This is a genomic window from Chromobacterium fluminis (genome assembly GCF_011602385.1).
GTDB classification, from domain to species: Bacteria; Pseudomonadota; Gammaproteobacteria; order Burkholderiales; family Chromobacteriaceae; genus Chromobacterium; species Chromobacterium fluminis.
In genome coordinates, this window is the sequence record NZ_JAAOMA010000024.1 from 1 (window position 1) to 55313 (window position 55313).

General features: G+C 63.1%; 57 protein-coding genes and 1 pseudogene (1 of these 58 running past the window's edge). 17 read left to right on the forward strand and 41 right to left on the reverse strand.

What is annotated here, in order from left to right; genetic code table 11:
* Positions 1–347 precede the first annotated feature (347 nt).
* Positions 348–2132 (forward strand): acyl-CoA dehydrogenase C-terminal domain-containing protein, encoded by a 1785-nt coding sequence (locus HA052_RS16525; RefSeq protein ID WP_166452717.1) that lies wholly within the window; start codon positions 348–350, stop codon positions 2130–2132.
* Between the two features lie 207 nt (positions 2133–2339).
* On the opposite strand, the gene HA052_RS16530 is transcribed toward HA052_RS16525, so the two are convergent.
* Entirely contained in the window at positions 2340–2831 is a 492-nt protein-coding gene (locus tag HA052_RS16530; protein ID WP_166452718.1) for a hypothetical protein, read from the reverse strand.
* Between the two features lie 652 nt (positions 2832–3483).
* Between HA052_RS16530 and HA052_RS16535 the strand changes: the two genes are divergently transcribed.
* The 4 genes from HA052_RS16535 to HA052_RS16550 all read left to right on the forward strand — a co-directional run bounded on the left by HA052_RS16535 (position 3484) and on the right by HA052_RS16550 (position 7057).
* Positions 3484–4125, forward strand: a complete 642-nt coding sequence (locus HA052_RS16535) for a hypothetical protein (RefSeq protein WP_166452719.1) — start codon at positions 3484–3486, stop codon at positions 4123–4125.
* Between the two features lie 464 nt (positions 4126–4589).
* Positions 4590–5156 (forward strand): hypothetical protein, encoded by a 567-nt coding sequence (locus HA052_RS16540; protein WP_166452720.1) that lies wholly within the window; start codon positions 4590–4592, stop codon positions 5154–5156.
* A 740-nt stretch (positions 5157–5896) separates the two neighbouring features.
* Positions 5897–6436: a hypothetical protein gene (locus tag HA052_RS16545; protein WP_166452721.1), complete on the forward strand. Its 540-nt coding sequence runs from the start codon at positions 5897–5899 to the stop codon at positions 6434–6436.
* Between the two features lie 81 nt (positions 6437–6517).
* Positions 6518–7057 carry a hypothetical protein gene (locus tag HA052_RS16550; RefSeq protein WP_166452722.1) on the forward strand — a complete coding sequence of 180 codons (540 nt, stop codon included), beginning with the start codon at positions 6518–6520 and terminating at the stop codon, positions 7055–7057.
* A 71-nt stretch (positions 7058–7128) separates the two neighbouring features.
* On the opposite strand, the gene HA052_RS16555 is transcribed toward HA052_RS16550, so the two are convergent.
* The 3 genes from HA052_RS16555 to HA052_RS16565 form a co-directional block, all read right to left on the reverse strand.
* Entirely contained in the window at positions 7129–7437 is a 309-nt protein-coding gene (locus tag HA052_RS16555) for a helix-turn-helix domain-containing protein (RefSeq protein WP_166452723.1), read from the reverse strand.
* A complete protein-coding gene (locus tag HA052_RS16560; protein ID WP_166452724.1) occupies positions 7427–7741 on the reverse strand; it encodes a transcriptional regulator in 315 nt (104 codons plus the stop codon). The genes HA052_RS16555 and HA052_RS16560 overlap by 11 nt, the downstream gene beginning before the upstream one ends.
* Positions 7742–7852: 111 nt before the next feature.
* Positions 7853–9226: an aminotransferase-like domain-containing protein gene (locus HA052_RS16565; protein ID WP_166452725.1), complete on the reverse strand. Its 1374-nt coding sequence runs from the start codon at positions 9224–9226 to the stop codon at positions 7853–7855.
* 193 nt (positions 9227–9419) lie between these two features.
* Here HA052_RS16565 and HA052_RS16570 point away from each other — a divergent pair, with 193 nt between their 5' ends.
* Positions 9420–10601, forward strand: a complete 1182-nt coding sequence (locus HA052_RS16570) for an MFS transporter (RefSeq protein WP_166452726.1) — start codon at positions 9420–9422, stop codon at positions 10599–10601.
* Between the two features lie 22 nt (positions 10602–10623).
* Here the strand turns inward: HA052_RS16570 and HA052_RS16575 are convergent, their stop codons facing one another.
* On the reverse strand, positions 10624–11130 hold the full coding sequence (locus tag HA052_RS16575; protein WP_206118933.1) for a hypothetical protein: 507 nt from the start codon (positions 11128–11130) through the stop codon (positions 10624–10626).
* A 668-nt stretch (positions 11131–11798) separates the two neighbouring features.
* On the opposite strand from HA052_RS16575, the gene HA052_RS16580 reads away from it, so the two are divergent.
* Positions 11799–13484, forward strand: coding sequence for a S8 family peptidase (locus tag HA052_RS16580; protein WP_166452727.1), 1686 nt, complete (start codon positions 11799–11801; stop codon positions 13482–13484).
* A 20-nt stretch (positions 13485–13504) separates the two neighbouring features.
* Here the strand turns inward: HA052_RS16580 and dhaL are convergent, their stop codons facing one another.
* The 8 genes and pseudogenes from dhaL to HA052_RS16615 all read right to left on the reverse strand — a co-directional run.
* Complete coding sequence (gene dhaL, locus HA052_RS16585; RefSeq protein ID WP_166452728.1) at positions 13505–14176, reverse strand: dihydroxyacetone kinase subunit DhaL; 672 nt, start codon at positions 14174–14176, stop codon at positions 13505–13507.
* Positions 14170–15180, reverse strand: coding sequence for a dihydroxyacetone kinase subunit DhaK (locus HA052_RS16590; protein WP_166452729.1), 1011 nt, complete (start codon positions 15178–15180; stop codon positions 14170–14172). Before HA052_RS16590 ends, dhaL begins: the two co-directional genes overlap by 7 nt.
* A gap of 10 nt (positions 15181–15190) precedes the next feature.
* Positions 15191–15970: a GolD/DthD family dehydrogenase gene (locus HA052_RS16595; RefSeq protein WP_166452730.1), complete on the reverse strand. Its 780-nt coding sequence runs from the start codon at positions 15968–15970 to the stop codon at positions 15191–15193.
* An 11-nt stretch (positions 15971–15981) separates the two neighbouring features.
* Positions 15982–17076 (reverse strand): MDR/zinc-dependent alcohol dehydrogenase-like family protein, encoded by a 1095-nt coding sequence (locus tag HA052_RS16600; protein ID WP_166452731.1) that lies wholly within the window; start codon positions 17074–17076, stop codon positions 15982–15984.
* A gap of 11 nt (positions 17077–17087) precedes the next feature.
* Complete coding sequence (locus HA052_RS16605; protein ID WP_166452732.1) at positions 17088–18089, reverse strand: substrate-binding domain-containing protein; 1002 nt, start codon at positions 18087–18089, stop codon at positions 17088–17090.
* A gap of 54 nt (positions 18090–18143) precedes the next feature.
* A complete protein-coding gene (locus HA052_RS16610; RefSeq protein WP_166452733.1) occupies positions 18144–19124 on the reverse strand; it encodes an ABC transporter permease in 981 nt (326 codons plus the stop codon).
* 39 nt (positions 19125–19163) lie between these two features.
* The gene (locus HA052_RS27405; RefSeq protein ID WP_206118934.1) at positions 19164–19430 is read right to left on the reverse strand and encodes a hypothetical protein; all 267 of its coding nucleotides are present in this window, start codon (positions 19428–19430) and stop codon (positions 19164–19166) included.
* Positions 19431–19433: 3 nt separating this feature from the next.
* Positions 19434–20637, reverse strand: a pseudogene (locus HA052_RS16615) (sugar ABC transporter ATP-binding protein); the annotation flags it as partial.
* A 302-nt stretch (positions 20638–20939) separates the two neighbouring features.
* On the opposite strand from HA052_RS16615, the gene HA052_RS16620 reads away from it, so the two are divergent.
* The gene (locus tag HA052_RS16620; RefSeq protein ID WP_166452734.1) at positions 20940–21413 is read left to right on the forward strand and encodes an RpiB/LacA/LacB family sugar-phosphate isomerase; all 474 of its coding nucleotides are present in this window, start codon (positions 20940–20942) and stop codon (positions 21411–21413) included.
* Positions 21414–21488: 75 nt separating this feature from the next.
* Positions 21489–22451 carry a sugar-binding transcriptional regulator gene (locus HA052_RS16625; protein WP_166452735.1) on the forward strand — a complete coding sequence of 321 codons (963 nt, stop codon included), beginning with the start codon at positions 21489–21491 and terminating at the stop codon, positions 22449–22451.
* Between the two features lie 207 nt (positions 22452–22658).
* Here the strand turns inward: HA052_RS16625 and HA052_RS16630 are convergent, their stop codons facing one another.
* On the reverse strand, positions 22659–25103 hold the full coding sequence (locus HA052_RS16630) for a S8 family serine peptidase (RefSeq protein ID WP_166452736.1): 2445 nt from the start codon (positions 25101–25103) through the stop codon (positions 22659–22661).
* Between HA052_RS16630 and HA052_RS16635 the strand changes: the two genes are divergently transcribed.
* Positions 25102–25335, forward strand: a complete 234-nt coding sequence (locus HA052_RS16635; protein ID WP_166452737.1) for a hypothetical protein — start codon at positions 25102–25104, stop codon at positions 25333–25335. The genes HA052_RS16630 and HA052_RS16635 overlap by 2 nt on opposite strands.
* A 207-nt stretch (positions 25336–25542) precedes the next feature.
* The gene (locus HA052_RS16640; RefSeq protein ID WP_166452738.1) at positions 25543–27171 is read left to right on the forward strand and encodes a methyl-accepting chemotaxis protein; all 1629 of its coding nucleotides are present in this window, start codon (positions 25543–25545) and stop codon (positions 27169–27171) included.
* A 314-nt stretch (positions 27172–27485) separates the two neighbouring features.
* Here HA052_RS16640 and gloA read toward each other — a convergent pair whose 3' ends face one another.
* Positions 27486–27881: a lactoylglutathione lyase gene (gene gloA / locus HA052_RS16645; protein ID WP_166452739.1), complete on the reverse strand. Its 396-nt coding sequence runs from the start codon at positions 27879–27881 to the stop codon at positions 27486–27488.
* Positions 27882–27986: 105 nt separating this feature from the next.
* Between gloA and HA052_RS16650 the strand changes: the two genes are divergently transcribed.
* A complete protein-coding gene (locus HA052_RS16650; protein ID WP_166452740.1) occupies positions 27987–28829 on the forward strand; it encodes a LysR family transcriptional regulator in 843 nt (280 codons plus the stop codon).
* A gap of 237 nt (positions 28830–29066) precedes the next feature.
* A complete protein-coding gene (locus HA052_RS16655; protein WP_166452741.1) occupies positions 29067–30263 on the forward strand; it encodes a phosphatidylinositol-specific phospholipase C in 1197 nt (398 codons plus the stop codon).
* Positions 30264–30269: 6 nt separating this feature from the next.
* Here the strand turns inward: HA052_RS16655 and HA052_RS16660 are convergent, their stop codons facing one another.
* Complete coding sequence (locus HA052_RS16660) at positions 30270–30668, reverse strand: DUF4440 domain-containing protein (protein WP_166452742.1); 399 nt, start codon at positions 30666–30668, stop codon at positions 30270–30272.
* Between the two features lie 126 nt (positions 30669–30794).
* Entirely contained in the window at positions 30795–32174 is a 1380-nt protein-coding gene (locus tag HA052_RS16665; protein WP_166452743.1) for an MFS transporter, read from the reverse strand.
* A 109-nt stretch (positions 32175–32283) separates the two neighbouring features.
* Here HA052_RS16665 and HA052_RS16670 point away from each other — a divergent pair, with 109 nt between their 5' ends.
* Positions 32284–33186, forward strand: coding sequence for a LysR substrate-binding domain-containing protein (locus HA052_RS16670; protein ID WP_166452744.1), 903 nt, complete (start codon positions 32284–32286; stop codon positions 33184–33186).
* Here the strand turns inward: HA052_RS16670 and frdD are convergent.
* The 7 genes from frdD to HA052_RS16705 form a co-directional block, all read right to left on the reverse strand.
* Entirely contained in the window at positions 33183–33548 is a 366-nt protein-coding gene (gene frdD, locus HA052_RS16675) for a fumarate reductase subunit FrdD (RefSeq protein WP_206118936.1), read from the reverse strand. The genes HA052_RS16670 and frdD overlap by 4 nt on opposite strands.
* Complete coding sequence (locus HA052_RS16680) at positions 33545–33943, reverse strand: fumarate reductase subunit C (RefSeq protein WP_166452745.1); 399 nt, start codon at positions 33941–33943, stop codon at positions 33545–33547. Before HA052_RS16680 ends, frdD begins: the two co-directional genes overlap by 4 nt.
* Positions 33940–34686, reverse strand: a complete 747-nt coding sequence (locus tag HA052_RS16685) for a succinate dehydrogenase/fumarate reductase iron-sulfur subunit (protein ID WP_166452746.1) — start codon at positions 34684–34686, stop codon at positions 33940–33942. Before HA052_RS16685 ends, HA052_RS16680 begins: the two co-directional genes overlap by 4 nt.
* Positions 34683–36467, reverse strand: a complete 1785-nt coding sequence (frdA, locus tag HA052_RS16690; protein WP_166452747.1) for a fumarate reductase (quinol) flavoprotein subunit — start codon at positions 36465–36467, stop codon at positions 34683–34685. Before frdA ends, HA052_RS16685 begins: the two co-directional genes overlap by 4 nt.
* A 13-nt stretch (positions 36468–36480) precedes the next feature.
* Positions 36481–37827, reverse strand: coding sequence for an anaerobic C4-dicarboxylate transporter (locus tag HA052_RS16695; RefSeq protein ID WP_240937392.1), 1347 nt, complete (start codon positions 37825–37827; stop codon positions 36481–36483).
* 362 nt (positions 37828–38189) lie between these two features.
* Entirely contained in the window at positions 38190–38741 is a 552-nt protein-coding gene (locus HA052_RS16700; protein ID WP_166452748.1) for a GNAT family N-acetyltransferase, read from the reverse strand.
* A gap of 186 nt (positions 38742–38927) precedes the next feature.
* Positions 38928–39230, reverse strand: a complete 303-nt coding sequence (locus tag HA052_RS16705) for a hypothetical protein (RefSeq protein ID WP_081545773.1) — start codon at positions 39228–39230, stop codon at positions 38928–38930.
* Positions 39231–39679: 449 nt separating this feature from the next.
* Between HA052_RS16705 and HA052_RS16710 the strand changes: the two genes are divergently transcribed.
* The 3 genes from HA052_RS16710 to HA052_RS16720 all read left to right on the forward strand — a co-directional run bounded on the left by HA052_RS16710 (position 39680) and on the right by HA052_RS16720 (position 42135).
* Complete coding sequence (locus HA052_RS16710) at positions 39680–40414, forward strand: hypothetical protein (protein WP_081545775.1); 735 nt, start codon at positions 39680–39682, stop codon at positions 40412–40414.
* Between the two features lie 15 nt (positions 40415–40429).
* Positions 40430–41608, forward strand: coding sequence for an MFS transporter (locus tag HA052_RS16715; protein WP_166452749.1), 1179 nt, complete (start codon positions 40430–40432; stop codon positions 41606–41608).
* Between the two features lie 119 nt (positions 41609–41727).
* Positions 41728–42135 carry a VOC family protein gene (locus HA052_RS16720; RefSeq protein WP_166452750.1) on the forward strand — a complete coding sequence of 136 codons (408 nt, stop codon included), beginning with the start codon at positions 41728–41730 and terminating at the stop codon, positions 42133–42135.
* A gap of 454 nt (positions 42136–42589) precedes the next feature.
* On the opposite strand, the gene HA052_RS16725 is transcribed toward HA052_RS16720, so the two are convergent.
* The 17 genes from HA052_RS16725 to fliF form a co-directional block, all read right to left on the reverse strand.
* Positions 42590–43306 carry a glucosaminidase domain-containing protein gene (locus tag HA052_RS16725; protein ID WP_166452751.1) on the reverse strand — a complete coding sequence of 239 codons (717 nt, stop codon included), beginning with the start codon at positions 43304–43306 and terminating at the stop codon, positions 42590–42592.
* Complete coding sequence (gene flgN / locus HA052_RS16730) at positions 43287–43712, reverse strand: flagellar export chaperone FlgN (RefSeq protein ID WP_166452752.1); 426 nt, start codon at positions 43710–43712, stop codon at positions 43287–43289. The genes HA052_RS16725 and flgN overlap by 20 nt, the downstream gene beginning before the upstream one ends.
* A complete protein-coding gene (gene flgM / locus HA052_RS16735) occupies positions 43713–43982 on the reverse strand; it encodes a flagellar biosynthesis anti-sigma factor FlgM (RefSeq protein WP_166452753.1) in 270 nt (89 codons plus the stop codon).
* Between the two features lie 126 nt (positions 43983–44108).
* On the reverse strand, positions 44109–44756 hold the full coding sequence (locus HA052_RS16740; RefSeq protein ID WP_240937393.1) for a Crp/Fnr family transcriptional regulator: 648 nt from the start codon (positions 44754–44756) through the stop codon (positions 44109–44111).
* Between the two features lie 268 nt (positions 44757–45024).
* Positions 45025–46008 (reverse strand): flagellar motor protein MotB, encoded by a 984-nt coding sequence (locus tag HA052_RS16745; RefSeq protein ID WP_240937394.1) that lies wholly within the window; start codon positions 46006–46008, stop codon positions 45025–45027.
* Positions 46009–46021: 13 nt separating this feature from the next.
* Positions 46022–46888 (reverse strand): flagellar motor stator protein MotA, encoded by an 867-nt coding sequence (motA, locus tag HA052_RS16750; protein ID WP_166452756.1) that lies wholly within the window; start codon positions 46886–46888, stop codon positions 46022–46024.
* A 17-nt stretch (positions 46889–46905) separates the two neighbouring features.
* Positions 46906–47598, reverse strand: coding sequence for an RNA polymerase sigma factor FliA (gene fliA / locus HA052_RS16755; RefSeq protein ID WP_166452757.1), 693 nt, complete (start codon positions 47596–47598; stop codon positions 46906–46908).
* A gap of 5 nt (positions 47599–47603) precedes the next feature.
* On the reverse strand, positions 47604–48047 hold the full coding sequence (locus HA052_RS16760) for a flagellar basal body-associated FliL family protein (protein WP_166452758.1): 444 nt from the start codon (positions 48045–48047) through the stop codon (positions 47604–47606).
* Positions 48048–48064: 17 nt separating this feature from the next.
* Positions 48065–49069: a flagellar hook-length control protein FliK gene (locus HA052_RS27995; protein ID WP_206118937.1), complete on the reverse strand. Its 1005-nt coding sequence runs from the start codon at positions 49067–49069 to the stop codon at positions 48065–48067.
* A complete protein-coding gene (locus HA052_RS16770; RefSeq protein ID WP_081545788.1) occupies positions 49066–49353 on the reverse strand; it encodes a hypothetical protein in 288 nt (95 codons plus the stop codon). Before HA052_RS16770 ends, HA052_RS27995 begins: the two co-directional genes overlap by 4 nt.
* Positions 49340–49732 carry a flagellar export chaperone FliS gene (gene fliS, locus HA052_RS16775; protein WP_081545790.1) on the reverse strand — a complete coding sequence of 131 codons (393 nt, stop codon included), beginning with the start codon at positions 49730–49732 and terminating at the stop codon, positions 49340–49342. Before fliS ends, HA052_RS16770 begins: the two co-directional genes overlap by 14 nt.
* Positions 49733–49816: 84 nt before the next feature.
* Positions 49817–51160: a flagellar filament capping protein FliD gene (gene fliD, locus HA052_RS16780; RefSeq protein WP_166452759.1), complete on the reverse strand. Its 1344-nt coding sequence runs from the start codon at positions 51158–51160 to the stop codon at positions 49817–49819.
* Positions 51161–51270: 110 nt separating this feature from the next.
* Positions 51271–51705 carry a flagellar export protein FliJ gene (fliJ, locus tag HA052_RS16785; RefSeq protein ID WP_081575891.1) on the reverse strand — a complete coding sequence of 145 codons (435 nt, stop codon included), beginning with the start codon at positions 51703–51705 and terminating at the stop codon, positions 51271–51273.
* On the reverse strand, positions 51702–53015 hold the full coding sequence (fliI, locus tag HA052_RS16790; protein ID WP_166452760.1) for a flagellar protein export ATPase FliI: 1314 nt from the start codon (positions 53013–53015) through the stop codon (positions 51702–51704). The genes fliJ and fliI overlap by 4 nt, the downstream gene beginning before the upstream one ends.
* Positions 53016–53018: 3 nt before the next feature.
* Positions 53019–53726: a flagellar assembly protein FliH gene (fliH, locus tag HA052_RS16795; protein ID WP_166452761.1), complete on the reverse strand. Its 708-nt coding sequence runs from the start codon at positions 53724–53726 to the stop codon at positions 53019–53021.
* The gene (locus HA052_RS16800; RefSeq protein ID WP_240937395.1) at positions 53723–54775 is read right to left on the reverse strand and encodes a flagellar motor switch protein FliG; all 1053 of its coding nucleotides are present in this window, start codon (positions 54773–54775) and stop codon (positions 53723–53725) included. The genes fliH and HA052_RS16800 overlap by 4 nt, the downstream gene beginning before the upstream one ends.
* Positions 54759–55313 carry the 3' end of a flagellar basal-body MS-ring/collar protein FliF gene (gene fliF, locus HA052_RS16805; protein WP_346774567.1) on the reverse strand. 1146 nt of this gene lie beyond the right edge of the window, so 555 of the gene's 1701 nt are visible here — the last part of the coding sequence; the start codon falls outside the window, past its right edge — the gene reads right to left on this strand; its stop codon occupies positions 54759–54761. Before fliF ends, HA052_RS16800 begins: the two co-directional genes overlap by 17 nt.

The window sequence follows — 55313 nt, forward strand, 5'->3', positions numbered from 1 at the left end:
CCCCCACCCCCATCGCCACCTTGCGGCGGTTCAGCGACCAATACGCCGGCCGGTCCAGGTAAGGCGCCAGCCGGCGCAGGCCCGGCTTTTGAAACCAATGGTGCCGATAGGCAACCCATTTGCGTACCTTGCGTCTAAACCAAGTCATCTGGAATTTTTTGATCCTTGTGCGCGCTCGTTGCCGTTAAACCACACTCGGCGACGGGGAAAACGCGAAAAGCTTGTCAAAGCCACGTCGATAATTTAAACAAGCGTTTGAATTGTTGCCGCCCAAGCGCAGGGCGCACCCAACGCACGACAGACCTGGCCGGATAGACCAGGCCGCGCAAAACCAACCGGAGAGACCCATGCCTGCATACCAAGCCCCGCTGCGGGATTTCGATTTCGTGCTCCACGAGCTGATCAAGGTACAGGACATCATCCCCACCCTGCCCGGCTACGAAGAAGCCACCCAGGACATCTTCCGCTCCTATCTGGAGGCCGCCGCCCAGTTCTGTGAAAGCGAACTGGCGCCGCTGAACCGCCAGGGCGACGAAGAAGGCTGTCACTACGACAGCTCCACCAAATCCGTCACCACCCCGCCCGGCTTCAAGGAAGCCTACCAGCAATACTGTGAACTGGGCTTCCCCACGCTGGACTGCGACCCGGCCTACGGCGGCCAAGGCATGCCCAAGGCGCTGAGCTTCCCCATCATGGAAATGCAGTGCTCCAGCAACGTGGCCTGGTCCATGTACCCCGGCCTGTCCCACGGCGCGTATTCTGCCATTCATGCCCACGGAACCGAAGCGCAAAAAGCAGCCTACCTGCCCAAACTGGTGGACGGCAGCTGGACCGGCACCATGTGCCTGACCGAACCGCACTGCGGCACCGACCTGGGCCTGCTCAAAACCCGCGCCGAACCCAACGGCGACGGCAGCTACAGCATTACCGGCACCAAGATTTTCATCTCCGCCGGTGAACATGATATGTCCGACAACATCATCCACCTGGTGCTGGCCCGCCTGCCGGACTCGCCCAAGGACGTGAAAGGCATCTCCCTGTTCATCGTGCCCAAGTTTCATGACGACGGCAGCCGCAACCCCGTGGCCTGCGGCAGCCTGGAACACAAGATGGGCATCAAGGCCAACGCCACCGCGGTGATCAACCTGGACGGCGCCAAGGGCTATTTGATTGGCGAAGTCAACAAAGGCCTGTCCTGCATGTTCACCATGATGAACGCCGCCCGCCTGGGCTGCGGCATGCAAGGCCTGGGCATAGGCGAAGCCTCCTTCCAGGGCGCGCTGGCCTATGCGCGCGAACGCCTGCAAATGCGCTCGCTCTCCGGCGACAAATGCCCGGACAAGCCGGCGGACCCCATCATCGTCCACCCGGACGTGCGCCGCATGCTGCTGACCCAGAAAGCCTACACCGAAGCCGGCCGCGCGCTGACCAGCTTGCTGGCGCTGCAACTGGACATTGAAGACAAACACCCGGACGCCGACGCCCGCCAGGACGCCGCCGACCTCGTGGCCCTGCTCACCCCGGTGGCCAAGGCCTTCATGACCGACAACGGCTACGAAGCCGCCAACCTGGGCATGCAAGTGTTCGGCGGCCACGGCTACATCCGCGAATGGGGCATGGAACAACTGGTGCGCGACTGCCGCATCTCCCAGATCTACGAAGGCACCAACGGCATCCAGGCCATCGACCTCTTGGGCCGCAAAGTGCTGATGGACCAGGGCCAGAAGCTGCGCAAGTTCACCAAGCAAATCCACAAGTTCTGCCAGGCCAATGAAGGCAACGACAAGCTGGCCGACTACGTGGCCCCGCTGTCCAAGCTGTTGAAAGACGTGGGCGAAGTGACCATGGGCATCGGCATGGCCGGCATGCAGAACCGCGACGAAGCCGGCGCGGCCGCCACCGACTACCTGCGCCTGATCGGCCACCTCAGCTACGCCTGGCTGTGGGCTCAAATGGCGGAAGTGGCTCATTCCAAGCTGGGCGGCGGCGAAGACGGCTTCTACCAGGCCAAGATCCTGACCGGCCGCTTCTATATGGCTAAGCTGTTCCCGGAAGTGCACAGCCTGCTGGCCAAGCTCAAGGCCGGCGCCAAGCCGTTGATGGAATTGCAGGACGAGCACTTCGCGTTCTAAGCCACCTAGAACGTGTTTACGATCTCGCGAGCTAGGGCGAGACAAGGCGAAAACCGCTGAGAAAGCGGAATGTACAAGCGGTACATGAGCATTTCGAAACGGTTTTCAACGCCGTATCGCCGACGCGCAGCAGATCGTAAACAGGTTCTTAGAACATGAAACGAAAACGGCCCCTATGGGCCGTTCCTCATGGGCGAATTCGCCGCGCTAGCGGCCTCGTCCGCGCTTCTTGCGCCGCCGCTGCTGTTGCGCCTCCGCCAACTGCTCCAGGCACAGATAAAGCTGCTGCACCGCCTCCACATGCTGGGCCAGATCCACGCGCTCCACCGCCAGATTCAGCAGCATCTCCAGATAATTAAAGAAGCCCTTGCACAGGCCGATGCGGTAGCTCTTGTCGGCAAAATCCATATCGCTGGCAATGCGGAACAACAGCCCGCGCGCCGCATGCTGGCGGTTGTTCTTCAACAACTGCGCCATATGCGCGGCGTACTGACGACCAATGGCGCAAGCCTCGAAATAATCCTGGGGCTCCGCCGGCTGCCAATAATGCGGATAAGTGCGGCCCGGCACGCGGCGGACAAAGGGCAGACGGAGGTCTTTGGCTTCGCTGGAGGGGAAACGGTAGCGGGAACGGCGGGGGTTGGGGAAGTCGGCAAGGTCAAACAAGGAAACAGGAATCGGGGAGAACTTCTTTGACATGATATTTCTCCTGCAGTCTGTGGAAGTACCGCCATCCCCTTCTCACGGGGGAAGGCAGACCGAACAGAGCGTGAGAAACCAGCGACTGCGAGCTGGCCAACCAGAAGGTTACCCCATCCGGTCCGCCATACAGACGCAACAGGACGCGCGAAATGCACGGATAGCCGCACTTCGCCCGCAGTCGATAAAAAGAAGATGGGTTCTCACGCCCAGTGCCGGGATCGAACGACACGGAGGTGATTGTTGCTGAGGGAGGAACGAGGGTCAAGCCTTGGAAGTTGTTTGGAGGCTCATGTGCTTTGCCGCCAGCATGGAAGGAGTGGGTCTACTTCTCGGTCATAGGTCATTTACCCGCCAGCCTTTCGCCTCCGCTCAGAACCACTCATCGGCCATTTCCCTTGTACCGAAGCCCAAGGGTGGCCTTCAGATTTGAGGAACGCTCACTCTCGACCCCAAGATGCCGTAGTAGCTGTTGACAGGAGCAAGACAATGACGTCCGCCAGGTGAGGGTTGATATACGGACAAGCCGGGACGCACGGCTTGAGAATATGCCCAATGGGTATGATAATAGCTATCAGAGATGGCCATTGAAATGCGAATATTGACATCAGCATAAACACTGTTAGATATCACAACAATCAGGGAGTCACCATTGAAGTCACGAGATCTCTTCACCATTCACGATCTGATCGCCAGCAATTACACAATCACAAAACTACCTTCTGGGAAATATCGACATCAGTTCACCCCAGCAACAACGGCGACAATCTATGAGTTCGAAGCCAATTCGACCCCAGTTATCACCGAGGGTGAGCGATACAACATTGGCTACGTGGTCGACGCTGCCGGCAGAAACATCATCGACTTGTCCGCACTCTCCCCAACATCTCAAGTCAATCCAATGCTCAGTTTTCTGGCGGCACAGCATATCGCTCACGGGAACCACGCCATCGAGAAGGCTAAGAACGATCAACGCGTCACCCACACAGCTACTGACGGCTACTACTGGGGAAAGAAATATGCTTGGCGCATGTTTGGCACAGTCATTGCTAAGGCAGCCTTCTTTGAGTATCTGGACGAAATTAGGCACCCGTCGATACCCTGCATCACTCGTGATCCCAACCACCCCCACTCAAACGATAAATCAACTGCGTACGCCGAGCATAGTTTGGAAGACGCAATACGCAACCTCATCGCATCCGCGGTCAAGGTATCCCCCGCATACTTCAAATCGCCCTTGTACTCAAAGAAGTTCACAATCAACGGCATTAATGCGCTCACCGACAAGAAGTAAAATCTAATCGTTCATTCCTCCAGGCAACCCAAGAGTGGATAAATGCTTTAATCCCCGCTCCAAAACTGCCTGGGGAGACCGCCTGAACAAACGAATACAGACAATATCATTTAGTTGTGCATTTTCGACAAACGCACACCTATACCATTGACAAAATGACAAAAAAAGCAGACATCTGAAATACACTCATTGGTAAACTTAATATAAACCTGTGCCGGCTTATACTTCATATTAGACACCATTCGTTGACAAAATATCAGACCATATTCATATTCAATGGCAAGACTCATTTTTTCATAAAGTCACTTGCAATTTACATGATAAAACTTCTGACTAGGGTACCTATCAACTCAGGACTATGAGCAATATGGCATTGATGAAACATAGGATGATCGCCTAAAAATTCATTAATTTAGGGCGGACTAGTACCCATCAATTAATTCAAACGTTAGGCCTCAATCAATATGGAAGCATTAATCGACCTTCTGAAGACTGATCCGAACGCCGCAAACACCTTCGGTGCACTTGCCAGCGCTGCAGTGGCTTTTTTCGCTCTCTTATTATCCATAATCTCTGTGGGTATTTCTGTATGGGCAATTCACAGCGAGCGCAAGCACAATACACTCTCTGTCCGTCCATTAGCGGAAATCACTGTCGCCGACTACGAAGACTGCCTTCGAGTCAAGCTCCGAAACCATGGCATTGGCCCTATGCTGATAACCGCAGTCAGTGTCTGCGATAACAAGAGTTGCAAACCGAGCCTCGTGGAATGGATGCCTCAATTGCCGAGGGATCACCCATGGACCAACTTCGCCAGCAACACTGCTGGGCGTGCGCTCCCTCCCGGCGGTGAAATCATTCTACTCGAACTTGTAGAACACGAGGGAGAAAGCGGCTTTGCTAGTTGCCGCAAGCTAATCCGCGAAGCACTTGCCACATTAACGGTGCATGTTGAATACACCGACATCTACAACACATTGATGCCAGAGCACAGTAAGCCATTATCCTGGTTTGGTCGGCACACAGCCTAACTAGTAGTTACACACGGATGCCCAAGCCTCGCATGACCGTCGGTGAACTTGAGCATTCCTGACCATCTGCTTTTCACAGTTCACTATTTTCGCTTAGGGTCGAGAGCGGTCCTAAGCAGCTGAGAAGGTAGCCATTCGGACAGGGTTTATGCCCAGCGACAGCTAAATTAGGCTAGGCTTTTCTTCCGGATATCTTAAGGCTGTAGCAAAGCCCACCTGCTCGGTGGGCTTTCTCAAAGTTAGGCATGAAGACATAGTCGCCCTAGCCCCCAACTAGCTTTGAAGGCTTAAGATTTTCTGACTCCAGCACCCACCCCTTTTGGCCTCCATCCCCCCCGTATACGCATCAATTTTGCCGAACACAGTCTTTCCAACCCGACAGAACGTGTCGGCTTGAATCGTGAATGCCGGTTTGTCGCGTGTATCGTTTACGGCAGCGTAAGCGAGGATGTCACGGCTTGCGATGGCCTCCGTCATTGGATCGGAGCAGCCGAACAAAGCGCTAACAAGAGGAGCCAGGAGAACTAGCTTGGTCATTTTTGGTATCCACCATTTCACCAGAGAACAACATTCTGCCCAGTTACACGGAATGATGTCACCATACCGAAGACTGGCTAGGTAGTGCCCTACCCACATACAGCAACTTACAGATTTGGCCACTTGGGGTCATACACAGAGCAACACGGCGTCAAACTGTCATACAACAAAGATTTTGGCGATTCTCTTTAAAGGTCCCAAACATGCACACCAACTCCCTCAGCTCATTCCTTAGCGGCATAGCTCTTTGTACCCTTGCCCTTACTGCTACGGCTTCTTCCCTTTACCAAGGCGTTATCACTGCCAGGAATGCGGGTGCGGGAAAAACCTGCTTCTCGGTGGACAGCTACCGATCGGCAAACAAGTCCATTGCCATCCCTGCCAAGGGGCTGGTTTTGACTTCAATCACCGTTTACACGACAACGACGGATGGCGCGCAAGCAATTTGGCAAGTAGATGCTGCCTCGCGCAACGAAGCGGAGCTGTACAAGGTCAAGTCAGCTGAATGTTTGGCTTATGGTGAAACGATTCCAGGAAAATACACGGTGGAGCAAGCCCCCAAATCTTTCCCAAACTCAAGCCCATTGGAGGTCGTGACTACCTACTGGCATCCAAGCGGAGCCGCGAATGGTTTGACGCTAGGTGGTACGTTTTGCTCAACAGCAAATGGCGTCATCGCAGCGTCAGAAGATGGAAGCTGCCCCGGCCAAAGCGCTTCCAAGAAAAAAACCAAGTCATTTTAAGCGCGTAACCTTCACTCGTCATGGGACAAAGCAACAAGAGCAGCTGTTACGGGACCCAGCCCTTACCTTAAAGGTCAAAGAATGTACGCAAACGGTCTACTTTCACTCCTTGGCGGCATGATTATTGGTGCGGCTTCTCTCACCACCTGTGCGTCATCTCTTTACCAAGGCATTATCACTACTCGGAATACGGAGGCAGGAAAAGTCTGCTTCTCCGTAGACAACTACCGATCAGCAAACAAATCCGTTGCCATCCCTGCCAAGGGGCTGGTTTTGACTTCCATCACGGTTTACACGGAAACGGCCAACGGTGCGCAAGCCATCTGGAAAATTAATGCAGCGTCCCGAAACGAAGTAGAACTCTACAAAGTCAAGTCTGGTGAATGTTTGATTTACGGAGAAGTCATTGCTGGCAAATACACAGTTAGCCAAGCTCCGAAGCCACTACCGGCCTCAACTCCGTTAGAGGTTGTAGCAACGTATTGGTACCCAGCAGAATTCAATAATATTTTGTCCATGGGAGGAAAGTTTTGCTCAATGGAAAATGGAATCATCGACGCCTCCGAAGACGGTAGCTGCCCTGGCCAAAGCGCTCCTAAGAAACGAGCCAAATCCCTATAAGCTTTTTGACCACAACACCATAAACAGAACAGCCTCTCAAATGAGAGGCTGTTTCCTATTCAAACACCAGCTTAGACGGGTTTCAGCTCCCGCAACGCTTCCGGATGCTGCACAGCTACCCGCAGCAAGGTCTGCGCCGCGCCGGTGGGCATGCGCCGGCCTTGTTCCCACTCCTGCAGCGTGCGCTTGCTGACATCCAGCAATGCCGCGAATTCCGTCTGGGACATGCCCATCTGCAAACGCGCTTGTGCGGCCAGCGTGGGCGTGACCTGGGTGCGCCGGGCGGCCTGATCCGCCTTCATCTGGCGCACGGATTCCAGCAGTTCCGCTCCCAGATCGCGCTGGGCGTCCCGAGCGGCCAGTTCTTTGTCAGTCGGCATCAATAGTCTCCTTGATCGCTCTGAGAATGTGGGCCGGAATATCCTCCCTCACATTCTTGCCATAGATGGTAAGCAACCAAATCGTGCCATCATCCAATAGGTTGTAATGGATCACTCGCACCCCGCCACGCTTCCCCTGCCCTTCCGAAGACCAACGTACCTTGCGGCAACCACCGGAGCCGGGGATCACCGCACCGGCAGTGGGATTGTTGACTAGCCAGACAAAGAAGGCGCTACGCTCTTCTTCTCTCCAGTAATCAGCAACATACCTAGTAAAAATGGAGGTTTCCGCTAGGGTGTACATGGCTCAATAGTACGTCAATGACGTACTCTCCACAAGAAAGAACAGACCTAGGTAAACACAAGCCACCGCATGAATCCATCGATCAAGCTCCCCACAACCTAATCCCCACCCTCACCCACTCTTAAACGCCTCAAAAAACCCCAGCGCCCGCGCATCGCCGGCATAAGCGACATTGATCCGCAGCCAGTCATTGTCCTCGCCGCCGGGCATGAAGCCGCTGCCCGGCGACAGCAGGATTCCTCGCTTGGCGGCTTCCGCCTGCATTTCCTCGAAGCTGTGGCGGCCGGTGCGCGCCCAGACGAACATGCCGCCCTGCGGCTCCGCGAACACTTGCCAGCCGTTGGCTTCCAGCGTTTGCAGCGTAGCGGCCATTTGCCGGTTCAGCCGCAGCCGCAGCCTTTGCGTCAGCTTGCGGTAAGCGCCGCTAGACAAGAGCTGGGCCACCACGCATTCCGCAAAGCGCTGGGTGCCAATGCCGGTGTACATCTTGATATTGGCCAGTTGGCGGATCAGTTCCGGCTGGGCCAGCACATAGCCGACGCGTAGCGAGCAACTGAGGGTTTTGGAGAAGCTGGACACGTAGATCACCCGCCGCAGCGAATCCAGCGCCGCCAGGCGCACGCCGGGGTGGTTCTGGAAATCCGCGTAGATGTCGTCTTCCACGATCAGAAAGTCATGGGCCTCCGCCAGTTGCAGCAGGCGGTGCGCCACCGCCGGCGTCAGACAGGTGCCGGTGGGGTTGTGGAACAGGCTGTTGATGAACAGGCATTTGGGCCGCTGCCGGGCCAGGATGGCTTCCAGCGCCGCCAGGTCCGGCCCGTTGCCGGCGCGCGGCACCGCCAGCATTTCTATGCCGTGGAATTTCAGCAGGTTGAACAGATTGTAGTAGCCGGGGCTTTCCACCAGCACGGTGTCGCCGGGCTTGAGCAGCGCGCGCGCCAGCAGGTCCAGCGCGTGGCTGCCGCCGTTGGTGGTGAGGATTTGCTCCTGCTCCACATGGATGTCGATCTGGCGCAGCCGCTGTTGCAGTTGCCGGCGCAAGGCGGGCAGGCCCAGCGGGGTGCTGTAGTCGAACAGGTCCGCCGGCTGGCAGCGGGTGATGTGGCGGATGGCGTAGCCCAGTTCTTCCTGGTCCCGCCAGCTGTCCGGCACCCAGCCGCAGCCCAGTTTCAACTGCTCGTCGCTGTCGCTGAACTGGCCCCAGGCCGGTTCCATGGTTTCCCGCCATTCGCTTTCCTCGCGGCCCGGCGGCGCGGCCACGAAGAAGCCGGCGCCGTGGCGCGATTCCAGCAGGCCCAGCGCCACCAGCCGGTCGTAGGCGTCGATCACGCAGGACTGGCTGAGCTGCTGCTCCTTGGCCAGTTGGCGGATGGAGGGCAGCCGGGTGCCGGGGCGGACCCGGCTGCGCCGTATCCAGGCGCGCAATTGATCTGCAATTTGCTGCACCAGCGGCTGCCGGCTGGCGCGGTCGAGTTCTAGCCGCATGGCAGGCTCACTGTTTGCTGATAACGAGCAAACAGTTAAGCGCAAATGGCCGCCGCTGTCACTTGTTGCCGTCATGGGTGGGCCGGATAGTGGCGTGTCGCACCCTTTTCATATCCAGGCCATAGCTTATGACTGTTCCACTGTTCGCCCACACTGTTTGTCCTGCCGTTTCCCTTTTGTCCACGGAGGCCGCATGAACGCGCGCCGCCACCCTGCCCGGCTGGCCTTCGGCCTGTGCCTGATCACTTGCGCGGTGAATCTGCAAGCGCCGTTGTACACCGCTTACGCGCAGTTGGCCGGCCAGGGCGCGGCGGCCACCGCCACCGCGTTTTCCGCCTATGTGCTGGGGGTGTTGCCGGTGCTGTTGGCGCTGGGCGGCCTGCCGGACCGGCTGGGACGCAAGCCCTTGATCCTGGCGGCACTGGCGCTGGCGATGCTGGCCACCGCCGTCATGGCGCTGTGGCCGCGGCTGGAGGCCTTGGCCGTGGCGCGCTTTCTGCTGGGCTGCGGCACCGCGCTGGCTTCCGCCGCCGGCGTCGCTTATATGGGGGAATTGATGGCGGAGCCGGACGGCCGCCGCGCCACTTTGTGGGTGACTGCCAGCACCTCGTTGGGCTTTGGCCTGGGCGCGGCGCTGACCAGCTTGTGCCTGCTGTGGCAGAACACGCTGACCCCGGCCAGCTTCTGGCTGCATCTGGCGCTGGCCGGCGCGGCGCTGCTGGCGGTGGCGGGCTTGCCGGACCCAGCCCCGCGCGGTCGTCACGCCTCCATGCTGCGCCCGCCCTATTTCCCCGCCGGCAGCTTGCTCTTCGGCTTGGCCATTCTGCTGGCCTGGGCGGCGGTGGGGCTGGTGATCGCGCTATTGCCCTCGGTGCTGGCCGCGCATGGGCTGGCGCGCTGGTCCGGGTTTTCCACTTTCACCGTGATCAGCTGCGGCCTGTTGTTCCAGCCGCTGGCCCGCGCGATGCCGCCCAGCCACGCCGCCCGCCTGGGCATGTTGGTGCTGCCGCCCAGTTACGCGCTGCTGGCCTGGGGCGCGACTCAGGGTTCGCTGGCGGCGGTGTTGCTCGGCGCGCTGGGCGCGAGCAGCTCCTGCTACGGCTTTACTTATCTGGGCGGTTTGTCCGCGGTGAACGCGCTGGCCGGCGCGGAGAAGCCGCGCGCCAGCGCTGGTTTCTTTCTATTGGCTTATATCGGCTTCAGCCTGCCGGTGATCTTCACCGGCTTGCTGCTGGACCGCCTGGGCGCGCCCATGGCCTTGTTGCTGTTTGGCCTGGCGCTGGCCGCCGGCGCGGCCATGGTGGCGCCGGCAATTGGACGGGAAACGGCGATGACAGGCATGCCCGCCATCGCCGCCGCCAGCCGGCGCGATTAGCCGACTAGCCCAGCCAGACTACTCAATTCACCGGATAGGCGGTCAGCAAAACCCAACTGCCCCGCACCACTTCGAAATCCAGTTGCACGCTGGAGAATTGCGAGCGGGTCTGCGCGGTGCACTTGCCCGCCGCGTCCGCAGCGGTGCAGCTATAGCCGCCTATCTTGTCTTTCTTCAGCACGCTATAGACGGTGACGCTCTGGCGGGCGTGGTTGCCGGAACACTGTACCGCGACGCCGGTGTACTTCTTGGGGTCCACGTAGTTGTTCCAGAAGCCGGTGTATTCCTCCACGCTGGTGAACAGGGTCTTGCCCACCTGGCTGGTACCGGCCGGCGGCGTCGCTCCATAGATATGCTGGTTGAGATGGCCGCCCGCGGCGTTGTTGTTGGCGGACACGCCGCTAGTCTTGACGCTGGGGATGGCCCGGCACTCTACGGCGTGGGCCAGACTGGGCAGGCCGGCGGCGATCAGTAGCGCGATGGCCATGGACAAGTGGTTAAGGGGGATTTTCTGGGCGTTTTGGCTCATGGTGAAACTCCTTGTGGAGAATGGGAAGGCCGGATCGCTTTGCCGCTAGCCGCAGGGCGGCAAGGAGGCTTCCGCCAAGACCGCGCAAACGTTCGTGGGCTCGCTCTTGACACCGCAGCGCTGACATGTGGCGGCGTCTAAATTACTCATACAGCATTGTTTATAATTCACCCCCAATAAATGTCAAATGGATTTTTTTACATCAATATGCCGTGCATTTAAGTTAATCACCCAGTCCATGTTCATTGCCCCGCCTCCTGCGGCGGCTAGCCTTGGCGTCTCCTTTGCCGGCCAGGTTTGGCTGGCAAAAAAATGCCATCACAAAATTGTTCACATTAAAATATTCTCCTAACAGAATATATGATCCGCCATTGTAAAATTAAATCTCAAAGCCCACACTATTTACCCGCCACCCATATTCACCGCTGACTTTTCTCACTCACAATAGCATCGCTATGTATGCATTTTGTCCTCGCTTTGTTTTTAATGTGCATTCTGGGGAAATTAATATCGAAAACTCAGACTCCAAACCGGGTCCGTCATGATTTACGCATTTGATTGCCATGCATTTTCCGCAGCAATGACACACGATGCGGCATCAAACGCATGGGATTGACGGCAATTGGTTTTGCCCTGGTTTTTCGCTGAACATTAATGGAGGATTCCCCATGGAAGTCAAATTTGGCAAAAAGAACGAGCCCTCGTTTTTTCTGGAGAAGAGCAAGGATTTAATTGCGGTGCGCACTCGAGACAATCAGCCAATTTCCACCAAGCTCAGCGCCACAATGCCAGCCGGCATCGCCAGTGGCGAGTTGGTATTGCAGTTTCCGGATGCGGGTTTGGAGGTGTACCGGGTGCCGCCGGGCCAGCAATCCGTCAATACGCGGAAAACCAGTTTGCGCGGTTTGCCCGAAGTGCGTTTCGCCGGCAGCGCGCTGGTTGACCGGCTCACTGGCGAGCCGGTGATTTACACCGAGAACATTTTCATCAAGTTTATTGATTCGCTGGATGAGCAAAGCTGCCTGGCCATCCTCCACGCCGCCGGCCTCACGGTGAAGCAGCGGCCGGCTTACGCCGCCAACGCTTATTTTGCCGCGGCCAAGGAGGGCAGCGGCACGCAGGTGTTTCAAACCGCGCTGGATTTGCTGCGACGCAGGGAGGTGGAGTACTGCCACCCTGAGCTGCTGCGCCAGCGCAAGCGGCGCGCCATTCACCCGAATCAGTGGCATCTGAAGAAAACCACGGTCAGTTATCAGGCGGAAATCGACGCCAGCGCCAATGTGGAGGCGGCGCATCGCCTGAGCCAGGGGGCAGGAGTTGTGATCGCGGTGATCGACGACGGCGTGGATATCGAGCACCCGGAGTTTGCCGTGCCGGGCAAAATCGTGGCGCCGGCGGATGTCAGCGATCCCGCCGCCAGCACGGACCCCCGGCCCAAGCAAGCGTGGGACAACCATGGCACGGCGGTGGCGGGCGTGGCGTGCGCCAGCGGGCGCTACGGCGCCAGCGGCGTGGCCCCCAAGGCGCGGCTGATGCCGATCCGCCTGGCCAGCGATTTGGGCTCGATGGCAGAGGCCTTCTCTTTCTTATGGGCGGCCAATCAAGGCGCCGACGTCATTTGTTGCAGTTGGGGACCGAGTGACGGCGCTTGGTTCGACCCGGCCGACCCGCTGCACCATCAGGTGGCGGCCTTGCCTGCCAGTACGCGGCTGGCGATGGATTACGCCGTCCAGCAAGGACGGGGCGGCAAGGGTTGCGTAATCTTTTTTGCGGCCGGCAATGGCAATGAAAGCGTGGATAACGATGGTTACGCCAGCTACGAAAAGGTGACGGCGGTGGCGGCTTGCAATGAGTACAGCCGGCGCAGCATCTACAGCGATTACGGCCAGGCGGTCTGGTGCGCTTTTCCCAGCGCCGATATTACCCACCCGGACCCGAGCATTCGGCCGGAGCCGGATCCGGATGGCCGGCCGCCACGCAGCCGCGGCATCTGGACTTCGGATCGCAGCGGCGGGGCCGGCTACAATTCTGGCAGCATCGACAGCGGGGACCAGTGGGGCAATTACACCGATGATTTTGGCGGCACTTCCAGCGCCTGCCCCGGCGCGGCGGGGGTAGCGGCCTTGATCCTGGCGGCACATCCTGCATTGGGCTGGCAGGAGGTGCGCAACATCATCGCGCAGAGTTGCGACAAGATTTCGCACCCCGGCGATGGCGAAGGCGGCCAGTACGATGGCAAGGGCCACAGCCGTTTTTACGGCTATGGCCGGGTGAACGCCGAAAACGCGGTACTCATCGCCAAGCGGCTGGCTCAGGCCGAGCCGCAGCCCGCGCCAGCCCTCTCCGTCGATTGATCCGTCGCGGCGGCGCGCCTTCAGCCGGCAGACGGCTTGACGGCGCGCAGCACAGCCTCCGCCAGGGTGCGCAGCAGTAATTCGCATGACGCGGCCCCGGCGTCCAGCACCCCCACGGAACGCGGGCCCAGGCGGGCGGCGCGCCCCAACCGGGCCTGCATCATCCGGGTGGACTCCAAGCCCTGCGCCGCCGCCGCTTGCATCGCCCGCAGACACTGCGGCCACCCCTCCCCGCTGGCCAGCGCTTGCTGATAGGCATCCCGCGCCGGCAGCAACACGTCAACCAGGGTTTTGTCGCCGGCGCGCGCGCCGCCCATGTCCAGCACCGCCTCCGTGCCGGCGGCCAGCGCCGCGCCGAAGCCGGCGGCATCCAGCCAGGGCCGCGAATCCAGCGTGTCCGCCATGGCCAGGAACAGGCTGCCGTACAGCGGCCCCATCGAACCACCGATGTCGTCCATCAAGCCGCGGGCCAGCAGCCGCAGCGCCTGCGGCAGCGGCGGCAAGGCCGGCAAGGCGTCCAGCGCTTGCCGGCACAAACCAAAACCCTTGTTCATATTGACGCCGTGGTCGCCGTCGCCAATCGCGCCGTCGATCTCGCTGAGACGGTCGCGCTGGCTGCGAATGGCCTCTATCATCACCGGCACCGCCTGGACGGTGGCGGCCCACGGCAGGCTTGCATCCGGGCTCAACATGGCAGCGCTCCCACCGTCCAGGCCGGGGATTGGCAGGGGTGGTCCAGGCCGGCGGCCAGTTCCGGCGTCAGCTTCATCAGGGTGACGCTGGCGCCCATCATCTCCAGCGCGGTGAAGTAATTGCCCACCAGCGGCCGGTCCACCTGGATGCCGCGCACCTGCAGTTGAGCGGACAGCTCGCCGTAGAGAATGTATTGCTCCATCAACGGGGTGGCGCCCATGCCGGACAAGAGCAAGGCCGCCCGGTCGCCCCGCTGCAAGGGCAGGTCGGCAAGCAGGGTTTCCAGCATCAGCTCCGCCATTTGTCTGGCGCTGGCGGTGGGCAGAACTTGGACGCCGGGCTCGCCGTGGTGGCCAATGCCCACTTCCATTTGACCGTCGGCGATGTGGAAATTGGCCTTGCCCGCCGCCGGAATGGTGCAGGCGGACAAGCCGATGCCCATGCTGCGGGTGTGAGCAATGGCCTGGCGCGCGGCGTCCGCCACCTGTTCCAGGCTGCCTCCCTGCGCGGCGTGGGCCGCTGCGGCCTTCCACATCAGGATTTCACCGGCCACGCCGCGGCGGCGCTCGCTCTCTTGAGCCGGGGCGGAGGGCACGTCGTCGTTGGCCACCACCGCCTCGACTCGCACGCCGGCCTGCTCGGCCAGGCGCATCGCCATTTTCACATTCATATTGTCGCCGGCGTAGTTGCCATACAGGCAAACCACGCCCGCGCCGCCGTCGGCGGCGGCGAATGCATCGGCAAAGCTCTTGGCGCTGGGCGAGGAGAACACTTCGCCGACTGCCACGGCGTCCAGCAGGTGGCGGCCCAGATAGCCGAGAAATGCCGGCTCGTGACCGGAGCCGCCGCCGCTGACGATGCCGACGCGGCCGGGCGCGCCGGCGTAGATGGATTTGAGCACGCGTGGGTTGCCGGTGGCGGCAACACTGCCATTGTGCGCGGCCAGGAAGCCGATCAACATGTCTTCGACCATGCGATCGGGATGGTTGAGGATGCGGTTCATGGTGTAGCTCCTATAAGGCGGTGTAGCCGCCATCTATCAACAGGTTCTCGCCGGTGATCATCGCGGCGTGCTCGCTGGACAGGTAGGCCGCCAACGCGGCCACTTCGTCCGGGCGGATAAAGCGGCCCAGCGGTATCCGCCGCCGCATGTCTTCGCCCACCGCGCCGGCCCAGGCCTGGCGGCCCAACTCGGTGGCCACCACGGTGGGGGAAATGGCGTTGACGGTAATGCCGTGGGCCGCCCACTCCGCCGCCAGCACCCGGGTCAGCGCCACCAGGCCGGCCTTGCTGGCGCAGTAAGCGCTGTGGCGCTCCAGCGCCACCACGCTGGCCTGGGAAGCGATATTGACGATGCGGCCGCCGCCCTGCTGGCGCATCAAGCGGCCGGCGGCCTGGGCCAGGAAGAACGGAGCCTTCAGATTGAGCGCCATGGTGGCGTCCCACGCCGCTTCGCTCACGTCGTCGGCGCGGTCCAGCAGCGCGATGCCGGCATTGTTGATCAGGATGTCCAGGCGCTTGCCCCAGCCGTGTGTCTGACGCACCACTTGCTCGGCGTTGCCGCTAACGCCGAGGTCGGCGACTATCGCCAGATGGCGCCGCGGGCCGCCGGCCAGTTGCGGCAGGCGCTCCTTCACGCTGCTGCTGATGTCCGCCAGCGCCACTGCCGCGCCCAGTTCCGCCAGCCGCTCGGCGATGGCCAGGCCGATGCCAGCGGCGGCCCCGGTCACCAGGGCCACCTTGCCGTCAAGCTTGAATCCGGCGTCCCAAGCCCGGTTTGCATGTCCTTCCATTGCGTTCTCCATCAGGCCTCTCCCGGCAACAACATGACCTTGAGCGAGCGGTCGCCGCTGCGTACCAGGTCGAAACCCTCTCGAAAGCGCGCCAGCGGCAGTGTGTGAGTGACCACGCCCTGGGTGGGCAGGCTTTGGTCGCGGATGCCCTCAATCACATGCGGGTAGCAGTAAGGTCCCAAATGGGAGCCGAGGATGTCCAGTTCCTTGCGGTCGCTGATGATGCTCCAGTCCTCGCACACCGGGTCCTTGAACACGCCTACTTCAACGAAGCGCCCCAGCTTGCGCAGCATGGCCAGGCCCTGGCTGACTGACTTGGGATGACCGGTGACCTCGATGTAGATGTCGCAGCCGTAGCCGCCGGTCAGCCGCTTGATCTCGGTGTTGACGTCGTCGCGGCTCGGGTTCAGCGTCAGGTCGGCGCCAAAGCGACGCGCCAACTCCAAACGCTCGTCGAACAGGTCGAGCGCAATCAGCTTGGCCGGCCCGGCCTTGCGCGCGGCGCCGATAATGCCCAGGCCCAGGGTGCCTGCGCCGGACACCACCACCACGTCGCCCAGCTGGATCTGGGCGCGCTGAACCGCGTGAAAGGAGCAGGCATAGGGTTCGATCAGCACCGCCTGCTCCAGCGGCAGTTCTTCCGGCACCCGGTAGGTGATCGCCTCCTTGGTGAATTTCATGTACTCGGCCATGCCGCCGTTGACGTTGTGCTGGAAACCATAGAGATCGTGTTTCTCGCACATCCAGTACTGGCCGCGTTGACAAAAACGGCAGGCCCAGCAGGGCACGATCTGCTCGGAAATCACTCGCTCTCCGATGGAGAACCGGGTCACGCCAGCACCCAGCTTGACGATGCGGCCGATGAATTCGTGGCCGGGTATCATCGGCGCCTTGATGTAGGCGGGCTGGTTCTCGTCGCCCCAAAAACTGGGCGCGCCGTCATAGGCTTTCAGATCGCCTGCGCAGATGCCGCAGCCTTCCACTTTGACCAGGATTTCTCCCGGCCCCGGTTCCGGCACCGAAACGGTTTCCAGCCGGTAATCGCCCGGCGCGTAGGCCACTACCGCCTGCATGGCGGCGGGAATGAGGGTTTCGCTTGCGCTCATGGCCGTCTCCTTCAAGCGCCAGACTTGAGTTTGGCCAGCAGCGCATCGGCATTGGCCGGGGTGATGGTGGTCCAGGGCACGTCGTAGCGTTTGGCAGCGCCGCCGGCCCAGGGCATGGTTTTGGCGTATTCGCGCCAGATATCGGAGCGCGGCTGGTAAGCCGGCCCCCTGACCGCGCGCAGGGCCAGGTCCAAGGCGCCCTGCGCCTGGGCCTTGGCGTCCTGGAAGAAGCTAACCATCAAGGTGCCGTTTTTCACCGCTAGGATGCCGTCGCGAATGCCGTCGATGCCGGAGGCCGGCATTTTCGCGGGGTCCAGGCCCTTGCCCCGCACCGCTTCCAATCCGCCCAGCGCGATGTCGTCGTTCTGACCGATCAGGCCATTGATCTGGCCCGGCCGCGCGGTCAGCCAGTTTTCCATCAGCGTCAACGCCTCCGCGCGCGACCAGTTGGCCGGTTTGCGTTCCAATACCTTGATGCCCGGATAGCGCGCCAGCGCCTTCTGATTACCCGCGCTGCGCTCCAACTGCGCAGACTGGCCGATAGGGCCTTCCATGATCACCACATTGCCCTTGCCCTTCAGCGCCTTGGCCACGGCTTCCGCCTGCAGCTCGCCGGCCACGGTGTCGTTGTTGCCGATATAGGCGGTGAGCTGGTCGCCCTTGACGCGGGTGTTGGACCCAATCACCGGAATCTTGGCGCGCACGGCTTTGGCCACCGCTTCCGCCCCGGCGGCGATGTCGATGGGCACAAACAGAATGGCGTCGTACTTCTGGGTAATCATGGTGTCGAACTGGTTGTTCTGCGTCAGCGCGTCGTAGCGGCCGTCAAACACCGTAATGCGCACCGAGCCGTCCTTCACCGCGGGGTGCTGCTTCAACGCGTCCACCCACATCTGCATGAATTCGCCCTTGAGTCCGTAGACCGCGGCGCCGATGCGCAGCGGCTGGGCCGCCCAGGCCGGAAGCGCCAGCGCGCAAAGTAGCGCCGCCGCGCCGAGTTTGAATCGTTGCATGCTCCATTCCTCCTTTGAGATTGCGCCGCAACGGGCGCGGACAAAGCGTTTGGCTCAGGTTTGCCGATGGCGCGAGCCGTCCAGCAACACCGCCGCCACGATGATCACGCCCTTGATCAACTGCTGGTAATAGGACGACACCCCCATTAGATCGAGCCCGTTGTTGATCACGCCGATGATCAATGCGCCCATCACGGAGCCCAGCACCGAGCCGACGCCGCCGGACAGGCTGGCGCCGCCGATCACCACCGCGGCGATGGCGTCCAGTTCATAAGCCACGCCGGCCTGCGGCAGCGCCGCGGTGGTGCGGGCGGTGAGGATGAGGCCGGCCAGCCCGGACAGGCCGCCGGCAATCAGGTAGACACAGAAAGTGATCCAGCGGGTGCGGATGCCGCTGGTGCGCGCGCTTTTTTCATTGCCGCCCACCGCATAGACATAGCGGCCGAACACGGTGTGGGTCAGCGTGAACCAGGCCAGCGCGGCCACCAGCGCGAAGATCAGCACCGGCAACGGCACCCCCGCCCACTCACCCTGACCGATCAGGCGGAAACCATCCGGCAGACTGGAAACCGGCATGCCGTCGCTATAGATGTAAGTCAGCCCGCGCGCGGCGCTGAGCATGCCCAGAGTGGCGACAAAGGACGGTACCGCCAGCCGCGCCACCAGCACGCCGTTGACCGCGCCCAGCGCCAGGCCGCAGCCCAACCCCGCCAACAGGGCCGGAAGAACGCCGGCTTCCGGCAGGACGGCCATGCTGGCGGCCACCATGCCGGCGAAAGCCAGCACCGCGCCCACCGACAGATCGATGCCGCGGCTGAGAATGACAAAGGTCATGCCCACCGCCAGAATGCCGTTGATCGAAGTCTGGCGCAGGATGTTGGCCCAGTTGTCCCAACTGAGGAAATACGGACTGGCCAGACTCAGCAACAGGCATAACAGCAAGAACACAGCGACAATGCCATAGCGGGACAAGGCGGCGCGACCGGGTAAACGGGCGGTAAAAGCCGGCGATTTGGGACTCAGGGAATCGTCCATCGGGTTTCCTTTCAAGATGATCGCTTGGGACGAAGGAGCTCAGGAGGCCAAGTGCAGCAAACCCTGCTGGCTGGCCTCCGCGCCGTCCAACATCGCCACCAGCCTGCCGGCTTTGAACACGGCGATTCGGTCGCTCAGTTCCAGGATTTCCGGCGCTTCCGACGACACCAGCAGTACGGCGCCGCCCTCTCGGGCAAAGTCGTCCAGAAAGGCGTACACCTCGCGCTTGGCGCCTTCGTCAATGCCGCGGGTAGGCTCATCGCACAACAGGCAGCGCGGCCGAGCGGCCAGACAGCGGGCCAGCACCACTTTCTGCTGATTGCCGCCGCTCATTCGTCCGGTGGGCATATTCGGCGAGGCGGTTTTGACACGCAGCCTCCGTCACCAGCGCCCGTTGCGCCGCGCGCCTCACCACACCGCCGCGTGCCAGGCGCGGCAGCACTGGATAGGCGATGTTGTCGGCCACCGAGGCCGACAACACCAGGCCGCTGTCCTTGCGGTCTTCCGTCACCAGGGCCAGGCCGGCGCGGATGGCGCCCGCCGGGCTGGCCGGCACTTCCCGGCCAGCCAGCCGCACGCTGCCGCGCTGACGCCGGCTCAAGCCGTACAGACAGTTGAGCAGTTCGCTGCGGCCGGAACCCAGCAGGCCGTAAATGCCGACGATTTCACCCGGATGCACCACCAGACTGATGTCCTTGAACTCTCCGTCGCGCCCCAAGCCCTCCACTTGCAGCAGCGGGGCGGCGGCGGTCACGGTGGCGGGGCGGCGGGCGCGCTCGCTGCGCAGTTCCCGGCCAACGATCTGACTAACCAGGTGGGGACGGTCGATCTCGGCCAGCCGGCCGCTTTCGACAAAAGCGCCGTCGCGGAACACGGTATAGCAATCCGCAATCTCGAAAATTTCGGACAGCCGGTGTGAAACGTAGATGATGCCGGCCCCATGGGCGGCAAGGCGGCGAACCGCGGCGAACAAGGCTTCGGTTTCCCGTTCGCCCAGCGATGACGTGGGTTCGTCCATGATCAGGATGTCGCTGTCGCGGTTGAAAGCTTTGGCGATTTCCACCAGCTGGGTCTGCGCCAGGCTGAGCTGCGACATCGGGCAGCGTGGGTCGAGATCGAAATCCAACCGCTGCAGCAAGGCCTCGGCGTCGGCCAGTTGGCGGCGGCGGTCCACCAGAGCGCCCCAGAGACGCGGCTCGCGGCCCAGTGTCAGGTTTTCCGCCACGCTCAAGCCCGGCACCGGCGACAGCTCTTGCGTGATCATGGCGATGCGCCGGTTCAAGGCCGCCAGTGGCGAGGCGAAATCCACCTCCCGCCCCCGCAACCGCAGGCTGCCGCCGTCTCGTCGCAGCAAACCCATCACAATACTCAAAAAGGTGGATTTGCCAGCGCCGTTGCCCCCGCACAGCGCATGCACGCTGCCGACCTCCAACTCCAGACAGCCGTTGCGCAGGGCCGCCACGCCGTTAAAGGATTTCGCAATGCCTGTCGCCTGCAATAGCACGGTTTCCATTAGCACCTCCGATCAGAACAAATGATCACAAACTGAACACATGCTAAGCAGCGGGTTTTGCCACCGTCAATTCAAACCAGCCATACAACAATCATGCAGCGCAAGATAATCGCCCGCAAAACACTTCATTAATTTGTTAACACCACAAGAGGCAAGCGCTGTAGCGCATGCTGCAAGTGCAATAAAATCATGGTAGCTTTTCAGCAACAACAATGAAAAACTTTCCATTAATTGAAATTACGTTCATTGTATTCATCAGCAGCGCCACCCGCGCCCCACCTCACCCAGCAAAGGAGAGCCAGATGCACATCGCCATCGCTTGCGACGAGGCCGCGTTCGACCTCAAGGAAATCCTGCTGCGCCATCTGCAGGCGCAAGGCCGCCAGGTCAGCGACTGCGGAGTGTTCAACCGCCAGCCGGCGCTGTACGCCGATATCGCCATCCCCGTCGCGGAGCAGCTCATCGCCGGACGCTATAGCCACGCGGTGCTGTTATGCGGCACCGGCATAGGCATGGCCATCGCCGCCAACAAGGTGGCGGGCATACGGGCCGCGCAATGCCATGACACTTATTCCGCCGAGCGGGCCAAGCGCAGCAACGACGCGCAAATCATCACCCTGGGCGCGCGCGTGGTGGGGCCGGAGTTGGCCAAGCGCATTGTGGACACCTGGCTGGAGGCGCGGTTTGACGGCGGCGCCTCGCAACCTAAACTGGACAGAATTCATCAATACGAGCAGGCCTCCCCGCACCGTGATGGTGATGGCGAGCCAAGTTGAGGCCAGACCACGCTCCGCCGATTTGGCATAAACTGGCGGCCCCGCCCCTGTCGGCGGCCCAACAAAGAGGAAGGCATGAATCAAGACGAGCTGACAGAACTGGCGACTCTTTATTACGTGGACAACCACACTCAGGAGGCGCTGGCCAAACGCTTCGGCATCTCGCGCGCCACCGTCAGCCGCATGTTGCGCAAGGCCCAGGAAGAAGGCGTGGTGGAAATCCGGGTACGCCAACACCCGGCTTACGCCAGCGGCCTGGAACAAGAGCTGCGCCAACGCTTCGGTATCTCGCGCGCCATCATCGCCATCGACCATCAGGACAGCGACAAGCAGCGCGCGCTGCTGGCGGCGCAGGTGGCCGCCTATCTGGACCAAGCCCTGGACGATGGCATGGTGGTGGCGGTGGGCATGGGCCGCAATATCAGCGCGGTGTCCGACTATATTTCCACCCCCACGCGACGCCAATGCGCCTTCATCTCCGCCATAGGAGGCGCTTACCGTGGCGGCGAAGCCATGAACGCCGATCATATCTGCCGCCGGCTGGCTGCGCGCTTCGGCGGGGAAAGCGAAACGCTGTACGCGCCGGCGCTGATACAAGACCCGGCCTTGCGCCAATGCCTGCTGGAGAACGACACCGTGCGCCAGACGCTGGACCGCGCCCGCCGCGCCGACCTGGCGCTGATCGGCGTCGGCGACATGTCGGAGGACAGCAATATCGTGCGCATGGGCTGGTTCAGCCCGACCGAGATCGCCGCGGCCAAACGCGGCGGCACCATAGGCGACGTGATGGGTTACGACTTCTTCGACATTTACGGCCAACCGGCCAACACGACGCTGCAGGGCCGCGTGCTGGGCATCCATCGCAGCGATCTGGAACGCATTCCCAATGTGATCGCCATCGCTAGCGAACAGTCCAAGGCCACCGCGCTGCTAGGCGCGCTGCGCACCGGGGTGATCGACACCCTAGCCACCACCACGGTCAACGCGATGACGGTGATCAGTCTGGACGACATCACCCGCAAAACGCCGGTGGCCTAATCCACCGGCACCGCCAGATGGGCAAGCGGCGGGTGGCACCGGGTACGCGCCGCGCGGTGAGTGACGGCCAGCCATGCCAAAGATCTGGCGGTGTTCGATAAAAAAAACCATGCCGGATCGCCTGGCATGGCGATCCGGCATGGTGTTAAGCCGATCCTGTCCCGTTACCTGCCTGTGACCGCAGGCATCGACACAACACGCGGCGGCTTACTTGCCCTTGCACTGCCAATGCAGGCTGGAGCTGCCCTCGGCGCGCCACACCCCCCACTGGCCGCTCAAATCCGGCCGGTCGCCTCTGCTCGACCAGCCATTGAACCAGATCTTGCCGCCATAGCTGACCTTGGCGCAGGGTTGGGAGTAAACCTGCTTGCTATCCCAGGGCAGGACATCGCCGGTATTGGCGGCGGCCTTGACCTCCAGGTCGTGGCTGGCTTTAGCGGTGTTGCCCTTGCTATCCGTCACCACCAGCTTGATCTTGTGCCGGCCTTCCTTGCTGCCGCGCGGCGCACTGACCAGCAGTTGCTCTTTATTGGGCGACAAGATCAGCCCGCTGTCATTGCTCCACTGATAGCTCAGCTTGCTGCCGCTGGAGTCCTTCGCCGACAGCAAGGCGGGGTCCCCGCCCATGGTGATGTCGTCAGGGCCGCTGATCTTGGCCTGTGGCGGCGGGGTTTCCGCCGCCTGCTTTTTCACCTTGACCACATGGCTGGCTTCCGCGCTGCGGCCTTGATCGTCCTTCACTTTCACGGTGATCTGGTAGTTGGTGTCCACCGTCAGGGCCGGAGCGATGAAGCTGGCCTCGGCGCCTTGCTTGGTGAAGCTCAGCGTCGGTTGGCTCTTCCAGCTGTATTTGAGCTTCTTGCCGCTGGATTCCGCGGCGGACAGCAGCACCTCGTCCCCGGCCTGGGCGCGGTCCGGACCGGTCAACCTGGCTTGCGGCGGCGGCGCTATCTCGGCGTCGGACTTCACGTCGATCAGATGCAGGGCTTCCGCGGTTCGGCCCTTGCCGTCGGTGATCACCAGCTTGACCGTGTGTTTGCCCGCCAGGGTGCCTGGCAGCGCATGCACCAATACTTGTTCTTTCTGCGAGTCCAACTTCAAGCCGCTATCGTTTGACCACTGGTAGCTCAGCTTATTGCCGGTGGAGTCCTTAGCCGACAGCAGCAGCCCGCTGGGGTCTCCAACGGTTGTTTCGCTCGGGCCGGTGATCTTGGCGCGCAGCGGCGCGCCGTCCATGGCGGCATCCAACAGATCCAGCGCTTTGACCAGATCAGGTTGCACGCCGATGGCTTGTTTCGGGTCGGGGAAGGGCAAGGGCTGGCCGCTGGCCACCAGGATCTCGCGCATCAGCTTGGGCGGCACATTGCCATAGCCCCGGGCGCGCGCAATGCTTTGCAGCAGCGCGGTCCCACCCGCGACGATGGGGGTGGCGGACGAGGTGGCGTTGAAGCTGTGGGTGTAAAGCTGGTGGTTGTTCGGCTGCTTTTCATCCCAGCTGGTGGTCGTTACATCTGCGCCCCAGCTAAAGACATCCACCCGGCTGCCATAATTCGAGCTAGGTCGTTTTTTGCCTTTTTTAGGCTCCGCCGAACCCACATAGATGGAACCGGAATCGCGCTTTTTCCTATCGTAATCACCCTTAAAGTAAGGGTGATCCAAATTGCTATATCCATTGGAGGCGGGGAGTAGGACATGCACTCCCATTTCCTGCACCAGATAGGACACCGCATCAAACCCCAGCGGCTTGGATTCTATCGGGAGCTTGCATTTATCCGGCGCGCACACCTCCGGCGGCGGCTTGACCGAAGGTCGGTAACCGGCGCCCATATGCACAACATCGCCCGCCTGCACATAGTTTTGCAGATCAATCAGCTGCGTCGGTCCAAACCGGGAAAATCCAGCCTGCGCATTGGGCACAATGCCGGTGGTGCCAAAACCGTTATCTTTTGACACGGTGATACCCACGCTCTTCGTGTCATGAGCATGTGGCCCGTCCGAGTCCAGTTTATGCACCAGGAAGGGCTTGGGCAGGTCCACATGCTTTACATTCCACATCCCCTGTTCGCTGGAGATAATCCGCACCTGCTCACCCTTGTTATTGGCCAGCCGCTGCGCTTCCAGCGCGTTCACCCCGCCAAACAAATAAGGCCCTTTGGGCTTATTGGGGTAGAGGTAGTACTGGCAGGTATTGATATTGGCGCCGTCGCAATTGGTGTAGTCCGGAATGCTGGCCCGGCTGACCGCCAGCAGCTCGCCATCGTCCTTCTCGATCGGCTCCAGTTCCGGTTCGATATACGCCAGTTCCACCAAGGGGTTTTGTTCCAGCTTGGACACCAGTTGCTGCGCGTCCAGCGGCGAAAGGTTATGGGTGTCTATCAGGTAATAGCGGGTGAGATTATGCCGCGCCAGCGCCTGATGTTTCTGCGCATTCCGCGACATCGCCGGCGACACCACCGGCCGCAATTGCGGGGCCAGCCGCTGCAGGCGGTCCAGCTCCGGGTTGGGTTGGCTGCGGCCTGACAGTGCGCTCAGTTCCGATTTAAGCAGCACAACGATGGGTTGCGCCGAGGCATTGGGCGCGGCTTGCAGCGTCGCGCCCCACAAGGCGGCAAACGCCGCGCCGACGAGGAGAACGGTACGGTTTTTTCTCATGCTGGTTGCTATCTTTATTGTTTGTTTTTCAAGAAGCCAGCCAATCCACGCGGTGGCGCGCATCGGCAGCGGTCAGGCCGGAAATACGGTTGCGCAGCCAGCCGGACCTTGCCTGGGCGACAAACCCGTTGTCTGCGCCATCGGCAAGGTTCGACGCGGCTTGAAGCAGGGTGGATTCTCAGCGCCTTGCGGCCATCCTGGCAGCCGGCCCGGCAAAGGAAAACCAATCTAAATAGAAGCTCAAGCCCGGCCGGAGAAGGGGTTCGCGGTGTTTTCGGCGGGTCGATTGAGCCGATGCCGGGCGCCGGATTGTTCCCTGATGCGGCCATGGATGGTTTGATCTAGCCCATTTCGGCAACTATGTTTCATCAAGAGGCCGCGGCTCTGGCAGGGCGCGTCGCGGCACAATAGACACAGTATCTGTCCGGGGGAGCACTCCATGCTGCATCAGTTGACCGTCAAGCAAAAACTGCTGGCAGGCTTTGGCCTGCTGATCATTCTGATCGCCATCATCGTGGCGGTGGCGATGATGAAGTTGAACACCATCAGCGACAAGATCCGCGATGTGACCGAGGATCGCTATCCCAAGATCGTGTTGGCCAACAAGATCAGCGTCACCACGCTGGATATCGGCCGCTCCATTCGCAACGCCATCATCGTTCAGACGCCGGAAGAGACCGAGATCCATCTCAAGCGAGTGGAGGAACTGCGCGCCGCCAACGCATCCAATATGGATCAGATGGAAAAACTGCTGTCCACGCCCAAGGGGAAGGAGCTGTTTGACAAGCTCAAGAGCGCCAGCGCCAATCTGGGCGCCCAGTTTGAACCCTTGTACGCCTTGGCTCGCGCCAATAAGAACGAGGAAGCCAAAACCTTTTTGATGAAAACCTTTGCGCCGGCCAACAACGCGTTTTTGAAGTCGCTGAAAGAGATGTCGGACTTTCAGGAAGACTTGATGCAAAAGTCGATTGAGGCCAGCAAAACCGCTCAAAGCGAGGCGGTGACGGTACTGCTTACCGTGGCGGTGATCGCCTTGTTCGCGGCGATGGCGATTGCGATATTCATCGCCAATCTGGTGACGGTGCCGCTGAAGAAATCCGCGCAGTTGGTGCGCAACATCAAACAGGGCGATCTGTCCGGCAACGATGAGCGGATTCCAGACGCGCGCGACGAGGCCATCGCCATGGCCAAAGATATCCAAGAGATGCGCCAAGGCTTGCGCGAGGTGGTGGCCAGCATTCAGAAAAACGCCAACGAGGTGTCCGACTCCGCTCACGAGCTGGCCAGCATGTCCGAGCAGGTGGCCCACGGCGCTCAGCGCCAGTCCGAGGCCACGTCCGAAGCCGCCGCCACCATCGAGGAGCTGACGGTCAGCATCAACCACGTGGCGGACAACTCCAACGAAGCTTCCCGCCAGGCGGCGATGGCCGGCGATCTGGCCAGCCGCGGCGGCCATGCGGTGAAGGCGTCGGTGGGCAATATCGAATCGGTGTCGTCTTCGGTGGCGGCCACTTCGGACCAGATGAAGGGCCTGACTCAGGAAGTGCAGAAGATAGGCAATATCGTCACGGTGATCCGCGACGTGGCGGACCAGACCAACCTCCTGGCCTTGAACGCGGCGATCGAGGCGGCGCGCGCCGGCGAGATGGGCCGCGGCTTTGCGGTGGTGGCGGACGAGGTGCGCAAGCTGGCGGAACGCACCGCCAGTTCCGCTCAGGAAATCACGCAGATGATCGGCTCCATCCAGGGCAGCGCCAACCGGGTGGTGGGCAGCATGGAGCAAAGCCTGTCCAGCGTGGGCACGGTGTCCGACGGCGCCAGCCAGGCCACCGACTCCATGCAGGAGATAGAGGGCAGCACCCACTCCATCGTGCACTCCATCGGCAACATCACCAGCGCGCTGAGCGAACAACGCACCGCCAGCCTGAACCTGGCGCAGAGCATGGAGCGGGTGTCGCAGATGGCGGAGGAAAACAGCGCCACGGTGGAAGAACTGGCCACGACCTCCAGCCAGCTCAACGCACTGGCGCAGAATCTACAGGGCGTGACCTCGCGCTTCCGTCTCTAAAAAACAGGTTTCAAACGAGGCGGGCCCGGCAAGCCCGGGTCCGCCCTTCCCCGCGCTCAGTCGTCCTGAGAGCCGCTAACAAAACCTCGCAGAGAACCTGAGCCAAGGCGCGCCGACGCAGGCAGTACAAATAGTACGACAAGGAGGCGCAACGCAGGATCAGGGGTGTTGTTAGAGCCTGTTCAAAGTCTCGCGAGCAAGGGCGAGACAAGGCGAAAACGAGCGAAAAAGCGGAATGTACACGTGGTACATGAGCATTTTGAGCTCGTTTTCAACACCGTATCGCTGAAGCGCAGCAGACATTGAACAGGTTCTTAGAGGGTCTGAGTGCCCTTCTGGATCAACTCCACCTTGTAACCGTCCGGGTCCTGCAAAAAGGCGATCACGGTGCGGCCGTGCTTCATCGGCCCCGCTTCGCGCGCCACCGCGTAGCCCAGCGCGCGCGCCTGCTCGCAAACGGCGGCGGCGTCGTCCACTTCGATCGCCACATGGCCATAGCCGTTGCCCAGCTGGTAATCGCCTTGATCCCAGTTATGGGTGAGTTCGATGGCGGCGGCCTCGGTTTCGTCTCGATAGCCGACAAAAGCCAGGGTAAAGCAGCCGTCCGAGAAGTCGTTGCGACGCAGCAGGCGCATCCCCAGCGCCCGGGTGTAGAAGGCCAGCGCGGCGTCCAGATCGGCCACGCGCAACATGGTGTGCAAAATTCTCATGCGCTTGTTCCTGAGGGTGGAAATGAAGATCTCGGCCATCTTAACCGCGCTCACCATCCATAAAAAGCGACTTATAATGTGCAGATCAATCATAAAAAGCGAAAAATGAAACTCTCGCAACTGAACTTCTTCTGCGCGGTGGTGGAGCAAGGCAGCATCGCCGCCGCCGCCGAGCAATTGCACCGGGTGCCGTCCAACCTTACCGCCCGCTTGCAGGAATTGGAGGCGGAACTGGGGGTCAAGCTGTTCAGCCGCGAAAACCGCCGCCTGCTGACCACGCCGGAAGGCCATCTGCTCTACCGCCACGCCCGAGGCCTGCTGCAACAGGCCGACGAGGTGCGCGGCCTGTTCACCGACGCGCCCGCGCGCGGTCTGCTGCGGGTGGGCGCGCTGGACGGCGCTCTGGCCACCCATCTGCCCGCCCGCATCGCCCGCTACCGCCGCCAACACACCGAGGTGGAGCTGCATCTGCGCGCCGGCCATTCCTTGCAGTTGGAACGCCAGTTGCAGGACGGAGAGCTGGACCTGATCCTCAGCGACGGGCCGGTGGAACACCCGCTGCTGACCAGCCGACTGGCGTTCCGGGAGAAGCTGATGTTGATCGCGCCGCCGGACACCGCCGCGGCGACGGCCGAGGCCTTGGCCGGGCTGGAGCTGTACACCTTCGGCGCGGCCTGTCATTACCGCCGGCTGGTGGAGCAATGGCTGCAAGCCTCCGGTGTGCGGCCGCGCGCAGTGCTGGAGATCGAATCCTATCCGGCCATCTTCGCCTGCGTCACCGCCGGCGCCGGCTTTTCCTGCGTGCCGGAAAGCCTGTGCCGGCCGCAAGACGGTTACCGCGGCTTCGCGCTGCCGGATTTGGCGATCAGCGACATCCACTTCATCTGGCGCAGGCAGCAGGAGTCCGCATTGGTCGACGGTTTCATCCAGTCCGTCGCCACGGATTAAAAGCCTGTTCAATGCCTGCCACGCTAGCGCCTGCACCCGCTTTCCCCGCCATACGCCTAGTCTCGTTCTTGCCCGCGAGACTGTGCACCGGCGCAAAAAAAACACACAAGGCCGGGCAAGCGGGGAAACGGCATGGGCGCAATGAGCAAAAATCGCAATCGGCATAACATGATCTCGTCGTAAGGTCGGCCAGCCGGCATCCGTACGCCGGCCCTTCCTTTCACTTGGGACCCGATCATGAAAACTCTTTTCGCCGCGCTTTCGCTCAGCCTGGCCGCAAGCAGTCCGGCCGTCCTCGCCCATGCCCATTCGGCGTATTCCCACGACAGCAACTTCAGCTACCGTCATCCCAAGTGGATGGGCCTACTGGACGATGGCCTCACGGTTAGCCAGCTGTCGCTACCCGGCACTCACGACACCATGAGCCGCTACGGCGGCGACAGCGTCGCCACCCAAACCTTGCCCTTACGCACCCAGCTGGATGCCGGCGTGCGCGCTTTCGATATCCGCCTGCGTTCCATCGCCAACAGCTTCGCCATCCATCACGGCCCGGTGTTCCAGCAGGCGATGTTCGGCGATGTGCTCAACGACATGAGCGCCTTCCTGCGCGCCAACCCCAGCGAAACCCTCTTCGTCCGGGTCAAGGAAGAACACACGCCGGAAAACAGCTCAATGTCCTTCGAGCAGATTTTCGAGTCCTACTACAATCGCTACAGCGGCTACATCGCCATTCCCCCCAGCAACAATCCCAGCTTGCGCGAAGTGCGCGGCAAGATCGTGTTCTTGCAAAACTTCTCCAGCGGCAAGCGTTACGGCATTTCCTACGGCGCCTACAACATCCAGGACCAGTACAGCGTTTCCACCAACTGGGACTTGTACGGCAAATGGGAGAAGATCAAGGCCCACCTGAACCAGGCCAATACGGGTCCACGCGGCAACGGCTACATCAATTACCTGACCGCCTCCGGCGGCTCTTTCCCTTATTTCATCGCCAGCGGCCACTCCAATCCGGCCACCGGCGCACCGCGGCTGGCCACCGGCCTGACAACCCCGGGCTGGAAAAACAGTTATCCGGATTTTCCGCGCGTCAATTGCTTCATCGGCATCTGCACCATCGCCTTTGAAGGCAGCAATGTGCTAACGCAGGAATACATCCAGCGCCAGCGCCCGGCTTACGCAGGCATGGTGATGGCCGATTTCCCGGGGCCAGGACTGATCGACACGCTGATCCAGCTCAATCTAAAAACCTGCAAGCGCTGGAGCGCGGGCGATCGCGCCACCTTGGGCGATGTCTACCGCTACGACAATCCCTACTCCAAGACGGTGGACTATTTCCGCAGCCGCAAGAGCGGCGGCTATTGGTATTTCCCCACCAACCAGTCCAGCAACGGAGACTGGGAATACTTGGGCCACGCCAGCGCCTGCCGCGGCTGACCGCGCTCAGGCGCGGCAAAGGGTTTCCTGCAAATGCCGCCAGCGCGGCGCGCCGGCCGCGTCGCGCTCAAACACCGCGGTGGCCAGCCGCAGGCTGCTCAGCTGGCCGCTCTGGTATTGCGCTTCGCGATACGCCACCGTTGCGCCACCGGCGTGTTCGTCCAGAAGAGTCAGTTGGTCCACCTCAATCTCCAAACCGGGTTTGCCGCCGCCGGAGCGCGCGAACAATGCTCGCAGCGCGTCCAGATCCAGCTGCGCGCCGCTGGGCGCCGCCATGGTGAAGCGCGGCAAGAAGCGCGCCATCAGGGCCTCCAGCGCGGCGGCATCCGCTGGGCCGGCGAACCATTGCCGGATGGCGATATGCGCGGAAATCACTTCGTCGAAATAGGGATTGGAGTTTGTCATCGGGCTTTCTCTTTTAGAGCAGCTAACAAAAATCAGTTTCACGGCTGAGGCAAGGCGCGCCGACGCAGGCAGTACTTGAGTACGGCAAGTCGGCGCAACGCAGCATCAGGAATTTTTTAGCCGCTCTTAGTGGTTGGGCCGCAGCAGGGCCAGCACCGTCGGGGTGTGGATGCGCAGCACGAAAACCGCCGGCGCCAAAGTCAGGCCGGCGGCGATGAAGAAACAGGCTTGGTAGACCTGGGCGGTGGCCGCTGGCGCGCCGCTGTAATGAGTCAGCGCGTTCAGCAGCAGGCTGATCACGGCCACGCCCAGGCCGAAGCTGAATTGGCGGTTGATATTCCACAACGAGCTGGCCTGCCGCAGTTGGGACTCCGCAATGTCCAGGAAAGCAGCGCTCTGCGCCGCGCTGCTGCACAAGCTACCGCCAAAACCCATCAAGGCGTAAGCGGCGATCAGCGGCCCCGGCGCGCTGACGCCCAGGGCCAGCGCGGCGACGCCGGCGCTCTGGAACAGCATGCCCAAGAGCAGCAAAGGCTTGGGGCCGTCATGGTTGAAGCGACTGCGGGTCAGGCTGATGGCCAAGCCGGAGGCCAGCGCCCAGGGCAGCATCAGGCCACCGGCGGCGGCGGCGCTCAGCTTGAGCGATTCTTGCAGGTAGAGCATCGCCGCCAGGCTGACGCCCATGAACACGCCGGGCACAAACAGATAAACCAGCATGGCGGTGCGCAGCAAGGGATCGCGCAGCAGCGTCAGCTTCAACACCGGCTCGGCCTTGCCGGCGGCGGCGCGCGCGTAGCCAGCCAGCGCGACGGCGGCCAATAGCAGCGCGGCGACGCCGCGCGGCAGGTGACCGCTTTCTCCCAGCCAGGTCAAAGCCAGCAGCAGCGAGGCCATGCCGACGGCCAGCAAAGCCAGGCCGGACAGGTCCAACGCGTCGCGCCTGGGCGGCGCTTGATCCGCCGGCAGCCACCGCGTCGCCAGCCAAAGCGTCAGCAGGGCCAGCGGCACGCTGGCCAGCAAGGCCCAACGCCAGGACAGCGCGTCCACGATCACGCCGCCCAGCGCCGGCGACACCGCCGGCACAATCAGCGCCACTCCCATGATCAGGGCGGTGAGCCGGGCGCGAAGCGCCGGCGGATAATGCCGGTAGACCATGGCCTGACCCACCGGAATCAGCAGGCCTCCGCCCAGGCCCTGCAAAGCGCGCCAGCCTATCAGCGCCTCGATGGACGGGGCCGCGCCCGCCAGCGCGGCGCCAGCAAGGAACAGCGCCAACGAGCCCAACAGCACCCGCCTCTCTCCGTAAGCGCCGGCCAGCCACGCACTGAGCGGAATCACCAGGGTCAGGCCCAGCATATAGGCGTTGCCCACCCAGGCCAGCTGCGCCAGCGACGCGCCCAGGCCGCGGCCAATGTCCGGATAGGCGACGCTGGCGATGAACATATTGATCAGGTCCAGTGCAAAGCCGAGCAAGTACACCAGGGTCAGTTTCGAACGAGGCGACATCGGCGCTCTCCACGGTAAAGCGGCCGAGTATAGACAGGAGATGGCGCTGGAAATAGCAGCCGCCGCCGGCTAGACTGTCAAAATATTTTTGACAATAACAGGCGATGCCATGGTCAGTCTGGATCGTTTTGAAACCTTCAAGGCCGTGGCGGACGCCGGCACCTTCACCGCCGCCGCCGCCGCGCTGGGCCAGACCCGCGCCGTGGTCAGCTTCAACATCAAGCGCCTGGAGCAGGAAATCGGCGTCGCGCTGTTGATCCGCAATACCCGCAGCCTGGCGCTGACCGACGCCGGCGCGCGTTTCTACCAGCGCTGCGCCGACATGCTGGAGCAGGCGCGGCTGGCGATAGACGACGCCCGCGCCGAACATGGCGAGCTCAGCGGTGCGTTGCGCGTCACCGCCACGCTGGAATACGGCCTGGCCAGGATAGCGCCGGCGATCGAAACCTTCGCCCTGCTCCACCCGGCGCTGCAACTGCAGTTGTCCACCTCCTCGCTGCACGCCGATCTGATCGCCGAGCGCTTCGACGTCGCCATCCGCCTGGGCCGCCTGCCGGAAACCGATCTGCACGCGGTGCCGCTGGCCCAGTTCGACATTTTCCCGGTGGCGGCGCCGGCCCTGCTGGCGCAGCGGCCGGACGGGGACGTCCGCGACCTGGCTGCGCTGAGCCGGCTGCCCTGGCTGGGACACAGCCGGCTCAAGCACGCCCAGCCCTGGCCGGTGGACACGCCGGACGGCGGCCAGACAGCCTGGCGCCAGCATGGCCAGCCGCGGCTGAGTTCGGACAGCGCGTCCATCCTGCGCGCCTACGCATTGGCCGGCCTCGGCGTCGCCCTGCTGCCGGACTGGCTGGTCAACGCCGATCTGCAGGCCGGCCGGCTTTGCCGGCTATTGCCCGATCACGGCTTCCCGCAACAAGGCGTTCACGCGCTCTACCCGCGCACCCGCCATGTGCCGGCCAAGGTGCGGGCCTTCATCGATTTTTTGCGCGAGCGCGAGACGGCGGGCTAAAACCCCATCGCCAACAACAGCCCCGCCGCCGCCAGCGTACCCAGCGCCGCCACCCCATAGGTGCAGGCCTTGGCCAGCGGCCCGCCGTGGACGCCGACATCGTGCAGGCTGTGGTAGAGGCGGTGCGCCGCGTGCCACAGCAGCAGAGCGATCAGGGCGAACAGCACCGCCTTGCCGATCAGGCTTTGCGCCAGCGCCTGCAGCGTGGCGTAATCAGCGGCGCCGTCAGGCAGCCAGCCCAGCGGCGCGGCGATGCCGGTGATGAACACCAGCATCGGCCCGAACAAGGCGGCCAGCATGCCGCCGGCACCAAACAAGCCCCAGAAGATGGGCGCGTGAGAGCGTTTCAGTCCCGGTTTCATGCGGTCATCCCCCATACCAGCATCAACAAAGCGGCGCAGCACACCACGGCGGCAGCCAGGCCGCCGGCGGTGATGGCCAGCGCGGATACCCGCCGCCCGGCCAGCATCAACGGCGGCAGCGTGCGCGGCATGATCTTGAACCAGGTGTAGCTGTGGTAGACCATCATGAGCAGCGCCGCCGCGTGCAGCAACAGGGCCGGCGCGCTTTGCAGCGCGGCGACAAAGCCGTTCCAGGCCGCCTCCCCCTGGCTCAGCCGCCACAGCCCGCACAGCAGGGTCAGCGCGTAGCCGGCGACGAAGAGCGCCGTGCCTTCGTGGATCATGTACTCGATGAAGTAAGGATTCTTGCACCACCAGCCTTCCATTGGCCGGACATACGGTTTGCGCTTGCTCATTTGCAACCTCCTTTGGGCCGGGCGAAGCGCAGGAAGTAATCCCTGGCTACCGCTGTCTTGTTGAGGTTCACCGCATTGGCCGGGTCCACCATCTTGGGGCAGACCTCGGAGCAATAGCCCACCGCGGTGCAGTTGAACACCCCCTCCTGCGCGGCCAGCAGCTCCATCCTCTCCGCCGCCGCACCGTCGCGGCTGTCCATGTTGTAGCGGTGCAGCAGCGCGATGGCGCCTGGCCCCAGAAACTTGTCGTCCAGCCCGTACTGCGGGCAGGCGGCATAGCACAGCAGGCAGTTGATGCAGCTGCTGAACTGGGCGTACCAGTCCATCTGCGCCGGGGTTTGCAGGGTTTCGCCCTCGGACAAGGGCTTGTCTTCCTTGGGCACGATATAGGGCTGGATGCTTTCCAGCTTGGCGATGAAGTCATCCAGCACCACCACCAGATCGCGCTCTATCGGGAAGTGGTTCAGCGCCTCGATGCGCACCACGCCAGGGTAGTCGCGCAGAAAGGTCTTGCAGGCCAGCTTGGGCACGCCGTTCACCATCATGCCGCAGCTGCCGCAAATCGCCTGGCGACAGGACCAGCGGAAGGCCAGGCCGCCGTCCAGGTAATCGCGGATGTATTGCAGCGCTTGCAGCACGGACATGTCGTCGCGGTACGGCACTTCAAAGCTTTGCAGCCACGGCTCGCTGTCCTGCTCCGGCCGGTAGCGCATCACGGCTATGGTCTTGGTCTGTTCGCTCATGCCTTGCCCTCCTTGGCCGCGGCTTCCGCCGCCAGGCCGGCGGCGCCGTAGGCGCGCACCGCCGGCTGCGATTTGGTGATCTTCACCGCGCCGTAGTCTATGCGCGGCGCGTCCGCGCCCTGGTAGACGGCGAGGCTGTGTTTGAGGAAGTTGGCGTCGTCGCGCTGCTCACAGCCGTCCAGCCGCTGATGGGCGCCGCGCGATTCGCGGCGTTGCAGCGCGGAATGCGCCATCGCCTCGGCCACGTCCAACTGGTAGCCCAGCTCGATGGCCAACAGCCAATCGCTGTTCCAGACGCTGGATTTGTCTTCCACATGCACATTGCGGAAGCGCTGTTTCAGTTCCGCCAGCTTGTCGCAGGTGGCGCGCATCGAGGCTTCCAAACGGTAGATGCCGCAGCCGGCCTCCATGGTTTCCGCCATTTCGCGGCGCAGTTCCGCGATGCGTTCGCCGCCTTCGCGCGCGCGCAGCGCGTGGAGGCGGGCCTCGGCGGCCTCGGCCTGCTTTTGCAGCGCTTCGCGCCTCGCCGGACGGCGCGATCGCGCGCAGCGGGCGGCTTCTTCGCCGGCCACTTTGCCGAACACCGACAGCTCCGCCAGCGAGTTGGAGCCCAGGCGATTGGCGCCGTGGATGCCCACGCTGGAGCATTCGCCGGCGGCGAACAGGCCGGGCATGGGCGCGGCGCAGCGGCCGTCCACCAGGATGCCGCCCATGGTGTAGTGCACCGCCGGCCGCACCGGAATCGGCGCCTTGGCCGGATCTATGCCCAGGAACTCCTCGGCCAGCTCGCAGATTTGCGGCAGCCTTTCGCGCAGCTTGGCGTGGCCCAGGTGGCGCAGGTCCAGATATACCGCCGATCCCCATGGCCCTTCCACGGTGCGGCCCTGTTGCTGCTCGTACCAGAAGGCCTGGCTCAAGCGGTCGCGCGGCCCCAGTTCCATGAATTTATTGCGCGGCTTGTCCTCGGCCGGGCCCAGGCCGTAGTCCTGCAGATAGCGGTAGCCGTCCTTGTTGACCAGTAGGCCGCCTTCGCCGCGGCAGGCCTCGGTGAACAACAGGCCGGTGCCGGGCATGCAGGTGGGATGGTATTGCACGAACTCCATATCGCGCAGCGGCACGCCGTGGCGGTAGGCCAGCGCCATGCCGTCGCCGGTGACGATGCCGCCGTTGGTGTTCTCGCGGAACACCCGGCCGGCGCCGCCGGTGGCCATCACCACCGCGCCGGCTTCGATCAGCAGGCTGTCGCCGCTGGCGATGTCGATGGCCAGCACGCCGCGCGCTTCGCCGTCCTCCACGATCAGATCCGCGCAGAAGTATTCGTCGAAGCGGCGGATGGACGGGAAGCGGATGGAGGTCTGGAACAGGGTGTGCAGCATGTGGAAGCCGGTTTTGTCGGCGGCGAACCAGGTGCGTTCAATCTTCATGCCGCCGAAGGCGCGCACATTGACGCTGCCGTCCTCCTTGCGGCTCCACGGGCAGCCCCAGTGTTCCAGCTGCACCATTTCCTCCGGGCATTGGGCCACGAAGTATTCCACCACGTCCTGCTCGCACAGCCAGTCGCCGCCGGACACGGTATCGTTGAAATGGGCATCAAAGCTGTCGTGCGCCTGCTTGACCCCGGCGGAGCCGCCTTCGGCCGCCACGGTGTGGCTGCGCATCGGATAGACCTTGGACACCAGCGCGATGCGCAGCTCCGGGTCCGCCTGGGCGGCGGCGATGGCGGCGCGCAAGCCCGCGCCCCCCGCTCCCACGATCACAATGTCTGCTTGGTAAGTTTCCACAAGCTTTCCTCACTTAGAAGTACAAATGCGTCAATCCGTACGCCGCCAGCGTGGACACCCCCACCCCTATCAGCCCCGGCATCATGAAGCTGTGGTTGAGCAGGTATTTGCCGATGCGGGTGGTGCCGCTGCGGTCCATATTGATGGCCGCCAGATCGCTGGGATAAAAGGCGAAGAAGAAATAGGCGTAGCAGGAGGGCATGATGGCCAGCAGCTGGTGCGGGCTCAGACCCAGCGCCAGGCCGAAGGGCACCATGATGGTGAGCGTGGCGGCCTGGCTCTTGACGAAGGCGGACACGGCGAACATCGCCAGCGCGAAGGTCCACGGCGCGTAGGCCACCATGGCCTTGATATTGGCCACCAGCAGCGGCTCGTTGGCCTTGACGAAGGTGTCGCTCATCCAGGCGATGCCGAAGATGGACACCACGGCGATCATGCCGGCGGTGAACACCTCGGAGCGGGCGATCACCGCAGCCTTGGCGTTGGAACGGAACAGGATGAAGGCGCCGAAGGCCAGCATCACGAACTGCACCACCGTGGTCATGGGCACCGGCTTGCCCTGGCTGACCGGCAGCCATTGCGGAAACAGCGCCAACAGCACGATGACCAAGATGCCGGAGAAGAACAGCGCCACCGATTGACGCGCCGCCGCCGGCAGGGTCTTGTCCAGGGTGGTGACGGATTTTTCCACCGAGGCGCGGAAATCCGGGTCTTGCATCCGGGCCAGGAATTCCGGATCGCGGTCCAGCTCCACGCCTCGGCGCAGGCTCCAGCAGGCGGCGGCCAGCACGCCCAGCAGGCCGGACGGCGCGGTTACCATCAGGATTTGCCACAGGGTCAGCGGCTGGCCGCTATGGGAGGTCATCGCCAGCAGCGAGGTCACCGCCGCCGCCGCCGGGCTGGCGGTGATGCCCATCTGCGAGGCCACGCTGGCCATGGCCATCGGCCGTTCCGGGCGGATGCGGGTTTTCAGCGAGACGTCGGCGATCACCGGCAGCAGCGAATACACCGCGTGACCAGTGCCCACGCACATGGTGAGCAGGAAGGTGGACAGCGGCGCCAGGAAGGTGATTTGCTGCGGATGCCGGCGCATCAGCCGCTCCGCCTGCTGCACCAGGAAGTCCAGCCCGCCGGCCACTTGCAGCGTGGCCGAGGCGGTGACCACCGCCAGGATGATCAGCATCACGGTGATGGGCGGCTCCGCCGGCGCCACGCGGAACACGAAACACAGCACCGCCACGCCCAGCCCGCCTATCATGCCCAGGGCCACGCCGCCGCGGCGTATGCCCATCAGTATCGCTGTCAGCAACAGCGCGAATTGTATCCAGAAAATCCACATGATCTTGTCCCTATTAGCCATTGTTTTCCGCTGTTATAGGGGATTAACAGCTTCTGCTAATAGACCTTGATCAAGTCCGGCTCACAACGATTTCAAAACAGACCATTGGCATTGAACGCAGCCTGTATTCCAAGGCTTCCCGCCTGCTCTACCAACCTTGATAACAGCTAAGCAAGATATTCCGCATAGCTAAAACAGGCGACATGCGGCTCGCGCATGCGCAACCAAGTACAAGAGCTTGAAACTGTTTACGATCTCGCGAGCAAGGGCGAGGCAAAGCGAAAACCGCTGAGAAAGCGGAATGTACATGTGGTATATGAGCATTTCGAGGGCGTATTCACCGTGTCACGTTCCACAACGCGCAGCAGATCGTGAACAGGTTCTCAGCCCTGCGCATCCGGATCGGTGACCAGCCGCGAGAACATCTTGAAATCGCCCGGCTCGCCTCGCACCTGACGATATGCGCGCAGCAGGCCCTCGTATTGGAAACCGCAGCCGCGCAGCAATTGCTCGGCGCGCCGGTTGCCGTCGCGCGACGCCGCCTGCACCCGGTACAAGCGGCAGCCGGCAAACGCCCAAGCCGTAACCGCCTTGCAGGCCGCCAGCCCCAGCCCGCGTCCCCAATAGGCCGGCGCCAGGTCGAAATCCATTTCCGCGCTGCGATCCGCCGGCCAGACGGCGTCAAAACCAATGGAACCGGCCAAGCACCCCAGATCATCATCCACAATGGCCAGCCGCAACGGCGCACCCGGCTCATCGGAACGATAGGCCTGCACCAAGGGCGCCAGATCCGCCGCCGATTGCAGCTCCCGGCGCAGATGCTGCGCCACCTCAGGCAGGCGCAGATAGTCGTACCAGTCAGGAATATCCAGCATTTCCATTGGGCGCAGGCTGAAACCCTGCAAATCGATAGACGGCGGGGGTATCACATTCATCACGAGCACCAGAATGAGGCGACCGGCCCCGCGCCTGCAAGCGAAATGGACCCGGCCGCGCTTTATTGTGTACAGAAAGACCGCACTCCATTCTAGAAGATAGCTCGCCAATAGAAAGCCTATCTAGGCCCGCTCAAGGTCTCGCGAACAAGAGCGGGACTAGACGCAAACGGCTGAAGAAGCGGATCAGGCGGTCAAGGCCGGGCTGCCGGCTGGCGCGGCGGGCGCAGGCTGGGGAGCCTGGGCTTGCGCGTTGGCGGCCTGGATTTGCGGGCTATCGCCGGGGCTGAAGCTTTGCGTCACTTTGCCTGTCATCAGAATGCCCAGCACCACGATCACCGAATTGTCTATCGGCAAGGACGGCGAGCCTTTCTGGATCGAGGTGTAGGCCCAGACCAGCAGCACCCCCAGCGCCCACAGCAGGAAAGCCAGCCGCGTGGCGGAAAAGCTGCCGAAACCATCCTGCAAGAATTCTGAAACCTTCATCATCCATCCTTTCCCGTTGAACCGGCGGGCAGGCCGCCTGCTATTTAGCGATATAGCGCCGCGGCCAAGGGCCGGCAAAACCGGAAAACACTTAGAACCTGTTCTAAGAACCTGTTTACGAGCTACTGCGCGTCAGCGATACGGCGTTGAAAACCCCTTCGAAATACTCATGTACTATGTACATTCCGCGTTCTCAGCTGTCTTCGCCTTGTCTCGCTCTCCTGGCGTGAAAGCTAGTCTTTAGGCCGGCGCCTTCTCCGCCGGGCTTGGCCATAATACGGAAAGACAAGCGCTCAGCCGCCGCAGAAGCATCCCATTGCCTGTTTCAAGACTGCCGCCGCGGCGGCCATCCGCCCTCATGCCCACTCCATATCAACAAGCCGCCGCGCCCACGGGCCGAGCGGCGGTCCAGCTCGCTCTTTGATTGACCCTAACTTGGAAGGAGTCTCGCCATGAATCTAGATCAAGCCGTGCTGGACGACCCTATCGTCGAAGACACCGACGCTCAGATCGAAAAAGTGCTGGCCATGATGTCTGCCCAGGAATTGCAACGGCTGCAAGCCAAGTTGCGACAACTGTATCAGTTGGAGTATTCCGAAACCGACGCGCATCCCTTCAATATCAAAACCATCATCAAGGGACGCGATATCCGCTTTGCGCGCGGGGTGTCGCCGGCTTCCCGCGCCTTCATGATTCTGCACAGCCTGGGGCATTATTTTTTCATCTGCGCGGCCAGGCGCAAGAACATCGAGCGTTATGACTATATTTACGATCTGCGCGGGGTGCAGACGGCGCTGCACTATTACGAAACCGCCGGCCAGGGCAGCGGCCTGGATCAGCCGCCGCCGATGACGGCGCAGAAGCGCAAGGACCGGGTGTCCTTCGAAGTGGGCGCCAACCGTTTTGCCGCCGATCTGCTGGCCGACATCGGCTTCGGCCAGGCGGCGGCGCTGATTCAGCGCTATCAGGTGGGCGACATCAACTATATTCTTGATGTGTCGAGCGGCGGCAAGGCCGCCATCGTGCCCAGCGACCACGACTATCTGCGCCGCTATATTTGCGCCGGCTTGTCCATTGATCCCGACGACGCTTACGATGACGGCGTCTACGATCCGGACGCCTACCGCCGGGACGGCATAGATTGGCAACACATCGAGGATATCCGGCTTGAGATCCATTTCTTCTGATTCTTCTGGATGCGCATGGGCGGAATAAGCCGCCCACAACTGGGCGCCTTGTTCTGCTGCATGTTCATCATCGGCTCGGCCGAAGTGGCGGCCGGTCCGATGATGGCCTTGATGGGCCGCCATTTTGGCGTGCCTTCCAGTGCCATCGCCTATCTGCCCGCCGCTTACGGCCTGTGCTACGGCGTGTTCGCGCTGCTGGCCGGCCCCTTGTCCGACCGCTTCGGCCGCAAACCGCCGTTGCAGCTGGGCCTGCTCGGCTTCGCCTTGTGCTGCGCGCTGCTGCCCGCGGCGCCCAACCTGAACGCGGCCGTCGCGCTATCCGCGCTGAGCGGCCTTTGCGCGGCGGTGATCCAGCCCAACGCGCTGGCGCTGGTGGCGGACTTGGCCCCTCGCGCCCAGCTGGGTCAAAGGCTGGGTCAGGTCTTCATCGGCTTGATGCTGGCCTTTGTGCTGACGCCGGCGCTGGCCGGGAGGCTGGCGGACACCGCGGGCTGGCAGGCCAGTTATTACGCGCTGGCGGCGGCAGGCCTGCTGGCCTGGGCCGCGGTGCGGCGGCTGTTCCGCGCCGACGGTGGCCGCCTGACGGCGGACAGCGGCTTCCTGGCCACGTTGACCGGCGCCTGGCGCACGCCCGGCGCGCGGCGGCGCCTGTGCGTCAGCTATCTGTGGCTGGGCTGGGTGGCAGGCTTCGGCGCCGTCGTGGCCGAGGTGGCCGCGCGCAAGCTCACGCTCAGTTCCACCGGCGGCGGTCTGCTCGCCGGCGGTTTCGGCCTGGTGGTTGTGCTGGGTAATCTGTGCGGGCCGCCGCTGCAACGGCGGCTGGGCGAGGCGGCCTTGCCGGCGGCGGCGCTGGCGGCGGCGCTGGGCATCTTGTCCTTCCTGCTGCCGCTGACCGCTCTGTGGCAGCTGGCGCTGGCCGGCAGTCTTTGGGCCTTCGGCTACGGCTGCGCCGGTCCCTTGCACCACGCGCGCCTCAGCACCCTGTCCGAACGCTATCGCGGCACCCTCAATTCCTATCACGCCAGCTTGTTGAACCTGGGCATTTTTTCGGCTTCCCTGCTGCTGGGCCTGAGCAGCGAGCCTAGGCCCATCGCCTGGTTCTGTGCCGCAACCGGGCTCTTGACCCTGGCCGGCGCGCTCTTGTTGCTGCCCTTCGGGCCGGGCTTGCGGCCGGCGAGCGCCACCCCGTCCTGACAGGTTTCAAAACTATCGCCGGCATTGAGAAATACAATTTCGGCATCCGCTTGCAAATCCGCTCGCCGGACAAATCATGACAAATACGAAATGAAATGCCGTTCAACTAAGGAGTTGTCATGATATTCATTCGGGAAATTGATCATATCGTGCTGCGGGTCAGCAACCTGGCCAAGATGGAGCGTTTTTACGGCGAGGTATTGGGCTGCACCGTGGAGCGTCGGCGCGAGGACTTGGGGCTGGTGCAACTGCGCGCCGGTCATTCGCTGCTGGACCTGGTGCCGGTGGACGGGCCTCTGGGCCGGGCAGGCGGCCGCGCGCCGTCCGCGGAAGGCCGCAATCTGGATCACTTCTGCTTCCGCGTCGAGCCTTTCGACGAGGAGGCGATACGCGCCCACTTGGCCCGGCACGGCCTGAGCGTCGGGGAAACCGCCCAGCGCTACGGCGCCGAGGGCGACGGCCCCTCCTTGTACCTGCAGGACCCGGAGGGCAATGTCGTGGAGCTGAAAGGCCCGCCCTCCCCTTAGAACCTATTCAATGCCTGCCGCGCTTCCTGACGGCGCGGCGAGCGCCGCTTCGGCTCTCTGAGCCGCCTCCGCGGCCGCAAAGCCTTGGCCTCAAGATCCCAAACCGCTGTTGAACCCGCCGTCACCGCGCCCGCCTTGGGCTGGGTCTTTCGGCTTTTGGGCCGCTCCGGCAAACATGGTCGGCGGCTTTAATATTACTGGTTTGGATTTTTTTATTTAGACATAAATACTCTAGTCCAGACCGCTTTGATAATAGGGCGTTTAATCCGCCAGCCCTGAGCGCCTTAATTCAAACAATCGTTTGGAGTAAATACAGAAATTCAAACTGGCATTGAATTGGTATTAAACATCATCAATGGTCCCTATTTGCAACGAAACCAGTCACGTCCGGCAAATATAAAAAACCCCTGAAGCAGCCAGCGCCTTCAGGGGTTTTTGTTACGTGAGTCCGCGCTCAGGGCTGTTTGCGCGCCTGAATGCCCGCGGCCACTTTCCGCAGCTTGTCCGCATAGCCCGGATCCGTGGCGTAGCCGCCCTGGGCCAGCGCCTGAGCGAAAGCCTGGGCGTTGCCGCCCACGCCCAGCGCGCCGCGGTAACGCGGGTTGCCGGCCAGCAACTGCGCGTAATCGGCGAAAGCGTCCTGCAGGCCGGAATACGCGCGGAAGTTTTCAGTCCGCTTCACATCGCGGCCGTCCACATGCTCGGTGGTCAAGGCGCGTGTGACTTCGCCCTGCCAGCCCTTGCCGGCCTTGATGCCGAACAGATTGTGATTGCTGCCGCCGTCGGCGCGGGTCAGCGGACGCTGACCCCAGCCGGACTCCAGCGCCGCATGCGCGGACACCAGCTCCGGCGCCACGCCCAGCTTGGCGGCGGCTTGTTGCGCGTAAGGCGCGATGCTGTCGAGAAAGGCTTGCTGATCCGCGCCGTAGGGCATGCTGCCGCCCAGCGTGGCGTCCTGGACCCGCTGACGCGCCCAGGCGCCTTCCGGCGACAGGCTGGCCCAGCTATCCGAACCGTTCTCGATGAAGTCGCGCACCTCGCTGCGCAGCTGGCCGCTCCATTGGTCGGCGAAACGCTCGCCGTCCCCGCCGCCCTGGCCCATCAGCGGCAAAGCGACGGCGTCGGCGCCGAAGTCCGGCCCGGCGCCGATGTCATTGCGCACAGTAAACATCGCTGTCTCCATTCAGCACGCGGTTCATCAGGTCCTGCTGCTGTTGCAGCAGTTGGCCGTTGCGCAGGTTCAGGGTCTGGCACAGGCGGATCTGCTCCACCAGCGCATTCCAGCGCTGACGGCAGGCTTGCTCCGCGGCGGCGGGCAAAAGCTTGAGCACCGCGTCCATCGAGGCAGCGCGGCCCGCGCCCAGCAATTGGCCGGCCAGTTGCAGCCGCTGATCGCGGCTGGCCTGCAAGGCGTCGCATTGGGCGACGATGTCCGAGCCCAGTTGCCGCAACGCTTCGGCCTGGTGCGCCAGCGCGGCGGCGAACTGCTGTTCCAGCAGTTGCTCCAAGCGGCCGTAGCCTTGCAGGTCCTGCCCCACAGTGGCCAGCAGTTGTTTGAAGGCTTGCTCGCGATTCATTCAGCGGCTCCGGTGGTATTGCTCCACCAGGTCGGCCAGCCGGGCGGCGTCGAAGCGTACTTCGCCGCGCGCCAGCGCGGCGCGCACTTCTTCCACCCGTTTCATGTCGATGTCCGGCAGCGAGCGCAGCTCCGCCACCGCCGGCGCCATGTCCTGGCTCGCGGCGGGAGCGGCGACGGCCGCGGGCGCGCGGGCCGGCGTTTCCGGGGCGGCGCTCTGGCCGCCGACCGCCAGTTCGCGGCGTTGCGACGAGGTCGAGTTGATTTGCATAGTTTTGAAATCCGTCTGGGTTGGCTGTGCGAGCGGCTCGGGCGCTTGATGCCGCGTTGCGCGGCCGCTCGGAGCGGGCTTTGCGGCCCGCCCTCACCCCTTCAAGGCGACTGTCCGGGAAAAAACTTAAAAATTTACCGGTAACATTTTCAGAACGACAATGCGGCGGTTTTCCAGACGGATATATCGGCCAAACACCAGTTCCTTCAGGATCCGCGCCACCATCTCGCGGGAAGAGCCGATCTGGTCGGCGATTTCCTGCTGGGTCAGCTGCTTTTTCAGCACCATCTCATCGCCGTCCTGCTCTTCCAGCATTTGATTGATCAGGATGCGCACGCGGCCGTACACGTCCATCAACGCCAGGTTCTTGGCCTTGTTGGACATGCGGCGCACCACTTGCACCAGATGGCACATGATGCGGGTGCGGGCCTCCGGGCTGTGCGGCAGGCCGTCTTCGGTGTCGAACAGCTGCATCAGGCTGTCGCGGCTGAACACCAGCAGATGGCTGTCCTCGTCCGCCGCGCAATTGGAGCTGCGCTCGCCGCTGTCGATGAAGCCGACCATGCCGATCAGCTCCCCGGAAGCGCAGATTTGCAGAATGTATTTCTTGCTGAGTCCATCCGAAACAAAGACTTGCATGCAGCCGCTGGCCAGCAGGTAGACCTCGTTGGCGTTGTCGCCCTCGTTGTACAGCACCTCGCCCTTGCTCAAACGGCGGCTTTCGGCCAGCTCCAGCGCTTTGTCCAGCTTGTCGTTGTCCAGATGTCCGAACAAATGTGTGCCTCTTAACAAGGCTTTAATATTGTGGTTTTCATTCATGACCACGTCGTCCCCGATAGTCTTGCGATTGAATCGACTTTCCCGCAGATGTTTGCCGCCTTTTGGCGTCTTTTTTTGTCAACATCATCCGAGTCTTTCGCTCGGATTTTTATTAATCAGGTGCGGATTATAATATTAGCGGTTAACAAAAGTGTGAAAAAACACACATAAAAAAAGCCTGAAACGAATCAGGCTTTTGTTTTGAACCCAAAAAAATAAAAGTTCATCGGGTAGTTAGGCCATCTTGCAGCGCGCTATCCAGATCGGATTTCTGTAGTGGCGAACTTACAACACTGGTCTCGCGATTGCCGCTCTGCCCCGGCGGCCCGAACATGGCCACCACCGCCTGCGCTTGCTTGCTGGTCATCACCAAGAGCTCGATGCGGCGGTTGTAAGCAGCCAAGGGATGCGCGACGTCCAGCGGCGCCCGGTCCGCCATGCCCACCACTTGCAGGATGCCCGCGGCGTTCATGCCGCCTTCCAGCAGGTGCAGCCGCGCCGCCATCGCGCGGTTGCTGGACAAGCCCCAGTTCGAAAACGAACCGAAGCCGGCGGTCCGGTATTGCGCGGCGTCCGTGTGTCCGACAATCAGCAATTGATTGTCGATATGGCTGAACATATCGCCCATATCGTGCAGCAGGCGCTTGAAGCGCGGCTCTACGATGGCGCTGCCGCGCTCGAACATGCCCTGGTTGTCGGTGTCGTGCAGCATCACCCTCAAGCCGTAAGGCGTGACCACGGTCTGCAGATTGCTGGCCAAGCCGGCGTCTTGGCTCATCTTGGCCAGCAAACCGGCCAGCTTTTCCAGGTCCGCCACGCTGTCCAGGCTGCGCTGGCCTTGCCCGTCAAAGGTTTTCTTGGCCACCTTGTTGCTCTCCTGCAGCATGGAGTCCGCCTTGGTGGTGGTGGTGGGCTGGCCTGGAATCGGGTCGCGCGGGATCAGGCTGCCCGGCGGGGTGCCGGTGTGTTCGATGCTGCGCGAGCCGCCGGCCTTCAGCGGGCTGCCGCCGCCCGCGGTCAGCAATTGCTGCAGGTTTTCCTGGTCGCGCGCGGCCAGCACCCACAACACCAGGAACAAGCACATCAGCGCCAGCACGAAGTCGGCAAACGCTACTTTCCAGGCGCCGCCGTGCCCTTCGGAATCCTGACGGCGCGACACCTTCTTGATCACCGCGGCTTCATGCTCGCGATTGGGTTTATTCGCCATGCCCGCCATCCGCTCAGTTCACGCCTTCCAGCGCGTTGATCCAGGTTTCCAGCTGGGAGAAGCTGGGCTTGGTGTTCATCTGCACCAGACGGCGCCCGGCGTCGATGGCCAGCAGCGGCGGCTTGCCGGACACATGGGTGGTCAGCACCACTTTCACCGATTCGTAGTTGGACAGCTCTTGCTTGGCCAACTGATGCATCATATTGGACAGCGGGTCCAGCACGCCGTAGCAGAAGAAGATGCCGATGAAGGTGCCCACCATGGCGGCGGCCACTTTCTCGCTGATCTCGCCGGCGGTGGCGCCCTGGCTGACGCTGTTCATCGCCATCACGATGCCCAGCACCGCGGCCAGGATGCCGAAGCCCGGCATCGCCTCGGCGATCTTGTGCAGCGACTTGGACGGCTGATTCAGTTCTTCATGGATGGCGTCCAGTTCCTGGTCCAGCACGCCTTCCAGTTCGTGGGCGCTGATCTTGCCCATGGCCATCAGCCGGAAGTTGTCCACGATGAAGGCCAGCAGCTTGGGTTCTTCCAGCACCAGCGGGTAACGGTTGAACAGCGCGCTCTGGCGCGGCGCCTCCACGTGTTCGTCCAGCGCCTTCAGGCCCTGGCTGGCGGTGATCAGCAGTTCGTACATCAGCAGCAGCAGCTGGCGCTGGAATTCCGCGTCGTATTTCTTGCGCATGCCGACGCGCTTGATCTGGCCGCCCATTTCCGTGAGCACGTGCTGCGGGTTGCCCAGCACGATGGCGCCGACGGCGGCGCCGCAGATGATCAGCAGTTCCACCGGCTGCCAGATCACCGACATGATGCCGCCATGCAGCATGAAGCCGCCAAAGACACAAACCAGCACGATCAGAATGCCGAATAATTGCTGCATGTTTTCTTTCCTCGGACTCAGGCCGCTTGTAGGCGGACCTGCATTTTTTTGAGAGCGCTCTTGTTGATCTGGCAGACGCGGGCTTCGGTCAGCGCCAGCACCGCCGCGATCTCCTTGAGGCTCAGTTCAAATTCGTAATACAGCTGGATCACTTGCTGCTCGCGCGGGTTCAGCGCCTGCAAGGCCACGGTCAAGGCGCTTTTCAGCGCCAGCCGCTGTTCCGGATTGTCTTCCGCCGCCGGCTCAAGGCCCTGGGCCATCAGTTCGTCGAAGCTGGACAACGCTTCGGCGTTGTCCGCCAGCAGCGCTTCCTGATAGGCCTCGGCGCTGAGTCCCAGCAGCTGCATCGCCTCCGCCTCGCTGGGTTCGCGCCCCAGCTTGCGGCTGAGCAGGCGCAGGCCGTCGCGCACGCGGTGCGCTTCCTGGCGCACCGAACGCGGCCTCCAGTCCAGCCGACGCAGTTCGTCGAGAATGGCGCCGCGAATGCGCAAAATGGCGAAACCGGCGAACTTCTCGTCCGGCTCGCCATAGCGGCGCAGGCTCTCCAGCAAGGCCATCAGCCCCACCTGCTCCATGTCCTCCCGATCAAACACGCCGCCGGCCTGGGACGACAGCTGACGCGCCACTCGCTTGACCAGGTGGGCGTACTGGCGCAGCGCCTCGGCTTCGCCGCCGGCGCTGGCCGGGGCCTCGTCGTAACAGGCGTACATAGGGCTTACTCGATGATCAACTTGCTAACCATCACCTCGCTGAACGGCGCGTCGCGTCGCTCGCGCAGGAAACCGCCGGCATAGGCCTTGGCCAACAAGCGCTGGTAATCGTCTATGCTCATCGCCAGGGCCTTGTCCGCCGGCAGCTCCGACAGCGCTCGTACGGCGATGCTCTTCAGAAAGGGCAGTTGGGCCTTGACCTCCGCCTCCTGCTTTTCATTGCTGCGGAACACCAGGTCCACCGCCATGAAGCGGGTGGCGGATTCGCCGCCGCGCAGCATCACGATCACCTTGTCCATGCTGACGAAGCGCGCGTCCAGCGCCGCCACCGGCTTAGGCGCTTCCGCGGCCTGCGGCGCATGCGAACTCAGCCACCACCAGGCGCCGCCGCCCGCGGCCAGCGCCACCACGATGGCCACGATTAAAATCACTACGATGTTTCGGTTCATTCTTGCGCTTCCGCTGCTCAGCCCTGGCCCAGCCAGAAGCCTTGTCCATCACCCTGCCCCGCTTCCGCCAGCGCCCGTCCCGGCGCGCGTTGCGGCTGCTGTTGCCCCTGGCGTTCACGCTGCTGACCGTGGCCGCCCTGCCCCGGCGCGCCTTCGCGCACTTCCACCGCCACCTGCGTGTATTGGCGATTGGACAGGTCCTGGCGCAGCGCGTCGCCTATGGCTTGCAGCTGCCGCACCACTTCACCGTGCGAGGCGGTCAACTGCACTTGCAGTGCGCCGGCTTCGTGGCGGATGGAGATTTCCAGAGAACCGAGCGATGGCGGGTCCAGGCGGATCAGCGCGCGGTCCATGCCGTGGCTGCTTTGCACTTGCAGACGTTCGCCCAGCGCGGCGCTGAGTTTGTCGCCCCACTTGGCCGGCTGCTCCGCCGGCAGCTGGATCGGCGCCCACTCCGGCAGCGGCACGCCGGCCTTGTCCTGCGGCTGCGGCGCAATGGCGGCCAATAGCGGCGAGGCGGGCTGCGCCTGCGTCGGGAGTTCGCGGCCGGCCTGGGTCTCGCCGGCCGCGGCAGGCTTGGCCGGCAGCGGCGCCAGGGTGTTGATCGCGGCGGACAGCGCGTCCGCCGGCATCGCCGCCTCGGCGTTTTGACGCGGCGTCGCCGCCGTGGCGACGCGCGCGGCCGCGTCCACGCCGGCTTGCGCCGGCGCGCCGGCCTGAGACGCAAGGACCGGCGGCTGCGGCGCAACCGGCATCAGCGGCAGAGGCTGCGCGACGGGGACGCCGGGCTGCGCGGCCGGCGTTTCGGCCTTGGCTTCGTCGCCCGCGGGGGCTTCGGCGTCGGTTGCGACTGTCGGCGCGGCGTTCTGCCCGTCCATCAGGCTGGCCAGCAAGGCGCTGGCGAAATCGCCGCCGGCATCCGGCGCCGCCGCGTTCGGGTCCAGCAAGGGATCGGCCGGCGCGGCGTCGGCGGGCGTTGACGCGCCGCCGGCGAGAAGATTGGGGGGCAAGGATACGTTCATGCTTGATTCCAGTCGCTGACTTCGGCGTAGGCGATTTGCGCTTCGCGCTGATGGCTCAGCGCGGCGATTTTTTCTTGCAGTTCCGCGGAGTCGGCGCGGCAAACTTCCAGCGCGTCGCGGTAGACGGCGCGCAAGGCGGCGCGCGCGGCGGCGTCCAGCGCCTGAGGCTGGGTGCGCAGCAGTTCCGCCAAGAGTTGGTCCAGCGCGGCCAGGCGTTCCCAGTCGCGCTCGGCGCAGGCGCGGCGGATGGCGGCTTCCAGCGCGGCCGGCTCAGGCGGCTTCATGCTGGTCCCGCACGCCTATCCAGCCGCCCTTGAGCTTGATCAGCAGCTGTTCGGCCTCGTCCAGCGCCGCCACGTCCAGATTGACGCTGGCGTGGTAGAGCCGGTAGGCGCAATAGTCGTAGAGCCGCGCCAGATTGGTGACCACCTCGCCGCCGGTGTCGAAGTCCAGCGCGCTGGACAGGCCGTTGAGGATGTTGATGCACTTGCTGATGCTCTCGCCCTTTTGCTCGTAGCGCTGGTTTTCCAGATGGCCGCGCGCGCGCGCCATTTCTTCCAGCAGGCCGTCGAACAGCACCAGCACCAACTGCACCGGCGAGGCGGAGTGGGTCTGCGCTTCCAGATTGACCGCGTGATAGCTGCGGTAGGCGTCGTAATCCACGTTGTCGTGCTCCTGTTCTAATCAATAGGCGGGAGGTCCTCCCTCCCGCCGAATTCAATGCGGCCAAGCAAATCCGGGACGGATTCAGAAGGAAAGCATGCCCAGAGTCTTCTGCATGTCTTCCTGCATCTTCTGCAGCTGGGTGAACTGCGTCAGGTAGCGCTTGTAGCTCTGGTCGTACTGGGTCTTCAGCCGCACCTGGCGGCTATCCAGATCTTTCTGGATGCGGGATTCGGAATCCTTGCGCAGCTTGAGCAGGCCGCTGCTGCCGTTCAGCCATTTGTCCAGGTAGTCGCTGCTTTGCTTGACCACGCCGTTCTTGTTGTCGCCGTTGACGAAACGATCCAGCGCGTCCGGCTTGTCCTTCAGGGTGTCGTTCAGTTTCTTGCTGTCCAGGCTCAAGCTGCCGTCGCGGTTGGCCTTGATGCCCAGCTGGTTCAAAGTGATGCCGTCGTAGGGCTGGCGCAGCAGACCGTTGATGCCGTCTTTCAGACTGCGGATGCCGGAGTCGCTGGCGAAGGGGCCGCCGGTCTTGCCTTCCTTGCCCGGCGCGGACAGGTCGGAGATGGCGCTGGCCAGCTTGTTGTAGCTGTCGACGAAGCCTTGCACATTGCTCACGGTGTCGGCCTCGTTGCGCGATACCGACAGCTGCAAGGGGGTGTCGCCCGGCTTCATCGCCTTGCTGATGGTCAGGTTGACGCCGTCTATGCTTTCGAAGGTGTTGGACGCCTGCTTCATTTGCACGCCGGTGTCCTTATTGCCCAGCCAGACGATGGCGTCCTGACCCTTGGTCAGCTCTTTGGGGCTGGCAAGGCCGGTCTTGAGGCCGGCGTCGCTGACTTGGCTCAGGTCCAGCGTGACGACGCCGCTCTCGCCGGTCTTGCCGGAAGACATCACCAGCTGGCTGGTGCCGCCGTTGTTCAACACCATGGCGTTGACCTTGCCGCTGTTGCCGCTGGCGCGGTTGATGGCCAAAGCCAGCTCCGACGGAGACAGATTGCCGTCGCCGTCGCGGTCCGCGCTGCTCAGGTCCACTTCAAAGCTGTCGCTGCCCTGGCGGATGGTGATCTTGTCGCCGGCCTGGGCCTTGGCGCCGGACAGGCTGCCAAAGGACAGCTGGTGGGCGGTGGCCACTTGTTCGATGAACAGCGAGTAGTTGCCCGGCTGGGCGTTGCCCTTGGCGCTGACGCTGCCGAAGCCTTCCTGGCTGATGCTGGCGCTCATCGCCACCAGGCTTTTCTTGGTGGTGATGCCGGACAGCGCGCTGCGATAGTCTTGCAAGGCTTTTTGCAGCTTGTTCAGCGCGTCGCCGCGCGCCTGCGCCGCCTTACTCTGGTTGTCCAGTTGGTTCTGGGCGTCTTGCAGGTACAGGCTGGCGGCGTTTTGGGCCAGCGCCGAGGGCGGGGTCTTGCTGAAATCGATAGCCATTTGGAATCCTTTCGCTGTGCGCGGACCGGATCGGCGTCCGGGCGGAAGATGGATGGTAGTGACTGTTCAGTGCGACCGCCGTCCGGCTTTTCTTGAGCCGCCGTGAATAATCACGCTCCGCGCAGCCAGGCTTGCCCGGCCAGTTCATCGGTTTGTTTCTGTTCTTTCTTCAGCCGCAGACGCAGCAGGCTTTCCGCCGCCTGATCGCGCACCTGGACCATCACCTCGCGGCGCAGACTGGCTTGCAGCAGCGCGCGCTGGCTGACCGCGGCGTCCGCCTCGGCCAGTTGCAGATCCTGCTGCTGCGAGGCCATCAGGCCCAGCAGCGCGCCCTTGTAGTCGGCGCAGTTGCGCGCCAAAGCCGGGTGGCCGGCGTCGGCGCTGGCGCCGCTCTGGCCGCACAGCTCACCCATGCGCAAAATGTTGCGGCGGTAGCGCTCCTGCAACTGACGCTTGCCTTCCACCTCGCTTTGCAAGCGGTCCACGTCCTGCTGCCGCAATTGGACCATCAGGCCCAGGCGGCGCACGTCTTCGGGCTGGCTCATGTCGCGATCATCTCCATCAAACCGTTCCGGCTGTCTTCATAACTCGCGGCCTCGGCCGCGCCCTGGCGCAGGAAAGCCTCCAGCCTGGGCATCAGCCGCACCGCGCGGTCGGTGTCCGCGTCGGCGCCGGCGACATAGCCGCCCAAGGGGATCAGGCTGCGCACTTCCTGATAGCGGGACCAGGCGCCGCGCGCGCCGCGCGCCGCCTCCGCGTGTTCCGCCTCGGTCAGCTGGCTCATGCAGCGGCTGACCGAACGGCCGATGTCGATGGCCGGATAGTGACCGCGCTCGGCCAGTTCGCGCGACAACACGATGTGGCCGTCCAGAATGGCCCGCGCGGTGTCCACCACCGGGTCTTGCTGGTCGTCGCCCTCGGCCAGCACGGTGTAGATGGCGCTCATGCTGCCGGCGCCGCCCTCGCCGTTGCCGGCGCTCTCCGCCAGCGAGGGCAAGAGGCCGAACACCGACGGCGGATAACCGCGGGTGGCCGGCGGCTCGCCCAGCGCCAACGCCACTTCGCGCTGCGCCATCGCATAGCGGGTCAGCGAATCCACCAGCAGCAGCACATTGCGGCCCTGGTCGCGGAAGTGGGCGGCGATGGTGTGGGTCAATTCGGTGGCCTTCAGCCTCATCAGCGGCGACTCGTCGGCCGGCGCCACCACCAGCACCGCCTTGGCCAGGCCGGCTTCGCCCAGCGAGTGCTCGACGAACTCCCGCACTTCGCGGCCGCGCTCGCCGATCAGGCCCACCACCACCACGTCGGCTTCGGTATGACGGGTGATCATGCCCAGCAACACGCTTTTGCCGACACCGGAACCGGCGAACAGACCGACGCGCTGGCCGCGGCCTATGGTGAGCAGGCTGTTGATCGCGCGCACGCCCACATCCAGCGGCGCGGACACCGGCTGTTTTTTCAAAGGATTGATTTGCGGCGGGTGGGCGGCCAGCGGCTGTTCGCCGCCAAGGCGGCCCAGGCCGTCCAGCGGCTCGCCCAGGCCGTTGACGATGCGGCCCAGCCACGACGGTCCTATCATCAGGCCGCCGCTGTCGGCGGCCGGCAACACCCGCGCGCCGGTGCTCAGACCCACCGGCTTCTTGAACGGCATCAGATAGGAGACTTCGCGCTTAAAGCCCACCACCTGGGCTTGCAGCCAGCCGCCGCCGGTGGTTTCGATCACGCAGCGCTGGCCGGTTTCCAGCGGACAGCCCACGCTTTCCAGCAGCAGACCGGACGCGCCCACCAGGCGGCCGCTGACGGTAGCCACCGGCACCTCGGGCAGTTCCAGCCGTCCCAACGCCTGGCGCAGCATGGCTTAAGCCTCCGCCTCGGCCGCCGCCGGCTCGTCGGCGTCGTGTTGCAGTTGTGCGCGCACCGTGGCGATGCAAGCTTCCAGCCGCTGCTGACAACCGGCGTCGGCCTCGGACTCCGGCGTGCGGATCCGGCATTCGCCGTGCGGCAGCTGCGCGTCGGCCACCAAGCGCCAGCGCGCGGCGCGCTCCGGCGCCAGTTCGCGGATGCGCTGGCATTCCTCGGCGTTGAGCAGGACTTCCACCTCGTCCTGCTGATATTGGCCCGGCGGCAGCGCGGCCAGGGTTTCGTCCACCAGGTCCAGGATCTGCACCGGCTTGAGCGCCAGCTCGCAACGGATGACCTGGCGCGCCACTTTGGCCACCAGTTCCACCACCTCGTCGCGCATCGCCGCCTGGTATTCCTCGCTGACGCGGCGCAGCTCGGTCAGCGCGGCCTCCAGCGGCCGGCCCAGGTCGGCCAGCTCGGCCAGGGCTTCGCGGCGCGCCGCCGCCTGCCCTTCCTGGCGGCCCTGTTCCAGGCCCGCGGCGTAGCCGGCTTCGCGGCCGGCGGCTTCCCCGCTGGCCAGGCCTTCGTTGTAACCGGCGTCCATGCCCTGGCGGAAGCCGTCGGCGGCGGAGGCCTGGATCTGGGCGGAGTCCTGCGCGTCCAGCGGCAGGTCCAGCGCGCTGTGGATCAGCGGCGGGAAACGGAAGGGGCGCCAGGCCTTCACTCGACCACTTCCTCGGGGAATAGCTGCAGGTCGATTTCGCCGGCCTGAGCCAACTGTTTGACCTGAGCCATGATGTCGGCGCGCACTTCTTCCACGCGGCTCAGCGGCACCGGGCCGGAGCGGCGCATCATGCCGTCGAAGTTCTGCGCCTGACGGCGCGGCATGGTCTGGACGATGGCTTCGCGCACCGCCGGCTCCGCGCCCTTGAGCGCGATGGCCCATTGCTCCAGCGGAATGTCTTCGCTGATGCGCATCAGCACGGCTTCGGTCTGGCGCGACAGGATGAAGAAGTCGTACATGCGGGTTTCGATTTCCTCGACGATGTCCGGATCGTGGGCGCGCAGCAGTTCCATCATGCGTTGGCGGTCGCCCGGCAGGCGATTGAGGATGTCGGCGGTCTGCTGCATGCCTTCCACCGCGGTGCTCTGGGTGTGCAGGCTTTCCAGACAGCGATTGACCAGTTCTTCCAGTTCTTCCAAGAGTTCGCGGTCCACGTCCTTGAGCCGGGCCACGTTGACCAGCACGCTGTCGCGGCTGTCCGCCGGCAACGCGTCCACCACTAGGCCGGCCAAGGCCGGCGGCAGGAAGGCGAGGAAGACCGCCTGCATGCGCACGTGCTCGCCGGCGATGCGGTCCGCCAACCATTGCGGCGACACCCATTGCAGCCGCGCCATCTTGGGACGGATGGCGTCGCCGTAGATGGTGTCCAGCACGCTGTTGGCGATATCGCTGCCCAGCGCCAGGTCCAGCGAGCGCTTGAGGAAGGCGCGGCTGGCGCCGTGCACCCCGCTCTGCTCGCGGTATTCGTCGAAGAATTTCTGAATCGTGGTCTTGACCGCGTCCACCTTGATGCCGCTCATGCCGGACATCGCCTGGGTCACTTGCAACAGTTCTTCGCGGCTCAGACAGCGCAGCACGGCGGCGGCGGGTTCCTCTCCCATGCACAACAGCAGCACGGCGGCCTGCTCGATGGTGTTCATCGCTTCTGCGGCGGGCGCGACGGCGGCCGGCGGCAAGGCCGGCGCTACGGCGTTATTGGTTTCGTCCATTTTTCTGCACCCATTGTTTGACGACTTCGGCGACGCGTTCCGGTTCTTTGGCGGCCAGGCCCTTCAGGTGGTCTACCAGCACATCGACGCTGGAGCCGGCCGGCGGCAGATCGTAGTTTTCCAGCAGCGGCACCACCGGGCTGGCGCCGGCGCCGGCCGCGGCGGCCAAGGCCGCCGGTTGCGGCGCGGAGGACAGCTGAGCCTGGCGCGCGGCGCGCAGGTCGGCGCCGTCCATCAGCGGATCGGGTTTCAGTTCCAGCGCTTCCGGCTGCTGATATTCGCGCAGCTGACGGTCGGTCAGCTGGCGCAACATCTTCAGCAGCGGACGCGCCAGCAACAGGTAGGCCAGCAGCAGGCCGAAGGCGTAAACGACCCAGCGCGCGGCTTCGAACCAGGTGTCTTGCTGCATCCAGATCGGCTCCGGCTCGGACAGCGCGGAGAAGTTGAGCGTGGACACCGCCAGGGTGTCGCCGCGCTCGGCGTGGATGCCCAAGCCGTTGCGCAGCACCTTGTCCACATTGGCCAGCTCGGCCGGCTT

Bases quoted from the DNA above. Each gene is read 5' to 3' on its own strand.
- HA052_RS16525 (WP_166452717.1), top strand. From the start codon at position 348: ATGCCTGCATACCAAGCCCCGCTGCGGGATTTCGATTTCGTGCTCCAC.
- HA052_RS16530 (WP_166452718.1), bottom strand. From the start codon at position 2,831: ATGTCAAAGAAGTTCTCCCCGATTCCTGTTTCCTTGTTTGACCTTGCC.
- HA052_RS16540 (WP_166452720.1), top strand. From the start codon at position 4,590: ATGGAAGCATTAATCGACCTTCTGAAGACTGATCCGAACGCCGCAAAC.
- HA052_RS16545 (WP_166452721.1), top strand. From the start codon at position 5,897: ATGCACACCAACTCCCTCAGCTCATTCCTTAGCGGCATAGCTCTTTGT.
- HA052_RS16550 (WP_166452722.1), top strand. From the start codon at position 6,518: ATGTACGCAAACGGTCTACTTTCACTCCTTGGCGGCATGATTATTGGT.
- HA052_RS16555 (WP_166452723.1), bottom strand. From the start codon at position 7,437: ATGCCGACTGACAAAGAACTGGCCGCTCGGGACGCCCAGCGCGATCTG.
- HA052_RS16560 (WP_166452724.1), bottom strand. From the start codon at position 7,741: ATGTACACCCTAGCGGAAACCTCCATTTTTACTAGGTATGTTGCTGAT.
- HA052_RS16565 (WP_166452725.1), bottom strand. From the start codon at position 9,226: ATGCGGCTAGAACTCGACCGCGCCAGCCGGCAGCCGCTGGTGCAGCAA.
- HA052_RS16570 (WP_166452726.1), top strand. From the start codon at position 9,420: ATGAACGCGCGCCGCCACCCTGCCCGGCTGGCCTTCGGCCTGTGCCTG.
- HA052_RS16575 (WP_206118933.1), bottom strand. From the start codon at position 11,130: ATGAGCCAAAACGCCCAGAAAATCCCCCTTAACCACTTGTCCATGGCC.
- HA052_RS16580 (WP_166452727.1), top strand. From the start codon at position 11,799: ATGGAAGTCAAATTTGGCAAAAAGAACGAGCCCTCGTTTTTTCTGGAG.
- dhaL (WP_166452728.1), bottom strand. From the start codon at position 14,176: ATGTTGAGCCCGGATGCAAGCCTGCCGTGGGCCGCCACCGTCCAGGCG.
- HA052_RS16590 (WP_166452729.1), bottom strand. From the start codon at position 15,180: ATGAACCGCATCCTCAACCATCCCGATCGCATGGTCGAAGACATGTTG.
- HA052_RS16595 (WP_166452730.1), bottom strand. From the start codon at position 15,970: ATGGAAGGACATGCAAACCGGGCTTGGGACGCCGGATTCAAGCTTGAC.
- HA052_RS16600 (WP_166452731.1), bottom strand. From the start codon at position 17,076: ATGAGCGCAAGCGAAACCCTCATTCCCGCCGCCATGCAGGCGGTAGTG.
- HA052_RS16605 (WP_166452732.1), bottom strand. From the start codon at position 18,089: ATGCAACGATTCAAACTCGGCGCGGCGGCGCTACTTTGCGCGCTGGCG.
- HA052_RS16610 (WP_166452733.1), bottom strand. From the start codon at position 19,124: ATGGACGATTCCCTGAGTCCCAAATCGCCGGCTTTTACCGCCCGTTTA.
- HA052_RS16620 (WP_166452734.1), top strand. From the start codon at position 20,940: ATGCACATCGCCATCGCTTGCGACGAGGCCGCGTTCGACCTCAAGGAA.
- HA052_RS16625 (WP_166452735.1), top strand. From the start codon at position 21,489: ATGAATCAAGACGAGCTGACAGAACTGGCGACTCTTTATTACGTGGAC.
- HA052_RS16635 (WP_166452737.1), top strand. From the start codon at position 25,102: ATGCTGGTTGCTATCTTTATTGTTTGTTTTTCAAGAAGCCAGCCAATC.
- HA052_RS16630 (WP_166452736.1), bottom strand. From the start codon at position 25,103: ATGAGAAAAAACCGTACCGTTCTCCTCGTCGGCGCGGCGTTTGCCGCC.
- HA052_RS16640 (WP_166452738.1), top strand. From the start codon at position 25,543: ATGCTGCATCAGTTGACCGTCAAGCAAAAACTGCTGGCAGGCTTTGGC.
- gloA (WP_166452739.1), bottom strand. From the start codon at position 27,881: ATGAGAATTTTGCACACCATGTTGCGCGTGGCCGATCTGGACGCCGCG.
- HA052_RS16650 (WP_166452740.1), top strand. From the start codon at position 27,987: ATGAAACTCTCGCAACTGAACTTCTTCTGCGCGGTGGTGGAGCAAGGC.
- HA052_RS16655 (WP_166452741.1), top strand. From the start codon at position 29,067: ATGAAAACTCTTTTCGCCGCGCTTTCGCTCAGCCTGGCCGCAAGCAGT.
- HA052_RS16660 (WP_166452742.1), bottom strand. From the start codon at position 30,668: ATGACAAACTCCAATCCCTATTTCGACGAAGTGATTTCCGCGCATATC.
- HA052_RS16665 (WP_166452743.1), bottom strand. From the start codon at position 32,174: ATGTCGCCTCGTTCGAAACTGACCCTGGTGTACTTGCTCGGCTTTGCA.
- HA052_RS16670 (WP_166452744.1), top strand. From the start codon at position 32,284: ATGGTCAGTCTGGATCGTTTTGAAACCTTCAAGGCCGTGGCGGACGCC.
- frdD (WP_206118936.1), bottom strand. From the start codon at position 33,548: ATGAAACCGGGACTGAAACGCTCTCACGCGCCCATCTTCTGGGGCTTG.
- HA052_RS16680 (WP_166452745.1), bottom strand. From the start codon at position 33,943: ATGAGCAAGCGCAAACCGTATGTCCGGCCAATGGAAGGCTGGTGGTGC.
- HA052_RS16685 (WP_166452746.1), bottom strand. From the start codon at position 34,686: ATGAGCGAACAGACCAAGACCATAGCCGTGATGCGCTACCGGCCGGAG.
- HA052_RS16695 (WP_240937392.1), bottom strand. From the start codon at position 37,827: ATGGCTAATAGGGACAAGATCATGTGGATTTTCTGGATACAATTCGCG.
- HA052_RS16700 (WP_166452748.1), bottom strand. From the start codon at position 38,741: ATGAATGTGATACCCCCGCCGTCTATCGATTTGCAGGGTTTCAGCCTG.
- HA052_RS16705 (WP_081545773.1), bottom strand. From the start codon at position 39,230: ATGATGAAGGTTTCAGAATTCTTGCAGGATGGTTTCGGCAGCTTTTCC.
- HA052_RS16710 (WP_081545775.1), top strand. From the start codon at position 39,680: ATGAATCTAGATCAAGCCGTGCTGGACGACCCTATCGTCGAAGACACC.
- HA052_RS16715 (WP_166452749.1), top strand. From the start codon at position 40,430: ATGGGCGGAATAAGCCGCCCACAACTGGGCGCCTTGTTCTGCTGCATG.
- HA052_RS16720 (WP_166452750.1), top strand. From the start codon at position 41,728: ATGATATTCATTCGGGAAATTGATCATATCGTGCTGCGGGTCAGCAAC.
- HA052_RS16725 (WP_166452751.1), bottom strand. From the start codon at position 43,306: ATGTTTACTGTGCGCAATGACATCGGCGCCGGGCCGGACTTCGGCGCC.
- flgN (WP_166452752.1), bottom strand. From the start codon at position 43,712: ATGAATCGCGAGCAAGCCTTCAAACAACTGCTGGCCACTGTGGGGCAG.
- flgM (WP_166452753.1), bottom strand. From the start codon at position 43,982: ATGCAAATCAACTCGACCTCGTCGCAACGCCGCGAACTGGCGGTCGGC.
- HA052_RS16745 (WP_240937394.1), bottom strand. From the start codon at position 46,008: ATGGCGAATAAACCCAATCGCGAGCATGAAGCCGCGGTGATCAAGAAG.
- motA (WP_166452756.1), bottom strand. From the start codon at position 46,888: ATGCAGCAATTATTCGGCATTCTGATCGTGCTGGTTTGTGTCTTTGGC.
- fliA (WP_166452757.1), bottom strand. From the start codon at position 47,598: ATGTACGCCTGTTACGACGAGGCCCCGGCCAGCGCCGGCGGCGAAGCC.
- HA052_RS16760 (WP_166452758.1), bottom strand. From the start codon at position 48,047: ATGAACCGAAACATCGTAGTGATTTTAATCGTGGCCATCGTGGTGGCG.
- HA052_RS27995 (WP_206118937.1), bottom strand. From the start codon at position 49,069: ATGAACGTATCCTTGCCCCCCAATCTTCTCGCCGGCGGCGCGTCAACG.
- HA052_RS16770 (WP_081545788.1), bottom strand. From the start codon at position 49,353: ATGAAGCCGCCTGAGCCGGCCGCGCTGGAAGCCGCCATCCGCCGCGCC.
- fliD (WP_166452759.1), bottom strand. From the start codon at position 51,160: ATGGCTATCGATTTCAGCAAGACCCCGCCCTCGGCGCTGGCCCAAAAC.
- fliJ (WP_081575891.1), bottom strand. From the start codon at position 51,705: ATGAGCCAGCCCGAAGACGTGCGCCGCCTGGGCCTGATGGTCCAATTG.
- fliI (WP_166452760.1), bottom strand. From the start codon at position 53,015: ATGCTGCGCCAGGCGTTGGGACGGCTGGAACTGCCCGAGGTGCCGGTG.
- HA052_RS16800 (WP_240937395.1), bottom strand. From the start codon at position 54,775: ATGGACGAAACCAATAACGCCGTAGCGCCGGCCTTGCCGCCGGCCGCC.